Annotated in this window: 54 protein-coding genes and 2 pseudogenes (1 of these 56 running past the window's edge); 24 read left to right on the top strand and 32 right to left on the bottom strand. The window is 56.4% G+C overall.

What is annotated here, in order from left to right:
• The 6 genes from MRBLMR1_RS12330 to MRBLMR1_RS12305 all read right to left on the bottom strand — a co-directional run.
• A protein-coding gene (locus MRBLMR1_RS12330; protein WP_183688424.1) for an efflux RND transporter permease subunit crosses the window boundary here: on the bottom strand, positions 1-2157 show its 5' portion. Its footprint begins 966 nt before the window's first position; only the first 2157 of its 3123 coding nucleotides appear in the window; it begins with the start codon at positions 2155-2157; the stop codon falls past the left edge of the window.
• Positions 2154-3242 carry an efflux RND transporter periplasmic adaptor subunit gene (locus MRBLMR1_RS12325; RefSeq protein WP_500064845.1) on the bottom strand — a complete coding sequence of 363 codons (1089 nt, stop codon included), beginning with the start codon at positions 3240-3242 and terminating at the stop codon, positions 2154-2156. Before MRBLMR1_RS12325 ends, MRBLMR1_RS12330 begins: the two co-directional genes overlap by 4 nt.
• 62 nt (positions 3243-3304) lie before the next feature.
• A complete protein-coding gene (locus MRBLMR1_RS12320; protein WP_500064843.1) occupies positions 3305-3925 on the bottom strand; it encodes a TetR/AcrR family transcriptional regulator in 621 nt (206 codons plus the stop codon).
• A gap of 60 nt (positions 3926-3985) precedes the next feature.
• Complete coding sequence (locus MRBLMR1_RS12315) at positions 3986-4438, bottom strand: MarR family winged helix-turn-helix transcriptional regulator (protein ID WP_183688420.1); 453 nt, start codon at positions 4436-4438, stop codon at positions 3986-3988.
• Between the two features lie 75 nt (positions 4439-4513).
• Positions 4514-5794, bottom strand: coding sequence for a beta-ketoacyl-ACP synthase (locus MRBLMR1_RS12310; protein WP_183688418.1), 1281 nt, complete (start codon positions 5792-5794; stop codon positions 4514-4516).
• A gap of 186 nt (positions 5795-5980) precedes the next feature.
• Positions 5981-6745 carry an alpha/beta fold hydrolase gene (locus tag MRBLMR1_RS12305; RefSeq protein WP_500064840.1) on the bottom strand — a complete coding sequence of 255 codons (765 nt, stop codon included), beginning with the start codon at positions 6743-6745 and terminating at the stop codon, positions 5981-5983.
• A 33-nt stretch (positions 6746-6778) separates the two neighbouring features.
• On the opposite strand from MRBLMR1_RS12305, the gene MRBLMR1_RS12300 reads away from it, so the two are divergent.
• Complete coding sequence (locus MRBLMR1_RS12300; RefSeq protein WP_500064838.1) at positions 6779-7756, top strand: cupin domain-containing protein; 978 nt, start codon at positions 6779-6781, stop codon at positions 7754-7756.
• Between the two features lie 18 nt (positions 7757-7774).
• Here MRBLMR1_RS12300 and MRBLMR1_RS12295 read toward each other — a convergent pair whose 3' ends face one another.
• Together MRBLMR1_RS12295 and MRBLMR1_RS12290 are read right to left on the bottom strand one after the other, a co-directional pair.
• Positions 7775-8182, bottom strand: coding sequence for a hypothetical protein (locus tag MRBLMR1_RS12295; RefSeq protein ID WP_174011513.1), 408 nt, complete (start codon positions 8180-8182; stop codon positions 7775-7777).
• 72 nt (positions 8183-8254) lie between these two features.
• Positions 8255-9196 carry a helix-turn-helix domain-containing protein gene (locus MRBLMR1_RS12290; protein WP_183688412.1) on the bottom strand — a complete coding sequence of 314 codons (942 nt, stop codon included), beginning with the start codon at positions 9194-9196 and terminating at the stop codon, positions 8255-8257.
• Between the two features lie 119 nt (positions 9197-9315).
• Here MRBLMR1_RS12290 and MRBLMR1_RS12285 point away from each other — a divergent pair, with 119 nt between their 5' ends.
• Positions 9316-10155: an MBL fold metallo-hydrolase gene (locus MRBLMR1_RS12285; protein WP_174011519.1), complete on the top strand. Its 840-nt coding sequence runs from the start codon at positions 9316-9318 to the stop codon at positions 10153-10155.
• Between the two features lie 27 nt (positions 10156-10182).
• On the opposite strand, the gene MRBLMR1_RS12280 is transcribed toward MRBLMR1_RS12285, so the two are convergent.
• The 3 genes from MRBLMR1_RS12280 to MRBLMR1_RS12270 form a co-directional block, all read right to left on the bottom strand.
• Positions 10183-10977: an SDR family oxidoreductase gene (locus MRBLMR1_RS12280; RefSeq protein WP_183688410.1), complete on the bottom strand. Its 795-nt coding sequence runs from the start codon at positions 10975-10977 to the stop codon at positions 10183-10185.
• A gap of 83 nt (positions 10978-11060) precedes the next feature.
• On the bottom strand, positions 11061-11612 hold the full coding sequence (locus MRBLMR1_RS12275) for a nuclear transport factor 2 family protein (RefSeq protein WP_174011526.1): 552 nt from the start codon (positions 11610-11612) through the stop codon (positions 11061-11063).
• 95 nt (positions 11613-11707) lie between these two features.
• Positions 11708-12133, bottom strand: coding sequence for a MarR family winged helix-turn-helix transcriptional regulator (locus MRBLMR1_RS12270; protein ID WP_174011529.1), 426 nt, complete (start codon positions 12131-12133; stop codon positions 11708-11710).
• Positions 12134-12226: 93 nt separating this feature from the next.
• Here MRBLMR1_RS12270 and MRBLMR1_RS12265 point away from each other — a divergent pair, with 93 nt between their 5' ends.
• A complete protein-coding gene (locus MRBLMR1_RS12265; protein ID WP_183688407.1) occupies positions 12227-12727 on the top strand; it encodes a nuclear transport factor 2 family protein in 501 nt (166 codons plus the stop codon).
• An 80-nt stretch (positions 12728-12807) separates the two neighbouring features.
• Complete coding sequence (fabF, locus tag MRBLMR1_RS12260; RefSeq protein ID WP_500064833.1) at positions 12808-14091, top strand: beta-ketoacyl-ACP synthase II; 1284 nt, start codon at positions 12808-12810, stop codon at positions 14089-14091.
• A 52-nt stretch (positions 14092-14143) separates the two neighbouring features.
• Here the strand turns inward: fabF and MRBLMR1_RS12255 are convergent, their stop codons facing one another.
• The gene (locus MRBLMR1_RS12255) at positions 14144-14809 is read right to left on the bottom strand and encodes a TetR/AcrR family transcriptional regulator (protein WP_183688453.1); all 666 of its coding nucleotides are present in this window, start codon (positions 14807-14809) and stop codon (positions 14144-14146) included.
• Positions 14810-14905: 96 nt separating this feature from the next.
• Between MRBLMR1_RS12255 and MRBLMR1_RS12250 the strand changes: the two genes are divergently transcribed.
• From MRBLMR1_RS12250 to MRBLMR1_RS12235, 4 genes are all read left to right on the top strand, one after another.
• The gene (locus MRBLMR1_RS12250) at positions 14906-16084 is read left to right on the top strand and encodes an HlyD family secretion protein (protein ID WP_500064832.1); all 1179 of its coding nucleotides are present in this window, start codon (positions 14906-14908) and stop codon (positions 16082-16084) included.
• On the top strand, positions 16081-17643 hold the full coding sequence (locus MRBLMR1_RS12245; protein ID WP_183688401.1) for a DHA2 family efflux MFS transporter permease subunit: 1563 nt from the start codon (positions 16081-16083) through the stop codon (positions 17641-17643). Before MRBLMR1_RS12250 ends, MRBLMR1_RS12245 begins: the two co-directional genes overlap by 4 nt.
• Before the next feature lie 229 nt (positions 17644-17872).
• A complete protein-coding gene (locus tag MRBLMR1_RS12240; RefSeq protein ID WP_183688399.1) occupies positions 17873-19327 on the top strand; it encodes a catalase in 1455 nt (484 codons plus the stop codon).
• 58 nt (positions 19328-19385) lie between these two features.
• The gene (locus MRBLMR1_RS12235; protein WP_500064828.1) at positions 19386-20036 is read left to right on the top strand and encodes an HD domain-containing protein; all 651 of its coding nucleotides are present in this window, start codon (positions 19386-19388) and stop codon (positions 20034-20036) included.
• On the opposite strand, the gene MRBLMR1_RS12230 is transcribed toward MRBLMR1_RS12235, so the two are convergent.
• Both MRBLMR1_RS12230 and MRBLMR1_RS12225 read right to left on the bottom strand, forming a co-directional pair.
• Complete coding sequence (locus MRBLMR1_RS12230; protein ID WP_500064826.1) at positions 20031-20990, bottom strand: GlxA family transcriptional regulator; 960 nt, start codon at positions 20988-20990, stop codon at positions 20031-20033. The two genes, MRBLMR1_RS12235 and MRBLMR1_RS12230, sit on opposite strands and share 6 nt — an antisense overlap.
• Before the next feature lie 162 nt (positions 20991-21152).
• Positions 21153-21698, bottom strand: a complete 546-nt coding sequence (locus tag MRBLMR1_RS12225; protein WP_174011552.1) for a hypothetical protein — start codon at positions 21696-21698, stop codon at positions 21153-21155.
• Between the two features lie 209 nt (positions 21699-21907).
• Here MRBLMR1_RS12225 and MRBLMR1_RS12220 point away from each other — a divergent pair, with 209 nt between their 5' ends.
• Positions 21908-22354 carry a winged helix-turn-helix transcriptional regulator gene (locus tag MRBLMR1_RS12220; protein ID WP_174011556.1) on the top strand — a complete coding sequence of 149 codons (447 nt, stop codon included), beginning with the start codon at positions 21908-21910 and terminating at the stop codon, positions 22352-22354.
• A 46-nt stretch (positions 22355-22400) separates the two neighbouring features.
• Here MRBLMR1_RS12220 and MRBLMR1_RS12215 read toward each other — a convergent pair whose 3' ends face one another.
• Positions 22401-22877, bottom strand: a complete 477-nt coding sequence (locus tag MRBLMR1_RS12215) for a MarR family winged helix-turn-helix transcriptional regulator (protein WP_210298178.1) — start codon at positions 22875-22877, stop codon at positions 22401-22403.
• 245 nt (positions 22878-23122) lie between these two features.
• On the opposite strand from MRBLMR1_RS12215, the gene MRBLMR1_RS12210 reads away from it, so the two are divergent.
• From MRBLMR1_RS12210 to MRBLMR1_RS12195, 4 genes are all read left to right on the top strand, one after another.
• Entirely contained in the window at positions 23123-24136 is a 1014-nt protein-coding gene (locus MRBLMR1_RS12210; RefSeq protein ID WP_183688395.1) for an aldo/keto reductase, read from the top strand.
• A 121-nt stretch (positions 24137-24257) separates the two neighbouring features.
• Complete coding sequence (locus tag MRBLMR1_RS12205; protein WP_500064823.1) at positions 24258-25151, top strand: NmrA family NAD(P)-binding protein; 894 nt, start codon at positions 24258-24260, stop codon at positions 25149-25151.
• Between the two features lie 550 nt (positions 25152-25701).
• Positions 25702-26100 (top strand): nuclear transport factor 2 family protein, encoded by a 399-nt coding sequence (locus MRBLMR1_RS12200; RefSeq protein ID WP_183688393.1) that lies wholly within the window; start codon positions 25702-25704, stop codon positions 26098-26100.
• Between the two features lie 141 nt (positions 26101-26241).
• Positions 26242-27189, top strand: a complete 948-nt coding sequence (locus MRBLMR1_RS12195; protein ID WP_210298176.1) for an alpha/beta fold hydrolase — start codon at positions 26242-26244, stop codon at positions 27187-27189.
• A gap of 492 nt (positions 27190-27681) precedes the next feature.
• Here MRBLMR1_RS12195 and tnpC read toward each other — a convergent pair whose 3' ends face one another.
• The 5 genes from tnpC to MRBLMR1_RS12170 form a co-directional block, all read right to left on the bottom strand.
• Positions 27682-29337 carry an IS66 family transposase gene (gene tnpC / locus MRBLMR1_RS12190; RefSeq protein WP_500064820.1) on the bottom strand — a complete coding sequence of 552 codons (1656 nt, stop codon included), beginning with the start codon at positions 29335-29337 and terminating at the stop codon, positions 27682-27684.
• A gap of 45 nt (positions 29338-29382) precedes the next feature.
• Positions 29383-29748 (bottom strand): IS66 family insertion sequence element accessory protein TnpB, encoded by a 366-nt coding sequence (tnpB, locus tag MRBLMR1_RS12185; protein ID WP_500064818.1) that lies wholly within the window; start codon positions 29746-29748, stop codon positions 29383-29385.
• Entirely contained in the window at positions 29727-30137 is a 411-nt protein-coding gene (gene tnpA, locus MRBLMR1_RS12180) for an IS66-like element accessory protein TnpA (protein WP_183830420.1), read from the bottom strand. The genes tnpB and tnpA overlap by 22 nt, the downstream gene beginning before the upstream one ends.
• Before the next feature lie 373 nt (positions 30138-30510).
• Positions 30511-30693: an alpha/beta family hydrolase gene (locus MRBLMR1_RS12175; RefSeq protein WP_183688378.1), complete on the bottom strand. Its 183-nt coding sequence runs from the start codon at positions 30691-30693 to the stop codon at positions 30511-30513.
• Complete coding sequence (locus MRBLMR1_RS12170) at positions 30690-30935, bottom strand: hypothetical protein (RefSeq protein WP_500064815.1); 246 nt, start codon at positions 30933-30935, stop codon at positions 30690-30692. Before MRBLMR1_RS12170 ends, MRBLMR1_RS12175 begins: the two co-directional genes overlap by 4 nt.
• Positions 30936-31556: 621 nt before the next feature.
• On the opposite strand from MRBLMR1_RS12170, the gene MRBLMR1_RS12165 reads away from it, so the two are divergent.
• The 3 genes from MRBLMR1_RS12165 to MRBLMR1_RS12155 are packed head-to-tail and all read left to right on the top strand — an operon-like array spanning position 31557 to position 36998.
• Positions 31557-32309, top strand: coding sequence for an ImuA family protein (locus MRBLMR1_RS12165; RefSeq protein ID WP_183688375.1), 753 nt, complete (start codon positions 31557-31559; stop codon positions 32307-32309).
• Positions 32230-33741, top strand: coding sequence for a Y-family DNA polymerase (locus tag MRBLMR1_RS12160; RefSeq protein ID WP_183688373.1), 1512 nt, complete (start codon positions 32230-32232; stop codon positions 33739-33741). The genes MRBLMR1_RS12165 and MRBLMR1_RS12160 overlap by 80 nt, the downstream gene beginning before the upstream one ends.
• Positions 33738-36998 (top strand): error-prone DNA polymerase, encoded by a 3261-nt coding sequence (locus MRBLMR1_RS12155; RefSeq protein ID WP_183688371.1) that lies wholly within the window; start codon positions 33738-33740, stop codon positions 36996-36998. The genes MRBLMR1_RS12160 and MRBLMR1_RS12155 overlap by 4 nt, the downstream gene beginning before the upstream one ends.
• A 230-nt stretch (positions 36999-37228) precedes the next feature.
• Here MRBLMR1_RS12155 and MRBLMR1_RS12150 read toward each other — a convergent pair whose 3' ends face one another.
• The 3 genes from MRBLMR1_RS12150 to MRBLMR1_RS12140 form a co-directional block, all read right to left on the bottom strand.
• Positions 37229-37423 carry a hypothetical protein gene (locus tag MRBLMR1_RS12150; RefSeq protein WP_500064811.1) on the bottom strand — a complete coding sequence of 65 codons (195 nt, stop codon included), beginning with the start codon at positions 37421-37423 and terminating at the stop codon, positions 37229-37231.
• Between the two features lie 64 nt (positions 37424-37487).
• Entirely contained in the window at positions 37488-38159 is a 672-nt protein-coding gene (locus MRBLMR1_RS12145) for an SOS response-associated peptidase (RefSeq protein WP_183688367.1), read from the bottom strand.
• A 4-nt stretch (positions 38160-38163) separates the two neighbouring features.
• Positions 38164-38325, bottom strand: coding sequence for a hypothetical protein (locus tag MRBLMR1_RS12140; protein ID WP_183688365.1), 162 nt, complete (start codon positions 38323-38325; stop codon positions 38164-38166).
• A 685-nt stretch (positions 38326-39010) separates the two neighbouring features.
• On the opposite strand from MRBLMR1_RS12140, the gene MRBLMR1_RS12135 reads away from it, so the two are divergent.
• The 5 genes from MRBLMR1_RS12135 to MRBLMR1_RS12115 all read left to right on the top strand — a co-directional run bounded on the left by MRBLMR1_RS12135 (position 39011) and on the right by MRBLMR1_RS12115 (position 43249).
• A complete protein-coding gene (locus MRBLMR1_RS12135; protein ID WP_183688363.1) occupies positions 39011-39211 on the top strand; it encodes a CrpP-related protein in 201 nt (66 codons plus the stop codon).
• Positions 39212-39533: 322 nt separating this feature from the next.
• Positions 39534-41219: a cache domain-containing protein gene (locus tag MRBLMR1_RS12130; protein ID WP_500064808.1), complete on the top strand. Its 1686-nt coding sequence runs from the start codon at positions 39534-39536 to the stop codon at positions 41217-41219.
• Positions 41212-41568 (top strand): response regulator transcription factor, encoded by a 357-nt coding sequence (locus tag MRBLMR1_RS12125; protein ID WP_500064869.1) that lies wholly within the window; start codon positions 41212-41214, stop codon positions 41566-41568. The genes MRBLMR1_RS12130 and MRBLMR1_RS12125 overlap by 8 nt, the downstream gene beginning before the upstream one ends.
• 93 nt (positions 41569-41661) lie before the next feature.
• A complete protein-coding gene (locus MRBLMR1_RS12120; protein ID WP_500064807.1) occupies positions 41662-41991 on the top strand; it encodes an ArsR/SmtB family transcription factor in 330 nt (109 codons plus the stop codon).
• Between the two features lie 235 nt (positions 41992-42226).
• Positions 42227-43249 (top strand): cache domain-containing protein, encoded by a 1023-nt coding sequence (locus MRBLMR1_RS12115; protein WP_500064806.1) that lies wholly within the window; start codon positions 42227-42229, stop codon positions 43247-43249.
• Positions 43250-43255: 6 nt separating this feature from the next.
• Here MRBLMR1_RS12115 and MRBLMR1_RS12110 read toward each other — a convergent pair whose 3' ends face one another.
• From MRBLMR1_RS12110 to pdxR, 4 genes are all read right to left on the bottom strand, one after another.
• The gene (locus tag MRBLMR1_RS12110) at positions 43256-45229 is read right to left on the bottom strand and encodes a glycosyltransferase family 2 protein (protein WP_500064805.1); all 1974 of its coding nucleotides are present in this window, start codon (positions 45227-45229) and stop codon (positions 43256-43258) included.
• A gap of 1 nt (position 45230) precedes the next feature.
• Positions 45231-46424 carry an HlyD family secretion protein gene (locus MRBLMR1_RS12105; protein WP_500064804.1) on the bottom strand — a complete coding sequence of 398 codons (1194 nt, stop codon included), beginning with the start codon at positions 46422-46424 and terminating at the stop codon, positions 45231-45233.
• A 612-nt stretch (positions 46425-47036) separates the two neighbouring features.
• The gene (locus tag MRBLMR1_RS12100) at positions 47037-47282 is read right to left on the bottom strand and encodes a hypothetical protein (RefSeq protein ID WP_500064803.1); all 246 of its coding nucleotides are present in this window, start codon (positions 47280-47282) and stop codon (positions 47037-47039) included.
• A gap of 368 nt (positions 47283-47650) precedes the next feature.
• Positions 47651-49096, bottom strand: coding sequence for a MocR-like pyridoxine biosynthesis transcription factor PdxR (gene pdxR / locus MRBLMR1_RS12095; RefSeq protein WP_244654534.1), 1446 nt, complete (start codon positions 49094-49096; stop codon positions 47651-47653).
• Between the two features lie 78 nt (positions 49097-49174).
• Here pdxR and MRBLMR1_RS12090 point away from each other — a divergent pair, with 78 nt between their 5' ends.
• Entirely contained in the window at positions 49175-49894 is a 720-nt protein-coding gene (locus MRBLMR1_RS12090; RefSeq protein WP_500064867.1) for a pyridoxamine 5'-phosphate oxidase family protein, read from the top strand.
• Here MRBLMR1_RS12090 and MRBLMR1_RS12085 read toward each other — a convergent pair.
• The gene (locus tag MRBLMR1_RS12085; RefSeq protein ID WP_500064802.1) at positions 49891-50697 is read right to left on the bottom strand and encodes an SDR family NAD(P)-dependent oxidoreductase; all 807 of its coding nucleotides are present in this window, start codon (positions 50695-50697) and stop codon (positions 49891-49893) included. The genes MRBLMR1_RS12090 and MRBLMR1_RS12085 overlap by 4 nt on opposite strands.
• 181 nt (positions 50698-50878) lie before the next feature.
• On the opposite strand from MRBLMR1_RS12085, the pseudogene MRBLMR1_RS12080 reads away from it, so the two are divergent.
• Both MRBLMR1_RS12080 and MRBLMR1_RS12075 read left to right on the top strand, forming a co-directional pair.
• Positions 50879-52236, top strand: a pseudogene (locus MRBLMR1_RS12080) (ISL3 family transposase); the annotation flags it as partial.
• A gap of 27 nt (positions 52237-52263) precedes the next feature.
• Positions 52264-52713 (top strand): annotated as a pseudogene (locus MRBLMR1_RS12075) (helix-turn-helix domain-containing protein); the annotation flags it as partial.
• A 27-nt stretch (positions 52714-52740) separates the two neighbouring features.
• Here MRBLMR1_RS12075 and MRBLMR1_RS12070 read toward each other — a convergent pair.
• From MRBLMR1_RS12070 to MRBLMR1_RS12055, 4 genes are all read right to left on the bottom strand, one after another.
• The gene (locus MRBLMR1_RS12070) at positions 52741-53268 is read right to left on the bottom strand and encodes an acyl-CoA thioester hydrolase/BAAT C-terminal domain-containing protein (protein WP_500064801.1); all 528 of its coding nucleotides are present in this window, start codon (positions 53266-53268) and stop codon (positions 52741-52743) included.
• Positions 53244-53558: a hypothetical protein gene (locus MRBLMR1_RS12065; RefSeq protein WP_500064800.1), complete on the bottom strand. Its 315-nt coding sequence runs from the start codon at positions 53556-53558 to the stop codon at positions 53244-53246. The genes MRBLMR1_RS12070 and MRBLMR1_RS12065 overlap by 25 nt, the downstream gene beginning before the upstream one ends.
• A 372-nt stretch (positions 53559-53930) precedes the next feature.
• Positions 53931-54866, bottom strand: a complete 936-nt coding sequence (locus tag MRBLMR1_RS12060) for a nucleotidyl transferase AbiEii/AbiGii toxin family protein (RefSeq protein WP_500064799.1) — start codon at positions 54864-54866, stop codon at positions 53931-53933.
• Positions 54856-55701: a type IV toxin-antitoxin system AbiEi family antitoxin domain-containing protein gene (locus MRBLMR1_RS12055; RefSeq protein ID WP_183688361.1), complete on the bottom strand. Its 846-nt coding sequence runs from the start codon at positions 55699-55701 to the stop codon at positions 54856-54858. The genes MRBLMR1_RS12060 and MRBLMR1_RS12055 overlap by 11 nt, the downstream gene beginning before the upstream one ends.
• Positions 55702-56006 lie beyond the last annotated feature (305 nt).

Genomic DNA, 56006 nt, shown 5'->3' with positions numbered 1-56006 from the left:
CCTGAGCCTGTTTTGATCCAAGACAAAATGGATTGAAGGAACCTGTTGGCCCCAGTCGAGGTTCACTTGGCGCATGTGGGGGTTGGCGTCCATGACGGACTTCACTTGGCTAGCGATATCGCGGACCTTAGACAAGTCTGGCCCAGATATTCTGAATGCGACGGGAAACTGAGTATAGGGACCGAACGTAATCTGATTAGCCCGGATCTTTGCTTCGGGTGCCAGTCCTTCAGCTGCGGCCTGACGAACCTTTCGCTTCAATATATCTCGGGTTTCGGGATTTTTCGTAAGAACGACAATCTTGGCGAAGGACGGATCGGGTAGTTCGGGAGATATCGCAAGGTAGAACCGGGGTGCGCCTTGCCCAATATAGCTGGTGACTATCAACGCCTCAGATTGGTCCTTCAGCCAGCTCTCAATCCGTTCAACGACCATTGTCGTTTTACCGATAGCAGTGCCGTATGGCATCTGGACTTCGACGAACACCTCGGGACGGTCAGAGACCGGGAAGAACTGCTGCTTCAAAAAGCCCATGCCGACAACCGCTGTGACGAATACACCGATCACGGACGAAACAACGATGAGCTTGAAACGGACGGCTTGGCTTATCAGCCTCCTTAGCCGGTTGTAGTTTGGCGTCCCGTAGATCGCCGCATGGCCACCGACAATCGGTTTGATTTCCGGGAGCAGTTTTACCCCTAGATAGGGTGTAAAGGCGCCTGCGACCAACCAAGAGGTGAGTAGGGCGAAAAATACGATCCAGAAGATGTTGCCGGCATACTCTCCAGCACTCGACTGCGCAAAGCCGACGGGCATAAGCCCGATCGCTGTTACGAGCGCGCCCGCGAGGCGAGGGGAGGCGGTGTGAATCCAGGCTTCTCCAGATGCTCTGATTCGGTCAAAACCCTCTTCCATCTTCACGACCATCGTCTCGATAACGATGATAGCGTCATCGACAAGGAGACCAAGAGCTAGGATTAGAGCGCCCAGCGTGATTCTATCGAAGTCTCGTCCGGTCACCTGCATAATGATGAACACGCCAGCAAGCGTTAGCGGAACTGCGGCTGCGACGACTACGCCCACGCGCCATCCAAGGCTCACAAGACTGACGAAGATCACAACCCCTAAAGCCACGAAAAATTTGAGCATGAATTCGTCGATCGACTCGGCGATGTTTACTGCCTGGTCAGTGATCTTGATCAGCGACATGCCAAGCGGAAGGTTGGCGGAAATCGCTGAAACTTCTTTCTCGAGCGCTCCGCCTAACTCAAGACCATTCCAACGGTCTCGCATGACAACACCAAGCTCTAAGGTTGGTTCACCTTGATGCCGAATGAGAAAGGTCGCCGGGTCCTCGTATCCGCGTTTGACCTCGGCCACGTCTGATAGTTTGAGGATACGCCCTTGAGACACGATCGGAGTGTTACGGATAACGTCTAGATCGTCAAAGCTTCCCTGCACCCTCACCTGAACTTCGGGGCCGTTGGTCTGGATAGAGCCTGCTGGCGTTACGAGGTTTTGATTTGCAAGAGCCTGAAAAATCTGTGACGGGACCACGCCAAGGGTGGAAAGCCGGTCGTGCGAGAACTCGATGAAGATCCTCTCTGGACGCTCTCCAATTATGTTGATTTTCTTCACTCCAGGAACGTGAAGTAACCTTTGCCTGAGTGTCTCGGCCTCTCGTGCCAGAACGCGCGGAGGCTCATTCTTCGCCTTTAGAGCATACAGGGCGAAGGTCACGTCAGAATACTCGTCGTTCACGAAAGGCCCGGCGACACCTTGGGGCAGCTTGGAGTCCTCGTCCCCCATTTTTTTTCGAGCCTGATAAAACTGTTCAGCTACTTCCGATGGCGGCGTGTTGTCACGCAAAGTCAGCGTAGTGAAGGCCAGACCAGGACGGGTGAACGTCTCGGCGCGATCATACCACTTCAGTTCTTGCAGCCGCTTCTCAATTGGTTCCGCCACTTGGTCCTGCATTTCCTGCGCAGTCGCGCCAGGCCAAGCTGTGATGACCGTCAACACCTTGATTGTGAAACTCGGATCCTCGGCTCGACCGAGCTTAAGGAACGCGAAGCCGCCGGAGGCGGTTATCACGATGATTAGGAAGAGCGAGATTGCACGCTCGCGGACGGCCAAGGAGGAGAGATTGAAGCTCACTGGAGATCTCCCTGCGCAACGCGAACCTTTTGATCCTCACGAAGAAGATGAGCACCAAGGGCGACAAAGCGATTGCCTTTCTGCAAACCCTCGGAAATAGCCGCACTCTCAGCATCAAGGGAGGCAACATGGACGGTGGTGAAATGCACTGTGTCGTCATTGGCAATAAGCCAGACGCCTGGGCCTTTTCCTGCGTCAAAAATGGCGGATAGCGGAACGCGAACGAAGGGCAGCGTAGCCGGCTCCGGAATTGTAATGTTGATAGTTGATCCAATAGGTGCTGATGCAGCGGCGCCATCCAGGACATAACGCGCCTCGAAGGTCCTGGTGGATGGGTCGGCAGAATTTGCGAGCTGACGCAAAGTTGCATCGCCCCGGTCATCGCTGTTGAACACTACAGCATGGGCTGTCGATCCGACCAACGGCAGAAATGTCTCTGGCAGGTCGATTGAGGCTTCTCGTGGGCCGGCATGGGCCAATCTGACCACTGCTTGCCCGGCAGCTACGACTTGGCCCGGCTCAACGAGTGTTTCGAGCACCGTTCCGTCAGAGTCTGCGACAAGCTCGGAGTAGCTGGCCGTGTTCTCCGTAACCCTGACTTGGGCTTCAGCGGCATTGAGCTTCGCAAGGGCGACATCTGCGGCTGCTTTCGCCCTGCTATAATTCGTCTCGGATACTGCGCCAGTTGCGACCAGGTTCTTGAATCGGCGTTCGTCGTCTGAAGTCTGGACGACCTCCGCCCTGGCCGCCTCCACTGACGCGCGTTCTGCGTCAATTGCCAGATCGTAATCCGTGTTATCGATCTTGAATAAAAGCTGGCCTTTTCTAACGTTCTCGCCAGTGTCGACGAGGCGCTGCGTGACCTTCCCTGTGACGCGGAACCCAAGGTCACTCTGGACCCTCGCTGTCACCGTCCCTGTGAAAGTTCGCTCTGATCTCTCAGGATCACTGACAAATGCAGACCGAACTAGGGGTGGCTGCAAGCGCGGATCGGATTGGGCCGTTTCGCCCTTGTCGCATGCCTGCAGTCCAACGGCCGACGAAAGGAGAAGCCCAGTGAGGAAGGTAGTTCGGACAAGACTCATAGATTGACGCCCTCAAAGAAAGCGTCAATCATATGACCAGTGACCAAATTGTCAACTGGTCACTATGGGGCGAGGCTTCTTAGAATCAGACTGATGACCTCATTTGATCCATTAGGGACAGCGGCGAGATTATGCTCCAACATCGCAGGGTGGAAGAACGGCTGCATCGCTTGAACAATTGCGCGACAGGTTTCGTCTATTGGGGTCTTCTTCTCGAACTCCCCACTCTCGCGACCGCCGATGATTATGCTCTCGAGAACCTGCTCGAGGCGTTGAGCATGTGCCACGGACGAGGGCCAGTTCTCGGAGGTCGAATGGGTTGCGATGTCGTAGAGTTGGCGGTCGACGAAAAACAACTCAACATTCTTTTCAATGATTGTCTGGAAATATGAGCGAAGCTTATGTGAAGCAAGCCGGTTACTTGAGATTGCCTCTTCCGCAGCTGTGGAGATTTTCGCCAACTGCTGCGAGCATATCGCCTCGCCGATGGACTGTTTGGAATCGAAGAATTTGTAAATGTACGCTTTGGAGAAGCCGATGGACTTCGCCAGGTCGTTCATTGTCGTCTTGCCGTATCCGAAGTGACTGAAATAGTCGTTTGCGGCTGTAACAATTTGATCGCGAATAGCGTGCTCGGAGGGGCCGCGTCTGGTGGTTGCTGAAACTGGATGCTCGTGTGCCATAGTGAAAACGTAACATTAGATTGAGGTCCGCACAACGAGTGACCAATTCAGTCTATGGTATCAGTATGCCATTGGCAAAGCCTTGGTCAGGCCCTCGCGAAGCCGCCGTGCCTCACGTTGACCAATCGCGCCCTCTACTTCCGCCTGCGCTGCTTCCCAGAATGGGCGAGCCTCCAAGAGCTTTTCCATGCCTATTGTCGTTAGACTGAAGGAGTTGCGCCGCATTTCTTGGGGATCCCGGACAGTTTCCACAAAACCGCTCTCTTGAAGCGGGCGAAGGATTCGCAAGAGTGACGTGCGTTCCATAAATAGAGCCTCACCCAACTGATTTATCGTCAGGGGTGTTCCCGCTGCCAAGAACTCAAGGATAGCGAAGTCGCCCGCAGAAATTCCAGTCACCTGAAGGTGCTTTTGATAAATCCGTGCGATGAAACGGGTAAATTGCCGGGCGGCAAGCGAATAACACAAGTCCATAGTTTTTGGTGAGTATTTGCCACCATCTTTGTCGATCATGGGAACCTCTCCAAATCGGCCTTGCTCGTTTCCTATCCGACCTTCTCATCTCGGTCAAAGCTGTTAGCACGATGATCAAAGGGCGGCAGAAAGCACCAAGCTTGCATTCTGGCCACCGAAGCCGAAGGAGTTCGATACGACGTGCGTCAGCACTGCATCACGTCGTCTATTCGCCACGACATCAAGCGGTATCGCCGGGTCTGGCGTGTTGTAATTTATGGTGGGGGGAACGACACCGTCGCGGATGCTTTGCAAAGAGAAAATGGCCTCGATGGCACCCGCAGCCGAGATCGTATGGCCGATCATTGACTTGTTTGATGAGCATGGGATGGCCGGAAGCCGGTCGCCAAAAACAGCCGCCATTGCATTGAACTCCATTTTGTCGTTCTCGGGGGTCGAGGTCCCGTGAGCGTTCACGTAGTCAACGTCCGATGGCTGTAGGCCTGCATCCGCTAGTGCTGCTTGAACCGTCTGTATCGCTGGAAGACCGTCAGGTGACGAACGAGTTCGATGGAAGGGGTCAGTTCTCTCCGCACAGCCACTGACGAAGCCTAGAATCCTTGCGCCTCTCGCGGACGCGCTTTTAAGGGACTCAAGGACTAGGGTTGCGGCACCTTCAGCCATAACGAAGCCGTCTCGGTCTTGGCTGAACGGTTTCGACGCTTGGTCGGGATGTTCGTTCTGGGTGGATAGTGCAGAAAGAAGCGAAAACCGTACCAAAGCTTCCGCACTAACAGAGCCGTCGGTAGCGACACAAAGTGCACGGTCTGTTCGACCCTGGCGGATAGCCTCCACCCCCATCTGGATCGCGGTCACTCCTGATGCACATGCGGTCGATAACGTCACCGGCAGTCCACGGGTACCAAATCTATTTGCAAGGCGCTCAGAAATGGTACCGAATTGAACGGATTCATGAAATTTATGGTCGGGATGTTTACGTACCACTGAGAGAAGGCGGTCATAGGCGTTGGCAAATTCAACATCCATGTCAGATTGATCCGCAAGGGCAAAGCGTGCTGGCCATTCTGGCTCTATCGGAGGTGACGCCAAAAATAGCGGGCCAGTGAAATCTCCCTCTAATCCGGCTTGACCGAGAGCCTCGATAGCCGTCTCCTTGGCGAAGGCATGTGAGCGCTCAACCGCATTTTCGGCGGGCAGGCGAAGAAAATCGACGGTACCGGCAATCCGCGTCTTTAGATAATCCGTACGAAATCGCGTGACCTCTGATATACCTGATACTCCATTGCAGAGCGCTGCCCAGTTGTCTTCGAGACCGCAGCCTAGCGAAGTCAAGACGCCAACGCCTGTGACAGCGATTCTGGGGCGACCAAGACTATCGTTATATTTGAGGGGCATGATCTCGTATTTCCTGGAGGATTATGTTTTCGAACCGGGAGATCGAAGTACTGGCGAATTCTCAATCCCTACTGACCGCCCTATCTGGCGGGGCAACGCCATGAGGTAGCGTAAGCAGGAACATGTGTATATCCACTTATTCCTGCTTACATGTCAACGGAGGGTCAAATCACGCGTGCTACGTGGTCACTTTCCGCTCGAGGTGGCGGCTCTTTCGATAACACGGGCCACGTCTTTAGCGTGAGTCACGAGCGAAGCGTGGCTTCCATCGACTTTCGTCGTTGATGCCTTGATTCTTGACGCGAAGAATTCTTGATCCTTTGGGTCGATGAGCTTGTCCCGCGCACTTATGACGTAGAAATTTGGCTTTGAATGCCAGGCGGCGGCGGTCACCGCTGCCTCAAACGCGGTGTGATTCAAGGGCAACTGGTTCGCGGCCAATGTCTTGGCAACATCGCTTGGGAGATCAGCAGCCACGACCCGCGGGAAAGCTTGCGGATCGATGGATAGATACCCATCTGCGTTCGGGCGAATGCTCTTAACGCCATCAGTTTGCGTTCCGGCTTTGCCGAGAGCCGCTACGGATTCTCCTTTGTCTGGTGCGAACGCGGAAACATAAACCAGGGCCTTTATCTTCGGATCGTTCCCTGCCTGGGTTATGACCACTCCTCCCCACGAATGGCCGACGAGAACGACCGGCCCACGCTGTGCGTCGATTGCCCGTTTTGTCGCTTCGACATCGGCCTCAAGCGACGTGAGAGGGTTTTCTACGAGTGTGACATGGTATCCGTCTTTGCCAAGGATATCTGCAACAGGTCGCCAGCTCGTCTCATCAACGAAAGCGCCGTGAACCAAGACAATGTTTTTGGTTACGCCGTCTGCGAGTGCAGTTGAACTGGTTGTTGAGGCCGCAAGAATAGCAGCGACGCCGGAGAGCAGCATCTTTAACATCGGTATTCCTTCCCGTATCTGTTTATTTTGCAGATGTATCTGCGACTGCGATGCGTCGGACTGAATGGCCGACTGCACGATGAAACAGTAGGAACCGATACCGTGTCCGGATATAGCCCAGAAAACGGATCACTTGATCCATCGTCCAGACATGGCAAAAAGGCGGACCTCCTGTCGGATGTGCTGCGCATCGTGCAGCTACGTGGAGGTGCAGTCTGGGCCGGCCTGTCGTTTGTGGATGAGAATGACCTTCCCTGGCCCTCCGCGCCGACGATCCACGTCGTCACGGAAGGGACTGCTCTTTTTTCGTTGGATCAGAGTGACCCATTCACCGCGACAGCGGGTGAGATTGTCTTGTTTCCACGCGGAGGCATCAAATACCGCATATCAGCTGTCGATCACCTGGAGCCAATCGAGCTAATCAATGCAAGTTTTCACTTCGACAATGCCGGAGTAGCTTCCCCACTCCTCGAACTGTTGCCTGATGTGATCCACATCACGCCATCGATGGACAGTTCATCGGTTTTGATCAAGGATGTGGCGCAATTTCTCGTGCTGGAAACCAGAAGTCCGGAGCCCGGTTTCTCGCTGATGATATCGAGAGTGATCGATATCCTTGTCATCCGTTGCATAAGGACTTGGGCACAAAGCGTCGGCAGTGATGGGTGGGTCGGGGCACTCGGAGACGAAAGAATAAGCCGGGCGGTCGCAGCTCTCCATCGTGAGCCCACCAGAGCCTGGGCCGTTGCGGATCTGGCCGCACTCGCAGGCATGTCACGATCGAGCTTTTCCGATCGCTTTACGAAGCTGGTTGGAGAGCCACCACTTCGTTATTTGCTCGACTGGCGTCTCACCCTGGCTTTCGACATGCTCAACCATACCAATCTGCCGATCAAGAAAGTTGCTTTCGCCTCCGGTTATGAGTCTGAGGCCGCATTCAGCCGCGCATTCCGTTCGAAGTTCGGGTTCCCTCCGGCCGAGCATCGAAGCCGGCCGAAGCTGGCTGTTTGACGATACTGGTCACCCTTTTCAACCTGAGCGCTTTAATAGAAGGTTCTCGACATCTATGAGCTTCTTCCAAGGCGTTCCATTCAAGGCTCGCCCTAGATCCCCGCGAGTATCGATTTTCTTCCCAGACATCCTCATCAGATACTTGGCGGCTCCAATCGCATATATGCTCACCTCCTCGATTGCGTGCTTCGTCCGACCAGCAAAGCCGTGCTCTAAGTTTGCAATCACTCGTACGGTCTCGATCGCGCCTCGATAGTGGCGTCCGAGGTCCAGAACTAAGATCGTCTCGACTTCAACGCTTCCGTCCATTCTGCAGGTCATTTCAATTGTGTGGCCACTGTCGGGGTAACCACCCCGATTGGCGGCCACGACAAAGCACTCATTCTTTCCCCGCGCTGTGGAGATTTTTTTCAACGCGATGGTCAAGGCTTCGTCCGCGTCCGCACCTTCACCTGTAGCCTCTTGCCCACTGTATACGAGACAAACGGATGTCAATTTTCAACTCCGATCATGATGGAAGGTTTTTGCCGATTGTATGGACGCGAGCGCGACCCTGCTGCGGTATTCACCCGGTGTGACACCCAATTCGCGTTTGAAAATTTTGCGATAGGAGTTCTGATCTTCGTAGCCAGACTGATAGGCGATCTGTTCGATCGAAGCGGCAGTCCTTTCAAGGAGCTCTCGCGATCGCTCGATACGGATCCGCTGGCAATATTCTAAAGGAGTCATTCCTGTCGCCCGCACGAATCGCCGTAGAAACGTTCTTTTGCTCATGCGTGCCAGCTTCATAAGATCATCAAGCGTCGCGCTCTTCCATAAATCTTGATGCAGCGCGTGCTGAACCGCAACGATCGCTGGATCACCATGGCTCAGTATGGGCGTGAAACTGGCGTAGTAGCTTTGCGACCTGTCCGCAGGGTCGATCAGCATGAATTTAGCCGTTGCCAGCATGATGTCGGCGCCCAAGAAACGCTCTACAAGCCTCAGGCCAAGCTGTGTCCATGCCATCACGCCTCCGGCCGTGATCAAGTCGCCGTCATCCACCAGTATTCTCGACAGGTCGAATTCAGCCTTGGGAAATTTTCTGCTGATCTCATCGGAGAGGGACCAATGCGTCGTCGCTTTCCTGCCATCGAGCAAACCGGCGGCGCCAAGAACCATTGCCCCTCCACACGCGGAGCAGATGATTGTGCCGGCGTCCTTTTGAGAGCGTAAAAATTGCAGAATTCGCTCTTCATCTCCTGAAGCAGCTCCGCGTGAGATCATCGGAGGAACGACCAGCGCATCAAATGGCGACAGCCAGGCGCCGAACTCTGCAGGGCAAATATTCTCTTGTACAATATGTCCGACGGAGCGCTCCGAATTCATTTCGTTCGCAAATGCCCACATTTCCGAAAGCCCCAAGATCGACGCCTTCGAGGCACCTTCGAGGTCCAACACCGCGACACGAAAATTCCTCACAGATGGCACCTTTGCCCCGAAATCTGTCAATATTGCTACTGTCGCTATTTAGGCAATGGATGGAAGATGGCAATAGGTCAACCAATGGGTCAACGCGCATGAACAACAGCGGGGCTGCTTTCTCTTTCCTGCATGGGGCGTTCGATATCACTGTCGTAAGTGATGGATATCTCACACTCCCGGCAGACATCATTATGCCTGAAGTTGAAGAAGCTGCCCGGCTATCCATTCTCGCTGAGATGGGTGGAGGACACGCAAGCGCTCCGCTCGCGACAAATGTGCCCGTTATCCGCACAGGAGAAGAGCTCGTCCTCATTGATGTCGGATCTGGTCGCCAATTTCAGGATACTTGCGGAGCGTTGCCGGAGAATATGCGGCGGAATGGCATCGATCCAATCGACGTGACAGCCGTTCTTTTTACACACGCCCACCCTGATCACATGGGTGGTATCCTTGATGATCGCGGTAATCTGGTTTTTCCCAACGCGGAGTATTTCCTCAGCAGAGAAGAGTGGGAGTTTTGGGAAGACGACTGCCGGCTTCCCGATCCCCTCAAAGTGTTTGGCCAAGGTGCTCGCTCCAACTTTCGCGCGATCGCTGGGCGCCTCAACCTCATCGAGCCTGGCCAACGACTTCTTGACGGGATGGAAGTGCTTTCGACGCCAGGCCACACTCCAGGCCATGTGTCATTTTCTTTGGACGGACAAGGCGAGCTTTTCATAACCGGTGATGCGCTGACCAACCCGATAATCTCCTTCCAACATCCCGATTGGCGCTTTGGTTTTGATACAGACCATGAAGCCGCAAGCCATACGCGCCAGCAACTTCTGGATAGGCTTGCGTCGACACGAGCCCAGGTGCTCGGCTATCATTGGAAGCGCCCAGGATTGGGGTCTGTAGAGCGCGACGGGGCAGCTTTCAGGCTTTGGTACGAATGATTCCGGGGGATTACTCCCCCGAAATTATCACCCGATACTGTCGACGATTCCGCCCTCGACGCGAAGAGCTGCTCCAGTCGTTGCAGACGATAGCGGCGATGCAACATAGGCCACGAGATTGGCGACTTCTTCGACGCTCGCTGTCCGTTGGATGATGGAAGATGGCCGGTGCGCTTTTACGAATTCGTCGGCGGCCTGCTGCACGGTTGTCTCGCTACCCCCGATCATCTCCTTGACCATTGTCTCAACGCCTTCGGACAACGTTGGGCCGGGAAGCACGGAGTTGACGGTGACGCCTGTGCCAGCCGCAACTTTGGCGAGGCCACGCGCAAGAGCCAGCTGAGCAGTTTTCGTCGTCCCATAGAAAATCATGTCCGCGGGAATGTTGAGACCAGATTCCGAGGATATGAAGATGACGCGTCCCCAGCCGGCTGCTATCATCGCTGGCAGATACGCTCTGGAAAGGCGGATACCCGAAGTAACGTTGACGGAAACAAACTCCTCCCACTCGTCGTCAGTGGATGAGAAGAAATCTTTCCAGGCATACTTCCCGAGATTATTGACGAGCACATCACAGCGCGGAAAACGCTGAACAAGCTCGGCCACGACAGAATTCGAGCTCAGGTCTCCAACAAATGTATGGACGGTAACGCCAGGAGCAAGTTGGCCAATAGCCCGGGCCGCCTCGTCAAGCGATTCCTGACGCCTGCCGTTGATAACAACGTCCGCGCCACACGCGGCGAGTGCCTTGGCAATCGCAAGACCTATTCCTGCGGACGACCCGCTGATGATAGCGAGTTTGCCTTGAAGTTCTAATTTCATGCTCGTTTATCCTCGATAATGCAAAATAAAATGAGCCAAGCACTTAAGACAGTAATCCGATGCTTGGCCGGCCGGTCCCTTGCTCACTTAATCTGAGGACGAGGCATGAACTGCACCAAAGCCGCTGCGTCCTGCGTAGCCGGTGAGAGACGCGTGTTGGTCGTGGAGCCCCCGATGTAGCGTTCCCAAATTTTCCATCCGTCAGCCGTTTTGACCAGTCGATCGCGCATCGGCGAGTAAAGCCAGATACCCGGCAAATCGGCATCGCTCTCCATGACCTGACCTGCCCCGAGCTTAACGGCGTCTTCCGGCTGAGCATGGCGGACGAGAAGATTGTGATAGCGAACTTGAACGCCATCGCCGTCCCGGTCGACGATGTGGTTTGTCGCGTGACGTCCCACACCTGGGATGAGATACGGATAGTCCACTTCGAAGAAGTGCCGGATACCTTCGTGTCCGCGGATCGTTCCATGGAAGTGATAGGCGACGGCATCGGGAGTAAATGACTCGATCATGCCCTCGACATCCCAGGTCTCGAAAAGCCAGTTCAACCGGTTGACGAAGTCGATTGCACTGATGTGGTCCGCTGGGTCGAGAAGCTGTTGCTTCATGATGGCCGGAAAGGCTGCGGTCATAAGATATATTTCCTCTATTAGGTGTGTATATACACATTTAGGGTCGCAATTTGCCGCCCGAGATGTCCCGACAAATTACGTGTTGGACGAGGCTGTTAGCCTCCATCCGGGATTGCCAGGTGGTAATCCCGAAACTCAAGAGCTCGAACGCGCTGAACTGATTTTTCAAACTGGCGCTGGGCGGACAGCCACAGAGGCGAAGCGTCTTTGAGCTTCGCCTTTCCAAATTCGCTCAGCTCGAAGTGGCGCGCACGATCGCCAATCTGTTGCGAACTGAGAACAATGCTATCCTTTATAAGTGGCTTAAGGCTACGCACGAGAGTGGTCCGCTCCATCACCATGTAGCCGGCCATTTCCGAGACCTTCATTCGACCATGATGCTCGAGAACCGTCAGGATCGAATACTGCGAGATCGTCAGACCACTCGGCACCAGGGCAGCATCATACAGACGCGTGATCCATCGGGAGCTTTTCCTCGATGTGAAACAGTAACAAGCATTTGGCCCTATTGCATCTTCCATCTCGCCTTGTTAGTGTGTAAATACACACATGTAAAGTATGTCTTTCGGATTTTGCTGGAAGGCGCGCGACGAACAGTTAGTTGGAGGTGCAAAATGGACGATGGCCCGATCTTCAAGAGCACGCAGGTTGCCGCTCAGATACGAAGCGATGCGATTGATTTCGTGAACCGTATCAATTTTTATTTTGATCGTTGGGAACTCGCAAAACTGCTCAACGCATTTGCGGATGATGTCGTTGTCGATCATCCGCTGGGCCGAAGCGTTGGAAAGCATGAGCTCGAACATTTCCTTCAGGCTTATGAACCGATCACCCTTGGCGTCCGAAGACATAACTGCAACCACGTCGTTGACGTCCTTGATAGCGGGGATGTGCAGGTCACTTACTACATTCTGCTTATCCGCGTTGCTCCCAGCTCAGAAGCTAATGCCCTTAAATCCGCTCCGATGGAAATCATGGAGTTTGATCAGCATTTTCCAAAGCTCATCTCCTACGCAATGGTAACCGATACTCTAGTTCGACTGCCAAGTGGTCACTTCGCGGTGAAGCACAAGCGTGTCGAAAACGTCTCCGAAGACAAGGTTCACCACTTCTAATTTGATCTGCAGGAGGCTTCGAAATCGTCAGCCTGGGTTGCCAGCGGCATAGGGCCAAAAATCACGTGGAAGGAATTTAGATGGTTTTCCAGTCATCGAGCGGGCGTGTTGTTGTTACCGGCATGGGGATCGTCTCTCCGCTCGGGGTTGGCGTTGAGCCGGTGTGGTCCAGGCTGATCTCCGGGGCCAGTGGTCTCATCCGGTTAAGCGACGACATAGTCCCTGACATCGACGCCAAGGTCGGGGGAATGGTCCCTACCATCGGTGAGGATGAGGCTGGTCTCGATATTGATGCGGTAATCTCGACCAAGGACCGGAGAAAGATGGATAGGTTCATCGTCTTCGCGCTTGAAGCTTCGCGTCAGGCAATCGCCCAGTCAGGTTGGGAGGCTGATAGTTCGGTAAAGCAGGAGCGCACGGCAACTGTGATCGCGTCGGGAATCGGTGGCTTCCATACCATAACTGAGGCCGTAAGAACTGTTGACGCTCGTGGGAGCGGCAAGCTCTCACCTTTCACTGTGCCCGCATTTTTGGTGAATCTTGCCGCAGGCCATGTCTCCATCCGATATGGTTTCAAGGGACCGATCGGTGCGCCCGTTACGGCGTGCGCAGCAAGTGTTCAGGCTATCGGAGATGGCATGCGACTGCTGCGAACAGGGGAGGCAGATGTTGTGGTGGCAGGGGGCGCTGAAGCGTGCGTCAATCGCGTCGCGCTCGGAGGTTTTGCCGCCGCACGCGGACTTTCAACTTCGTACAACGACACGCCGCAGAGGGCATCACGCCCATTCGACCGCGATCGGGACGGGTTCGTAATGGGCGAAGGCGCAGGTATCCTCGTGCTTGAAACGCTTGAGCACGCCCTCGCGCGAGGCGCTACACCGCTTGCTGAGATCCTGGGCTATGGCACAAGTGCCGACGCCTACCATCTGACAGCCGGCGCGCCAGACGGAGAGGGGGCTCGCCTTGCGATGGGGAGAGCTTTGACCATGGCGTCACTAGGTGCAGAGGAGATCGGCTACCTGAATGCTCATGCAACCTCGACCCAAGTCGGGGATGCCGGCGAACTTGCTGCAATTCGAACGATATTCGGGGAAGGCGCCGGCCCCGCTATCTCGTCCACAAAGTCGTCGACCGGGCACTTGCTGGGCGCAGCCGGCGGACTAGAAGCAATTTTCACGGCCCTTTCGATCCGTGACGGTGTGCTTCCCCCGACGCTGAACCTTGACAATCCCGATGTGACCGCTGCGGGACTGGATCTCATCGCAGGAAGTGCGCGTCGAAAGCCAGTCCAGTACGCGATGTCGAATGGGTTCGGCTTTGGCGGCGTCAATGCCACGGTAATTTTGGGGCCCGCGCCCATTTGAGCTACGCAGGGATGCCGCCTGCTTCCGCGCCCCAGAATGCGGCGGTCAAAGATCAATGTGAGCATTGATGAGGAGTGGCTGCTCCGCGCAGAAATATCGACGCACACGACCTTGCACGATCCTCGATCTCTTTTGGCTGTAAAAGGGGGGCCTGATTGAGAAGCGACGCCCGCTGCGGCTCCATGATCATCATGCCGCGCAGCATTCCGCAAGCGGCGTGGATATCTTCAAGAGCCAACCCGCCGTCTTCAACTCTTCCCCGAAGCCACGCTTCCATGAAGTCATTCGTGCGGACGATCGCCTTTTCGTAAAAGGCTGCGGCCAACTCCGGAAAACGGTCGGATTCACTAACGATTAACCGCATCAACCGAACCGTACGTTCAGACAGTGTCAGGCTTCCGTAGGCGAACAGTATCCGGATCAGTGCTTCCTCCAATCCCAGCTTATCGAGAACATCGACATCTAGTTTAAGCAGGAAATCGTCAATCCGGGTCGTGACCACCGCCGAAAAGAGGTCAGTCTTCGCCGGGAAGAGGCGATAAAACGTCTTTGTCGAAACCCCGGCTTCCTGTGCAATCGCGTTGATACTGGTTGCCTCATATCCATCGGCACGAAAAGCGCGGCAAGCAACATCAATTATGACCGAACGCGTGGCTTCATCGCAGCGCACTTGCGGGCGACCACGAGGCCTTTTTATAGGTACATCATTTTGGACCATCGGCATTTTCCAAATTCCTGTTGACAGATGTTACATACAACATATTTTGGAAAACCACAATTTTCCAAAATAGCGCAGCTCTCTTCCTGGTGATCCATGACCGATAAAATACGTGTGCTTGAAGCATCTCCCCAATCCCCTAATGCAAAGACAGAGGTCAAATCCTCAGCAGATGCCTCCGAAAGGGCGGACAATCCCGACCCGGCCCGCGGATCCCGAACGAAACTGAAACGTCTTCTACTTTCAATGGGTGCAGCAGTGATGGCTGCGGCAGTTGTCTATTACGGCCACGGTTATTGGACCGTAGGCCGTTTTCAGGTTGAAACTGACGACGCCTACGTCAAAGCAGACAGCAGCGCTATGGCCCCTAAGGTGTCCGGATACTTGACTGATGTATTGGTGGCGGATAACGAGCCCGTAACGAAGGGGCAGCAACTTGCGCTGATCGACGACCGCGATTATCGCACCGCCCTTGATCAAGCAAATGCCGATGTTATGGCAGCGGGTGCCTCTCTCGACGCTGCCCGCGCTTCTCTTGATATCCAGAAGTCGAACATTGCTGCCGCACAGGCCACGCTCGATGTGGACGGCGCTAATGAGGTCTTCGCAGAACAGAACAATCAGCGTTACGCCAGTCTGGCTACCAATGGCTATGCGCCGGTACAGACCGCGCAGCAAGCGGCATCTCAAATCGCCATAGCCAAAGCAACAATCGCGCGTGACGAGGCCGCGCTCGAAACGGCAAAAAAGCAGGTTCTGTTGCTCACCGCACAGGTTGCCCAGGCAGCTGCAGCCCTTGATAGGTCTAAGGCCCAAAGACGGCAGGCAGAGCTCAACCTCGATTATACGAAGATTGTCTCGCCTATGGATGGGGTGGTCGGCAATCGAACGTTGCGCTCAGGGCAATATGTACAGGCCGGCACACAGCTGATGACAATTGTACCGAACAATCAAGTTTATGTGGTCGCAAACTACAAAGAGACCCAGCTGACTGATGTTCGGGTTGGGCAGCCTGTTGAGATCAAAATCGATATGTATCCGGACCGGCTCTATCATGGAAAGGTTGAGAGCGTGGCGCCCGCGAGCGGTCAGGAATTCGCCCTCCTCCCGCCAGATAACGCGACTGGCAATTTCACCAAAATTGTGCAGCGCATTCCCGTCCGTATCGTGTTTGACCCGAACGGTTCGGGCCTGAAAGACTTGCGGCCCGGCATGTCCGTTCAGCCTGCGATTGATATCAGATCGCTGACTGCGAACCAAGGGACAGCGCAATGAGCGGCGATCGTACAGCGCGTGCAAGCGCGAGAGATTGGATTGCGGTGCTTGCCGGCATGGTTGGCGCGTTCATGGCGATCTTGAATATCCAGATTACAAATGCCTCTTTGCTCGAGATCGAGGGAGGAATTGGCACTGGCGTCGATAACGGAGCTTGGATCTCGACATCTTACCTGATTGGCGAAATCGTCGTCATCCCTTTGACGGCCTACCTGAGCACCGTCTTCTCGTTTCGTCGCTATATCCTAGTCAATTCGGTCCTTTTTCCAATCTTCTCCATCGCATGTTCGTTTGCTCACGATTTGGGCACAATGATCGTCTTGCGCGGATTGCAAGGTTTTGCGGGCGGTGTCCTTATCCCCATGGCCTTCACCATGGTTCTGACGAAGCTGCCAAAACCTCAACAACCTCTCGGTCTGGCAATCTTCGCACTGTCCGTTACCTTCGCACCCGCAATTGGGCCAACAATTGGCGGCTTTCTGACAGAAAATTATGGCTGGCAGACGATCTTCTATATTAACGCCGCTCCAAGCGCTGTCATGGCCGCCGCGCTGGCGATAACCCTGTCGCCGTCTCCAATGCGGTTGAGCCTACTGCGTGAGGGTGACTGGCTCGGCATTGTCACAATGACAATAGGACTCTCCGCGTTTCAGACCGTGCTCGAGGAGGGGAACAAGGATGATTGGTTTTCGTCGCCATTCATCGTCAAACTTAGCATCGTCGCAGCAATATTCCTAACCGCATTCATTTGGATTGAACTCACAGTTGAGAAGCCGTTGGTAAAGCTCAGGCTGTTAGCTCAGCGTAACTTTGGGATCGGTGTCCTGGTTAATGTCTTGGTGGGCATAGGCCTGTTCGGGACCGTTTACATTCTCCCGCAGTATCTCGGTCAAGTGCAACGCTACAACGCCGAGCAAATCGGGTACGTACTGGCTTGGACGGGCTTGCCCCAGCTATTGCTCATTCCCTTGGTTCCTCTTTTGATGAAACGATTTGATCCGCGGTATATAGGTTTTGTCGGAATATCGATCTTCGCTGGGAGCTGTTTTCTCAACATTTTCCTGTCTGCCGACAACGCTGGAGATCAGTTCTGGATACCGAACATTATCCGGGCGATAGGACAGGCACTTGTTTTGACCCCAATCACTGCGATCACGACCGCAGGTATAGCGCCTGCAGACGCGGCAGCCGCTTCCGGCCTGACCAACATGCTGAGAAATCTCGGCGGAGCGGTGGGAACCGCGTCTCTCGGCACAATCCTGACCAAACGAGAGCAGTTTCATTCGAACATCATCGGTCAATCCGTGACCCTTGCACGGGACGAGGTTCGCCAACGGCTCGATCAACTGACCGGCTATTTCATCTCTCATGGTGTGACAGACCATGTCGTTGCACAAAGGCAGGCAGTGATCGCCATTGGCCGCGTCGTGAAGAAGCAGTCTTTGATCATGGGATTTAGTGACACGTTTGCTGTGATCGGGACCGTACTGGCTCTCGCAGCACTCACCCTGCTTCTGGCCAAAAGGCCAATGCCGGGTGGCGGAGCGGGTGCGCACTAGCTTTGCATGTCGGCAGTTGGTCGGTTCAGGTCCCCATGGTCCGACCTGACGGAGCCCCGTCTCGTAAGTCGAGGCGGGGCTTTTCTGCCACCATATCTCCCTTGGCAGAAAACCGCACATTATTGGCAGGATGAAGCGCAGCAATGCCGTTGAGGAGTGGCGTTGAAAAAGACAATGCTTGTGGTCATGCGGCGTCACACGACGCCTGGTTCGACAACAAGGCAATCTCATGGAATCGAAGAAACCACTCACCACGGCCGCCGGCGCGCCGGTCGTTGACAATTTCAACATCCAGACCGCGGGTCCGCGAGGCCCAGCCCTCTTGCAGGATGTCTGGCTCATCGAAAAACTGGCCCATTTCGATCGTGAGGTCATCCCCGAACGTCGCATGCATGCCAAAGGCGCCGGTGCTTTCGGCACATTCACCGTTACCAACGATATCACAGCATACACGCGAGCGAGCATTTTTGCCCTAATCGGGAAGAAAACAGAGATGTTCGCGAGGTTTTCGACTGTCGCCGGAGAACGGGGAGCCGCGGACGCTGAGCGTGACATCCGAGGCTTCGCGCTAAAATTCTACACGGAGCAAGGAAATTGGGATCTCGTAGGAAACAACACGCCGGTGTTCTTCTTTCGAGACCCACTTCGCTTCCCCGACCTCAACCACGCCGTTAAGCGGGACCCGCGGACCGGGATGAGAAACCCCGAGACTAATTGGGACTTTTGGACTTCCATTCCAGAATCGCTCCATCAGGTGACTATTGTGATGAGCGAGCGCGGTATTCCAGCGACCTACCGACACATGCATGGCTTTGGCAGTCACACGTACAGCTTCATCAACGGAGCAAACGAGCGCTTCTGGGTTAAATTCACGTTCAGAACCCAACAGGGAATTAAGAACCTCACCGATACAGAAGCGACCACTCTCATTGGTCGAGACCGCGAGAGCCACCATCGTGATCTTTACGACAGCATTGAGAATGGGGATTTCCCGAGATGGACGCTCTACGTCCAGATCATGCCTGAGATCGCGGCAGAAACGCATCCCGTCAATCCTTTCGATTTGACCAAGGTTTGGCCCCACAGGGATTATCCCCTGATCGAGGTTGGGGTGATGGAGCTTAACCGCAATGCAGAGAACTATTTCGCTGAAGTCGAGCAGGCTTCGTTCACACCGGCAGCCGTGGTTCCCGGAATAGGGTTTTCCCCAGATCGGATGCTCCAGGCGCGGCTTTTCTCCTATGGAGACGCGGCCCGTTACCGGCTGGGCGTGAATCATCATCAGATTCCGGTCAACGCGCCAAGGAACCCGCACAACTCTTATCATCGGGACGGCGCTATGAGGGTTGATGGCAATCACGGTTCGACGAAAGCTTATGTTCCAAATTCGTATGGAGACTGGGCAGAGCAGCCTGCGTACCGCGAGCCCCCACTGAAAGTCTCGGGTGATGCAGACCATTGGGATCACCGCGTCGACGTTGACCATTTTGAACAGCCAGGAAATCTGTTCAGGATGATGTCACCTGAGCAAAGACAGGTCCTTTTCAACAATACGGCGCGCGCAATGGAGGGTGTGTCTAACGCTGTCCGCCAACGTCACATCGACAACTGTACAAGAGCTGACCCCGCCTACGGTGAAGGAATCGCTGCAGCTCTTGCGGCTAAACCAGCCCTTGCTGAATAACGTCAAAAACCGTGATCACTGTTGTCTGGCTGATCACCCTCTTAAAAGGTTCTCTCGTATGACCAAGTCAGTCGATATCGTTGCTGGTATCAAAATCCCTGACAGCGCGATGGCGAAAGCCGCTACCGAACTCGTCCAGGACACTGAAACGGATCTGCTTTTCCATCATTCTCGGCGCGTATTTCTGTTCGGAGCGCTGGCCGGTGAGCGCAAAAATCTCAGTTACGACCCCGAGTTGCTCTACATCGGAGCCATGTTTCATGACATGGGCATTATGGATAGATATGCCAGCGACACAGAGCGGTTTGAGGTTGATGGAGCGAATGCAGCGCGTGACTTTCTCTCATCCTACGATGTCGCGGAAAGGGAGGTCGATGATGTCTGGGACTCGATCGCTCTCCACACGACCCCGGGCATTCCGCAACATAAGAGGCCTATCGTTGCGCTCGTGACTGCCGGGGTCGAGATGGATGTTCTTGGAATAGGTTACGACGAGTTCCCCGAGGCGCAAAGGAAAGAGGTCTGTGAATGCCACCCGCGCGGATTGAAATTCAAGCACGGAATCCTGACATCGTTCTGCCTTGGCACCATACGAAAACCCGAGACTACATTCGGTAATGTAAAGGCTGACGTCCTGTCGAAGATGGATCCAAGCTATCAACGCAGAGACTTCGCCGAGATGATTCTGAATTCGCCTTGGGATTCATGAGCTGGCGATCGATCGAAGCGCAAAACGATTGCGATATTCTGTGGGGGTTATTCCTAGTCTTCGACTGAAAACCTGACGCATTCGAGAAGGGCTCCCGAACCCGCAATCGTGGGCAATCACTTTAAGAGGTTGCCCACCGCTTTCCAGCAGGTTCCTCGCAGCGTCGATACGTGCATTTTCCACGAACACGGCGGGTGTCGTCTTGGCCTCATCCGCGAAGATCCTAGCGACACTTCTCTCGCTCACTCCTGCGATTTTGCCGAGATCAGAAACCGTTAATGAAGCACGAAGGTTGCCCATCACGTGCTCCGCGATAATCGACAGTGGAGATGAAGATAGTCCAGAGAGCTCAAGATATGGACTGAATTGCGACTGGCCGCCATTACGTTGCGCGACGACGACAAGCCTTTTGGCGACAGCCAATGCAACCGCGTTACCGTGATGTTCGCGGACAATAGAAAGCGCCAGATCGATACCTGCGGTGACACCAGCAGATGTGATCACTGGACCATCCTGGACGTAGATCAAATCAGGTTCGACGCGAGCCAAAGGAAACCTTTCTGCAAGTCGAGCGGCATTTTGCCAATGTGTCGTCACCTTGCGTCCATTAAGTAGGCCCGCCTCACCGAGGCAGAATGCGCCTGTGCACACCGACCCGTACGTGTTGCTTGTGGCAGCTAAGCGAGTAAGGCACTCAACCAACTCCGAGGACGCTGCCTCGAGAGGTAGTGATGGACCGCCCGCGACAAGCAGAAGATCAAATGGTCCACGGGCGTTTTTGAATCTCAGGTCCGCGACCAATGCCATACCGTTCGATGCTTTTACCTTATCTGTGGATGGACCAATGAGGACGATCTCGTAGCCATCCTGGCCAGCAAGCATTGCCGTGACCTCAGCAAAGACGTCCAGTGGGCCGGAAACGTCGAGGGCTTGTACGCCCTCGAAGATTATCATTCCCACTTTCCTCACCATAATCCTCTCTCAGGTATTCTTTCGCGCCCTTATTTTGTGTTCGGTAAGGGTGCGCAGGAATAATTCTCTGTCAGCTAACAGCATTGCCGCGCTGGCGTTCTAGTACTTGCGGATAGGACCGGCACCACTGGTTAGGTTTGCCGGTCAGATGCCGTCTTTTTCAGTGTCTTCTGGACTGTTCCGAAGCTTATCGTGATGAGGAGACTTCTGGTCTGACTGACCCCGCGGATCTTGACCTATGTCCGACGGGAACTGCATTGCCACCTGGTGCACGGCTTGGTCTGTCCCTGAGGCTTCCTCGATAGTCTTTTTAATTTCGTCCTCAATCGCTTTACGATCGTCCGCAGACATATTGGCCAAGTCGTCTTCCGTCAGGCCTCGTGAGGCCAAATACTGAGCACGTATTTTCTCACCGACATCCATGTTGGCCCATCTATGGATTTCTGCCGCGAGGTCGTCTTTCTCATCAAGATCAGCCTCCGGCGATGGTGTCAGTCCGTCAACTGACAATGACCAAAGTGAATCGGCGAACTTCGAGATCGCGCCACCGGATTCCAAGCTCCCGTGGCTCCGCTGCTTTGGCTGTTCGTCTGAAACCAAAGAGAATGATGATAAATCCTCCGATCCCGGCCGTCTCATGGCAACATTCGAGGGGGCGAAATATGGACCCTGTTTTTCAATGATAGTCATTGTCGTCCTCCTTTGACTGAAGACGGTGTATGATCCGAAGCTTGCTCGTAACTATCATCATGATAGTTACATTCCATGTCGTTCGCAAGCGAGCGGTATCTCAAGAGCGAAGGCTGGATAAAGTTTATTGCTGAAGTAATTTCTTGGAACTGTCGGGATGTTTTGCCACACGGTATAAATGCCGCGCTGTAGATCGAGTCGGATGTCGGATGAAAAGAAAAAGCTTTAAGGACGTGGATTGTCCGATAGCTCAAACGCTAGAGCGGGTGGGCGAACAGTGGACAATTTTGATCCTTAGGGACGCGTTGCGAGGCAAGCGCCGCTTCGACGAGTTTCAAACAAGCCTCGATATCGCGCCGGCGATGCTTACCAAAAGGCTATCCGCATTAGTCGAGGCCCGCCTCATGGAACGGTCCCGATATTGCGAAAAGCCGGCCCGCTACGAATACCTTCTCACAGAGGCAGGAAGAGAATTTCAGAGTGTGATCCAGGCGCTAATCGCATACGGCAATGCACATTACTCTGCGGGTAAGCCTGCGGTAAATTTTGTAGACACCGAGACTGGCAGGCCTGTAGATCCGATCATGGTCGATCGATTGACGCTCGAGCCCCTGCGCGCGCCGCGGTTTCGCTTGGTGGACCGAGACAAACCTTGAAAATAGCTGTTGTAGATACGATGCGGAGGGCAGGAACTACCTACTATCAGTCGGCTCTTGCTGGATCCCTGAAGCTCTCCGCAATCGTGTCTGTCATCTCTCGCATCAGGGCCGCGTTTTCGGCCCCGAAGCGATGCTCAAATTCTTTTTGGGCTTCTGTCCATAATGGGCGGCCAAGTTCGATAGCGTCGAGACCCTTTTGGGTGACAACGATGATTTTTGAACGACGGTCGTTAGGATTAGTGCTAACAGCGACGAAGCCGTCTCGTTCAAGTGGCTTGATATTGTGACCCATGGTCGCCCGGTCCATGGCCATCTGATCAGCCAGATGTTGCATCGTCTTCGGTCCGAAGTGGGCGAGGGAAGCCAGAATAGAAAACTGGGTCGTTTTTAAGCCAGTTCTCGCGAGCCAATCGTCATAAAAACGAGAGATTCTACGTGCTGCGCGGCGCAACTTTGTGCAGTTGCATACGAGGGGAATCACGGCCTCACGTTCAAAGGGCATCGACAGGCTTTTGACCATCTGGTCACTCTCCTTGCATTATTTGTCGCTGGCAGTGCAACCGCCGCGCAGCGTTCTTCGAGCTTCAATAACGCTACTCAGTACGAAAACTCAAATGTCAGCTTGCAAAACTCACGTTCGAATAATAGGCTCATATGCACGTAAATGCGAGTGGAGCAGAGTCGGGCATCGCTACCTTTATCGAGACTGTAGCCTGAGGTCGTCGGGTTAAGCAGTATTTATTTAGATAATCGAAAGACGTTGATATGCGAACGAAAGTCTTTGGAAAGACAGGCCTGAAAGTGTCCGAACTGGTTCTTGGAACAGGGAATTTCGGTCAAAGATGGGGATATGGAAGCGATATCGAAGAGGCCGGGCGTGTTCTGAACGCATATTCCGAGGCTGGAGGTAACTTCATCGATACGGCTGACCTTTACCAGTTCGGTCAATCTGAAGAGTTCCTTGGCCAACTTCTTGCAGGGAGGCGCGAAGAGTTTCTCCTTACTTCAAAGTTCACGATGGGCGCGGCCGCAGGGGGCGGGCTTTTGGTGACGGGAAACAGCCGAAAGGCGATGGTCACCTCCATCGAAGCGAGTTTGAAGCGGCTTCGGACGGATCGCATTGACATCTACTGGGCACACTATGCGGACGGTGTGACGCCCAGCGAGGAGATCGTTCGAGGATTTGACGACCTCGCACGCGCCGGGAAAATTCTCTATGGCGGACTTTCTAACTTCTCCGCGTGGAGGACAGTCAGAGCCTCGACGCTAGCGGAAATGACGGGCTCCGTCCCGATAGCCGGAGTGCAGGTAGAGTACAGCTTGGTCCATCGGACGCCCGAGCGCGACGTGTTCCAAGCTGCCGCAGCTCTTGGGTTAGGCGTCGTCACCTATTCTCCTCTCGGCGGCGGCATGTTGACCGGTAAATACCGGAACGGCGAACAGGGACGCCAGCAGGGTCTCGGCGGAAACGTTTTCCAGGCAGAGGACAGCGAGGAACGTTTGCAGATTGTCGATACCCTCTTACAAATTGCCCAGGAGATCGGGAGCTCGCCAGATCGTGTAGCGATCTCGTGGGTTGCCGCCAAGGGATTGATCCCGATGGTCGGTCCGAAGACCGAGCTACAGCTGAAAAGCAATCTAGGAAGCCTAGACGTAATTCTTTCGCAAGAGCAACTCGGGCGACTTGACCACGCAAGTCATCCCGCACTGCTTGACCGGCCTGACAAGGTGGAGGGCTTTACGGGATCGTGGCCTTTCGCAGGTGCGCCTGTTGCCTGATAGCGAGCGCATAGGTCCGATGCGATACCTCCACTGCGTTCTGGCAGGGCTTATTAACTTAACGAAGCGGCCGCCGAATATCGCTCCGAACGCCGACGGCCAGCTGAAAACGAGGCATACGATGAGAAAAACCTTTTTGGTAACCGGTGCCTCAGGCGTTACCGGCACTTATACGGTCGCGGAGCTATTGGCGCTTGGGCATTCGGTGCGGGCTTTTGTCAGGAAGGCAGATGGCCGCTCTCAAAAACTTCAAGCGCTTGGGGCTGAAGTGGTCGTCGGAGATATGTTGGACCACGACGATGTCGTGTCCGTAGCGGACAACGTCGATGGTGCTTATTTCTGCTATCCTGTTCGACCCGGGATCATTCAGGCGACAGCGTATTTATCGGATGCGCTGCGCCGAACAGGTCCCGCAGTGGTCGTCAACATGTCGCAGATCTCCGCGCGAAGCGATTCAGCAAGTCATGCAGCTCGTGATCACTGGATTTCCGAGCGAATCTTTGACTGGGCTGGTCTTCCTGTGGTGCATCTCAGGCCAACATTCTTTTCGCAATGGTTTCTCTATCCCCATGCGCAAGCATCGATCGTCAATAACGGATTGATTGACCTGCCCTACGGAGACGGGAAGCACGCGCCGATCGCGGCCGAGGATCAGGCTCGTTTCATCTCGGCGGTTCTGACGGAGCCCAACGTGCATGTCGGCAATACCTATACACTGCATGGACCGACAGAGTTAAACCAGTCTGAGATTGCCAGCGCCATCAGTGACGCACTCGGTACCACGGTATCGTACAAGCCGACCACGATTGCAGAGTACAAGGCGAGGCTGGAGGCGCAGGGACTCCCACCGTTTCTCGTCCAGCATTTCTGTGCGATCGCGATCGACTACCAGAACGGCGTTTTCGCTGGCGCCGATACGGTCATCGGAAAGGTCACAGGCAAAGCGCCCCTGACCGTTGAAGCGTTTGTTACTCTTCACCGAGACGAGTTTAACCTTTTCCAGGACAGGGACTAGGTCGGATAACACATGCTTAGCGATTCACTCTGTGAGACTGGAGTGCCGACGATGGCTCGGCGCCTGGCCGACCGCCAGCCGACGAACCGGGTAAACGGTAATTGTTTTCCCGCTCTAACGGGCGGAAATTTACCGGTTCGCACTATCTTCTCAAAAGGGCGATTGTGGTATTCCGGTGCGGATATTCTCAGATTACTTGATGTGGACGTATCCCGGCGAGGCGCTAGCGGCTATTTGCGCATACTCCCGCCATCAGAAATAGACGTCGTCCGCAGTACAAAGTATCCGGGCGTCTTTGCCGGTAGGCGCGGCAACCCTCAGATGTGCTTCGTTACGATGAAAGGTGCTCGCTTGCTCATCAATCGTCACGGCCAATCTCGCGCGGGTTCAGCTAGTGCGATGCCATAGAACCGGGGTTTTGGGCCCGAGCAAGCTACGCTAGCGTAAGGGCGGGTGGACAGGCCTCAATGTCGGTAGAGTGTCAGCAGCCACCGGCTGTTTTGAATTTTGCCCCACATTATTTCATTCCAACAACAAGAAGGTTAGAGCAATGGGATCTCTCACCACTAACAAAAGCTTGGTGCTGGATGCACTAGACATCCTGTTCAACAAGCGAGATTTCGAGACGGCAGCGGAGCGCTGGTCACTCGATTATGTCCAGCATAGCCGCCTTGTACCTCCAGGGAGGGATGGGCTGTTCGGCCTTGTGCGTAGCATGCCGGAGGGAACACGCTACGAGCCGGGCCTGGCCATGGCAGACGGAGAGTTCGTAATGATTCACGGTCGATATGCGCAGCCTTGTCAGCGAGCACTAGTGGCGGTTGACATGTTCAGAATTAACAACGGGATACTCGTCGAACACTGGGACGTCCTTCAAGAAGAGGCAACGATCGAAGAGTCTGCGGGGGGCCACCCGATGTTTGGCGATCAATTCCCCGGTACCGAGTAACGTTCTTCACGTAGCGTCTGACGGAAACAAAGTCCTCTCTATCGCCCATGTCGCCCGAAGCGGCAGACTTGGATCGCTATTCATAGTCGCTCTTTGCGTTCTCGTGAGAGGTAGCGGGATAAATTAAGAAAGTGAGTAACGATGGCAATGGTGAGAAAGTGGATGACCGTTCTTTGCGCTGGTCTCCTCGCGACGTGCCTTACGCCGCTTGCGGCAGCTGGTTCGGAGGTTGTCAGTCAGCGAAAAATGAAGGTAGATGGGGTCGATATATTCTACAGGGAGGCGGGCAATGCGACCAAGCCCGTAATCGTCCTGCTTCACGGCTTTCCCTCCTCGTCCCACATGTTCCGAGATCTTCTGCCAGATCTTAGTCAGGATTTCCATGTTTTCGCGCCTGATTATCCTGGGATGGGAAATAGTGGTATCCCATCTGATGGTGCCGACCCGCTAACTTTTGACCGAGTGGCTGACTACATCGAAGGCTTTCTTCGAGCCGTTCATGCCGACACGACGATATTGTACATGCAGGATTTTGGGGGCCCGGTAGGGATGAGATTGGCACTTCGCCATCCCGATCGAATCGCTGGTCTTATTATTCAAAACACTCCGGTGTCGCTTGATGGCTGGGAACCGAACCGGCTCAAGGCACTCGAGAGTTCCAAGGCTTTATCGACTCTTGACAGACGAGCCGCAGCAGAAAGTCGGGTTAGCTTGGCTACAGATATACTCTTGTACCGAAAGGGGGCAAATAGACCAGATGAGGTTAGCCCCGATGCGTGGTCCTCGGATGCTTTTGCACTTGCTGATCCTGCCCGCCACAAAGCAATGACCGACCTTCAGTTGGACATTGTCTCAAATCTTGATCTCTATCCCGCCTGGCAAGCCTATCTTCAAAACGCGCGACCCAAAGCGCTTGTAGTGTGGGGCGACGGAGACCCAATTTTTGCGCCGAGAGGCGCTGACGCCTTCGCAGAATACGATACGAACACTGTAGTCCGCCATTATGCCTCGGGTCATTTTGCATTGGAGGAACGACATCAGGATATCGCTCGAGAAATCATTGCGCGCTTCGGCGCAGGCTCACTCTAGGAATATTCGGGGAAGGGTTGCGGTAAAAATCTATATCGGCGAGTCTTTAAGTTTTTTCGATGGGACAACACGTTACGGAAAAAAAAGGGCAAGATACGTAGGGGTCAGCGGTTCGTATCCGCTCAAGGCGATACTTCCGCGAGGACGAGCAAAACTCGGAATTGGTTTGCGATACCCGGTCTTTGGAAAGTTGCGCCGGTCCATTCCGTAGTAAACATCCGGCGAAGGCCGCCCTCTTGGTCACTGATTTCTCTGTGACCAAACTACTTATCGACGAATGGAGACGACGGGCAAAATGCGATATGCATACGCTAGAAGAACGGTTTTCTGCTCGTGATGAGAGGTGCGCAATGATCTACAGGACTGGCTCCATTGCCACTATCTGCCCGCGATGCGGCAAACCCGCCCTACAATCTCCAAGCAAAGGGATTTGGTGCGCTCACTGCAAAAACGGATCAGTAAGGTAGAGCGGCGACACGTGACGGTCAGAGATCACGCCGCTTGAGCGTTGACGGTCGGCGGTATCCAGTTCCACGGAAGCAGTTGCTCCAGTCTAGTAATCGGCGTGTCCGCGATGCGGGCAAGAACGTCGGCAAGCCACGCCTGCGGATCGATGTTGTTGAGTTTTGCCGTCATGATCAATGTGGCTACGAAGGCGGCACGGTCAGCGCCACGATCTGATCCGGCGAAGAGCCAGGACTTCCTGCCTAGTGCGAAGCCTCGCAGAGCTCGCTCTGCCGCATTGTTCGTCAGGCAAATTCTGCCATCCGCCAGGAATGACGTGAAGCCATCCCAGCGCTTGAGCATGTAATCGATCGCCTCGGCGACCGGGGAACTGCGTGAGAGCTTTGCCCGCTCGGTTTGAAGCCAGGCCTGCAGATCATCAACGAGCGGCAGGCTTTCCTTGCGGCGACGCTCCAGGCGTTGATCGGCGTCAAGCCCGTTGATCTCCCGCTCGATATCAAACAGGCCGTCGATCCGTTTGACGGCTTCGAGCGCCATAGGCGAGATCGGCGCGGCGTTCTTTCCACGCTTGGCGTTTGCGGCAATGTCGGCGAGCACGAAGAACTTGCGCCGCGAGTGTGCCCAACAGAGTGCCTGGGTCAGCGGTTCGGGATCGCGATCAATTTTGAACAGCGGATTGTAGCCGCCATAGGCGTCCGCCTGCAGAATGCCGGTGAAGGTCTTCAAGTGGCGCTCTGGATGCTCCTGCCGTCGATCTCGCGAGGCATAGTAAAGGGCCGCCGGCGGGGAGAGGCTTCCGAACGGTCGATCGTCCCGGACATAGGTCCAGATGCGGCCCGTATCAGTCTTTCCCTTGGCCAGGATCGGCACGGTGGTGTCGTCACCATGCAGACGTTCGGAGCCAAGGACATGCGCCTCGATCAGGGAGTGAATGGGCTTCAACGCCGCGGCACATGCTCCAACCTGACCGGCCAGCGTCGATAAGCTGAGGTCGACACCTTCGCGGGCATAGCGCTCGCTCTGGCGGTTGAGCGGCTGGTGCTGGGCGAACTTCTCAAACAGGATCATCGCCAGCAAGTGTGGCCCGGCAAAGCCGCGGGGTGTTACATGGAAGGGTGCGGGTGGCTGTGTGATCTTCTCACACTCGCGGCAGGTGAACTTCTCTCGCACCGTCTGGATGACCTTCCATTGACGCGGGATGACCTCCAGGGTCTCGGTGACATCCTCACCGAGCTTCGACAGTTTGGCCGATCCACAACAGGCGCAATTGGCGGGAGCGGCGATGACGACGCGCTCGCGCGGCAGGTGTTCGGGAAAGGGCTTGCGTGACGGACGCTTGCGCTCGAAGGCTTTGACGGCTGAAGCTTTGGCAGCAATCTCCGCCGCCAGTTCATCCTCACCGGCGTCCGCTTCCAATTCCTCGAGTTGCAGTTCCATCTGCTCCAGGAGCCGCGCCTTGCGCTCGGACCGGCTGCCGTAGAGTTCACGGCGAACTTTGTCGATCTCCAGCTTCAGCCGTGCGATTAGCGCCTCGGAATGCGATACAAGTGCCTTTGCGCTGGCGGCTTCGGCCTTGGCGGTCGCCGCTTCTGCTTCGGCTGCGACACGTCGAGCGCGTTCCTGGGCCAGCAGTGCAAGGGCACTGGCAAGGTCGTCCGGAAGCTCTTCGGTCGCATTGCTCATGACAGGATGGAATCATATTCGACCCCGTCATTCCAGTGTTTTTGCTTATCCGGCCGACGTTGGCCGCCACGTCTTTTGCGGCATCCGCCAGTCGATACCTTCCAGCAGGTAACCGAGCTGCGCGGGCGTGATCACTACCGTGCCATCGGCCGCTGATGGCCAGATGAAACGACCACGCTCCAGCTTCTTCGTAAACAGACAGGCTCCCTGGCCATCATGCCAGATCACCTTGATCAGGCCGCCGCCTCGGCCGCGGAATACGAACAGGTGACCGCACATCGGGTCGCGCTTCAGCGCCTCCTGCACCATCAACGACAAACCGGGGAAACCTTTGCGCATATCGGTGCGGCCCGTCGCCAGCCAGACCTTCACGCCACTCGGAACCGGGATCATCGTAGCCCCAGCACGCAATCGAGAATCCGGCCAAGCGCTTCCGTATCGATGTCGCTATCCACGCGGACGCGTCGGCCCCGACCAAGTTCGATTGTTACATCACTGCGCTTCCGACGAGGATGGGATGTCGCAGGCGGTTCCGATTGAACGGCAGGCACGGCCGGAACCGTTTCGGCCACTATCACCGGCACCAAGGTGGTTGCCGTCTCGGTGCTCTGCTCTTCGACTCGGCAGAGCTCCTTGCGCCAACGGAACAACTGGCTGACATGGATACCTGCCGCGCGAGCAATCTCAGAGATAACCGCACCTGGCTCAAAGCAGGCCGCAACGAGGCGCTCTTTGTCTTCGGGTGACCAGCGCCGACGGCGCTCTACGGACGTGATCACCTCAATTGGATGCTTCGTCATATGACTACTCCTAGCGTTACCACTAGGACTGGCAGTCAGCAGGCCGTCATCGCAAGACGGCCTTCACCGTGCGCTTACATTCCGTACGGCACTCAGTCGGCGCTGGGAAAGCATCCGCCTTCTTCAGAACATCGGTTTCAGCGTTCGCGGTCCCCCGGTTCCGCGATCGATAAACGTTGCTTTGAAAGAGTTCATCATGAACACAGGCACAGTATGATGGTTCAAGGCGAATGCGGTCGCTTCTGCGCTCACCGCCGGTTGCTATTTTGTGATCAAGCAGAGCCGAGCTGGTTCCGGCGGCAAGTTGCGAAGAACAAGCCGAGGACTAAAGGCTATTCTTTAAAGATTATGCCTGTTAGAGCGACCCTGCCCACTAATCAAACTCGAAGCGAATGACCTGCAAGCCCTGATCGGACAGCGCCTGTGTGATGGCCTCCATCCACTGCGTGTCCATCGCACCACCGGCACCATGAGCCAGGAGGATTGTGGTCTTTGCTTTATTCGGACCTGCAACCAGAAATCGATGCGTCATGGCAATCCTACCGGTTTGCTTCATCGGGCCTCATCGATCCGTCGCTGCATCTCGACGTCAGTCATCGCATTTTGCTGCTCGAGCAGATATCGTTCGACATCGCCACCGCATGCTTCCTTGATCTCGGCAATAGTGAAGCCCTCGGACTCGCCGCTCTCAACCAAGACCTTTGCCTGATCTCGGAACTCCGCCTTGTTCTCATGAAACCCCGGCGAGTTGATAATCTCCTGGACGCGATCATCCAGCCAGTCGTTAACATTAGCCATTTTAAGCTCCTCACTATCAACAGGATCTGGGGCAGTTCATGCCCATGGCAAGCGGACGTTCTTTTGGACTGATCGACAACAAGGTCGGTTTCAATCTCGTTTGGCCGAATGCGCTGAAGACTTAAGACAGGGGAAGCGCGTATGACATTGGTCGCCATCGGCGCTGATCAAGCGATCGCATCCCATCGCCGCCATCCGCCGCAACCGTGCAAAAGTCATCCCCGCGCCATGCCTACGGACAAGGACTTTCCGCTCGAGCGTGTCTAACCGTCCGCAAGCCCGGCATTCGACCTTGATCACGGGCTCCTTTACCTGCCTCAGCGTCGTGGCGAGATCGAAAACCGGGGAGTGATTAGGCTTCAAATGTATGCCCTGCCAAATTCTGGAAGTAGACGTGGTCGTCTCAAATTTTCTTTTTGGCTGCCCTGTGGTCGACCGCCGGCCTTAGCTAACTGATTCGAAACCGGAATCTGCAGAATCTCTAAAATCATGAGACTGTATTCCTATTTTTCACTCGCTTGACTCCTCTTCCGTAACGGAACAGATACAGAACATCAACTGTTCTGGCGGCATGATGTCGTCCTATTTCAACCAACGCGAACCGGAAGGAATCCGCGACCGATGTCGGCTGTCCGCGCTCAAGTCCTTGCTGATCTGCGCGAGCGCATCTCTTCCATCGAAGGGGAGGGCGCGAAGAAAGCGGGCTGTCTTCCTTTCGGGATCGCGGAGATCGACGCCATTCTTCCCGGTGGCGGACTGGCCAACGGGGCTCTGCACGAGTTTGCTGGTGGCGGTTCGGGAACGGTGGATGGTGCCGCGGCCGCACTGTTTGCAGCCGGGATTGCGGCCAGAACCAAGGGACCGGTGGTCTGGTGCCTGACGCGGCCGGACCTGTTTTTTCCGGCGCTGGCGCAAGTGGGGTTGCACCCGAAGCGGGTGATCTTCGTGGAGAGTGACAGGGAAGAAGATGTTGCCGCCAACATGGAGGAGGCCTTGTCGTATGGCGGGCTCGGCGCCGTCGTAGGCGAGATGGTGAGGCTGCCTATGGTCGTCAGCAGACGGCTTCAGCTTGTGGCCGAACGAACCGGAACCATTGCTTTGGCAGTACGGCGATGGCGGCGGCAAACGGAGGCAAACGACTTTGGGCAGCCGACGGCATCCACCACGCGATGGCGGGTGAGCGTGCTTCCGTCGCAAGAGCTCCCGGTTCCCGGGATCGGACGGCCTCAATGGTTTCTTGAGTTGATGAGATCGCGTGCGGGCGAGTGTGCTGAGTTTTACGTCGGAGCGTGTGATGACAAGGGTCGTATCCATCTATCTTCCGGATCTGGCCACGGACAGGATCAGACGGGACGATCCCGCTATTCCGGATGACCGCCCGATCGCCGTCATCGCCAGTAGCGGTGCTAAGCGCTGGGTGTCTGCTGCCGATAAGGCCGCCCGACAGATCGGTGTTAGGGTGGGAATGCCGGCCGCGAAAGCACAGGCGATCTTTCGGGGGCTTATGCTGGTTGATGGGGATCACGCGGCCGATGCCTTGGCGCTGGATCGCCTGGGGTTGTGGGCGCTTGGCCTTTATTCGCCGATCGTGGCAGTCGACGGCATCGATGGCCTCGTGCTCGATACGGAAGGTGCCGATCATCTTCAGGGTGGAGAGCAGCCGATGATCACCGGCATCGTCAACATGTTCCGTGCCAGAAAGCTCACCGCAAGGGTCGCAATCGCAGACACCTGGGGCGCGGCGCATGCCTGCGTGCGTGCAATAAGGCGCGATACCGTCATCGTACCGCGCGGCGAGATTGTTCGCGCAGTAGAAAAGTTACCGATCTCCTTGCTCAGGCTTCCAGAGAAGGTGGTGCAGGATCTGCGGATCCTCGGCTTCCAATCGATCGGAGAACTTTCGAATACGCCAAGGGCGCCACTGGCGCTGCGCTTCGGGCCGGAGGTCGGACGTAGGCTTGACCAGATGTTCGGACGCATGAATGAGCCAATCGATCCGATACGCACAGCAGATCTAATCGAGGTCTCGCGATCTTTTCAGGAGCCGATTGGCGCTGCCGAGACGATTAACAAATATGTTGGCAGGTTGGTCGTACAGCTCGTTGCCGAACTTGAAAGACGCGGTCTTGGCGCCCGACGCACGGATCTTATCGTCCACAAGGTCGACAATACGATCCAGGCGATACGGGCAGGAACGGCCAAGCCCGCGCGCGATGTCGCCTGGCTGACCAAGCTCTTCCGCGACCGCACCGAAAAGATCGAACCCGGCTTCGGCATCGAGAAGCTGACGCTGGTTGCCGTCTCGGCTGAGCCCTTGGCGCAAGAGCAGAAGGTTTCCTCGCTTGTGGAGGAGGAGAACAGCGATATCACGCCATTGATCGATGTGTTCGCCAATCGCGGGCAGCGGGTTTATCGGGTCGCTCCCTTCGCCTCCGATGTCCCCGAGCGCAGCGTCCAACGGGTTTCAGCCGTTGCGGACGAAGTCCAAGAAGGCTGGGTCAGCCACTGGCGGCGGCCGGTTCGCCTGTTCAGCCGACCCGAGCAGATCCATGCGATCGCCATGATGCCGGACTATCCGCCGGCCACCATCACCTGGCGCGGTAAGCGCCACCGTGTGAAACGGGCTGACGGCCCGGAGCGCATTTTTGGCGAGTGGTGGGTGCGGCCAAACGAGCTGGACGCTGTCCGAGACTATTTCGTCATCGAAAACGATGATGGCGAGCGCTTCTGGATTTTCCGGTCCGGCGACGGCGTGGATCCGGAGACCGGATCGCATAAATGGTTCATGCACGGGATCTTCGCATGAAATACGCCGAACTCCAGGTCACCACTCATTTCAGCTTCCTGCGAGGTGCATCCTCCGCGCAGGAGCTCTTTGCCGCCGCGAAGGCACTCGGCATCGAGGCGCTGGGTGTGGTCGACCGCAATTCGCTGGCAGGGATCGTGCGTGCGCTCGAGGCATCGCGGGACACAGGGGTTCGTCTCGTCGTCGGATGTCGCCTCGACCTGCAGGATGGCACGTCGGTCCTCGTCTACCCGACCGACAAGGCAGCCTATTCACGGCTGACCCGGCTGATCACGCTCGGCAAGGGCAGGGGCGGCAAGGACAACTGCATTCTGCACCTCGATGATGTCGTGCTTTATGCGGAGGGCATGATCGCCATCCTCGTGCCGGATCTCCCGGACGACATGTGCGCGGTGCAACTGCGCAAGATGGCGGAGATTTTCGGGAGGCGGGCCTATGTCTCGCTTTGTCTGCGACGGCGGCCGAACGATCAGATGCGGCTGCACGAGCTGTCGAACATGGCGGCAAAATTCCGCGTCAAAACTGTCGTCACCAACGATGTCCTTTTCCATGAGCCGTCTCGTCGGCAGCTCCAGGACATTGTGACCTGCATTCGCGAAGGCACGACGATCGATACGGTTGGGTTTGACCGAGAGCGGTTTGCCGACCGTTATCTGAAGCCCCCGGAGGAGATGGAGCGGCTTTTCCCTCGGTATTCGGAAGCACTAGCGCGGACGATAGAGATCGTCGACCAGTGTCGGTTTTCGCTGGAAGAGCTGACTTACGAGTATCCCGAGGAGGCATTGATCGACGGCATGGACGCCCAGCAGTCTCTTGAACAGTGCGTGCGTGACTGTATCCCGATCCGCTACCCCGAAGGCCTTCCCCAGAAGGTGTTGCGGTCGGTCAGGCACGAGCTCAATCTTATTAAGGAGATGGACTACGCGCCCTATTTCCTGACGGTCTATAGCATCGTTCGTTTCGCCCGCAGCCAAGGCATTCTCTGCCAGGGCAGGGGATCGGCTGCGAATTCGGCGATCTGCTACATTCTTGGCATCACAAGTATCGATCCGGAAACGAACGACCTGCTGTTCGAGCGCTTCGTCTCCAAGGAGCGCAACGAACCGCCGGATATCGATGTCGATTTCGAGCACCAGCGGCGCGAGGAAGTCATCCAATGGATCTACAAGACCTATGGTCGCGACCGGGCAGCGCTCGTCTGCACCGTCACCCGGTATCGGGCCAAGGGCGCCATCAAGGATGTGGGCAAGGCGATGGGCCTGCCGGAGGATGTGACAAAGGCATTGTCCTCTGGACTTTGGTCATGGTCGGAAGAGATTACCGAGCGCAATGTCCGCGAGCTGAACCTCAACCCGGACGACTACCGCCTGGTGATGACCCTGCGTCTTTCGCGCGAGCTGATGGGTGCCCCACGGCATCTCGGTCAGCATGTCGGCGGCTTCGTTCTGACGCGCTCGCGTCTCGACGACCTTGTGCCGATCGAGCCAGCCGCCATGGAAGATCGTCAAGTAATCGAATGGGACAAGGACGATGTCGAGGCCCTGAAAATGATGAAGGTCGACGTGCTGGCGCTTGGCATGCTGACCTGCATGCAGAAGGCGTTCGACCTGATCCGGGAGCATAAGGGAGAGGACCTTGATCTCGCCAGGGTCAAGCAGGAGGACAGCGCCACATATGCGATGATCCGCAAGGCCGATACACTCGGAACGTTTCAGGTCGAGAGCCGAGCACAAATGTCGATGCTGCCAAGGCTCAAACCGCGGACGTTCTACGACCTGGTTGTCCAAGTGGCGATCGTCCGACCCGGGCCAATCCAGGGGGACATGGTTCACCCCTATCTTCGACGTCGCGAGGGCAAGGAGCCGGTTGAATACCCGACGCCTGAGCTCGAAGCTGTGCTCGGCAAGACCTTGGGCGTGCCGCTGTTTCAGGAATCAGCGATGAAGGTTGCTATGGTCTGTGCCGGATTTACCGCCGGCGAGGCCGACCAGCTGCGCAAGTCGATGGCAACGTTCAAATTTACCGGCGGTGTCTCACGGTTCCAGGCCAAGCTGATCGACGGCATGATCAACAACGGCTATACGCGCGAATTCGCCGAGCGGACGTTCAAGCAGCTCGAAGGTTTCGGGAGTTACGGCTTTCCGGAGAGCCATGCGGCCTCGTTCGCCCTGATTGCCTATGCATCCTGCTTCATCAAGTGTCATTTTCCGGATGCCTTCGCGGCCGCTCTGATGAACTCGCTTCCGATGGGCTTTTATGCGCCGGCCCAGATTATTGGTGATGCGCGCAAGCATGGCGTCGAAGTACGCCCAATCTCGGTGCAGCACTCGCGATGGGACTGCACGCTCGAAGAAATCCCCGGATCTGACCGTCATGCCATCCGGCTCGGTATGCGACAGGTCGATGGATTGGCGGTCGCGGATGCGGCGCGGATTGTTGCTGCCCGCATGGAGCGGCCGTTTGAGACTGTCGATGATGTCTGGCGACGATCGGAGGTGCCGGCCGAGGCGCTTGTCCAGCTGGCCGAGGCCGACGCATTCCGACCGGCGTTTGGCCTCGAACGGCGTGATGCTCTATGGGCAATCAAGGCCCTTCGCGATGAGCCGCTTCCGCTGTTCGCCGCGGCCGCGGCTCGGGAGGAGAGGGCCGTGGCCGAACAGCACGAGCCCGAAGTGGTGCTCAGGCAGATGACTGAAGGCCATAACGTCGTCGAGGACTATGCGCATGTCGGACTCACGCTCAGGGAGCACCCTATATCATTCCTTCGCCGCGATCTCGCCGAACGCCGGATTGTCACCTGCGCAGACGCGATGAATGCAAGGGACAAGAGTTTTGTCTGCGCCGCCGGACTGGTGCTCGTCCGCCAAAAACCTGGAAGCGCCAAGGGCGTGATGTTCATCACGATCGAAGATGAGACCGGCATCGCCAACATCGTTGTCTGGCCGAGCCTCTTCGAAAAGCGGCGACGCGTCGTGCTCGGGGCGAGCATGATGGCCATCCATGGAAAAATCCAGCGCGAGGGCGAGGTTGTTCATCTGATTGCGAGGCAGCTTGAGGATCTGTCCGGAGACCTCGCAGCGCTTTCCGATCGTGATGCCGAATTCAGGCATCCAACGGGACGGGGCGACGAGTTCGCGCATGGATCACCTGGTGGCGGAGATGCTCGGGACCGGCCGAAGCCGAACAAGGTCCGCGACATTTTCATACCGGATTTGCATATCGACACACTGAAGGTCAAAAGCCGGAACTTCCATTAACGCTGGAAACTATCCCATCCGGTTCTGCCGGTGGGACACGACAGTCATAGCCATCTTCACGGCGTGCTCCAGGGATGGTTCCGCCCAAATACGGTGACAGCTTTTTGGTCCGCCTGTGCAGGTTCGAACCCTGAGAGAGCAATGCCCAGCCTCGGAAATATGATAAAGCCGTTTCGCTCCTTTGCGGCATCATCGCGCTTGTGTAGGGCGGCGACGACATCGCGCTCCTTCTAGGCCATCAGATCGAGGCCATCGAGAAACAGACCGCCGGAGATCTCCGGAAGAAGATTGATCTCGATCAAGGCGTCGTCGACGAAGACCAGGGCGGGGGATGTCTCACCGTATGCTAATCGCGTCCTGACGGTCCGGGTTGTCTTGACCGAGCCGGGCACGCCAATCACGGCCTCGACATCTTCTCGGCTCATCCCGAACCTCAGGTCGGAAAGTGCGACTCTGGGCGTAATCAGCCATACCAATGTCGGTTCTCCTTCACAGCGGGTTCACCTCGGGCTTTCCGGTGAACCTCGACGAGTTCACATCTCTCGAGACCCGGTGAAACTCCAGCATTCCGTCGAGGTTTTGCCTTTCCAGGAGTTCTTTCGCGCGTGCCCCGCTCGTCGCAGGATCGAGCCATTCCTTATAGGCCGTCGGTTCGAGAATGGCGGGCTGCCTGTCGTGCAGCTGGTTCATCGGCTCTGCAGCGGGCATGGTGACAATGGTGCAGCTGGTGATGCCGAGGTTCTCGTTATGCGCCCAAAGCCCGGCAAAGGAGAAGGGGCGGCCGCCCGGCTGATAGATGAGCCATGGGTCCTTTTTGCCGTCATCCTGATTGACGGTCCATTCGTAAAACCCGTCGGCCGGGATCAAACACCGCTTCGACTTGAACGCGTCGCGAAACGCCGGCGAGGTCCCGATCGTCTCAATGCGGGCATTGAACATGGCGCCCTTGGGGAGCTCCTTTGCCCAGAACGGCACCAACCACCAACGAGCGGATTCGGCCATCTGATGTCCCCCAGCATCGTTATGAACGATCAGGACATCTTGTGTCGGAGAAATGTTGAAACGAGCCTGCGTGTTGCGGCCGCGCTCTTGATCCCAGGGGAGATCATAAAGATCGGTGAAGGCCGGCCATTCGTGCTCAAACGTGAACCGTCCGCACATCTGTTCATCGTCTCCTGAGGATCGAGAGGTCCTGGGCAAGGTCGCGGTTGGCGATCATACCCAGCATCATATGATCGGCCAGCTCCACCATGGCAGACGCAACCTCCTCAGGATTCCAACCGGCTTTGATGGCATCGAGAGCAACATCGGTAAACGCGGTGGCCATCGCTTCCTGGCATTGCAGAAATCGAACGGGATGTCTGTCTGTCGTGGGCGGCGATATGCGTTTCATCCGCAAGACATGTCGTCTGTCAGTCCGCCGTCAAGGCACAGCCAACAGCAAACGCCGAGCACCACGAGCGGAACTATCCGGGTGCGGAGGTGTCGTTTGGCATTTAACTGTAAGAATGCGCCTGTTTCGGCAGCTCATGGCATTTAATTTGAGATTTGCTGGTTCCATTTTCGGCGCTTGACGCTCTCTGGTTCGGAAAATATTAAGTGCCAAATCGGACTGGCGAATCTCAAATTAAGTGCCCGATCTCAAATTAAGTGGCGCGCTATCTTGTTGAAATATTGGATGCGGAGTCTTGCGATTAGGTGCAAAGCAACAAGAGGCGCAAGCCGGAAGTACCCATCGTAGAAACCATTGAGATTGAAGCTGCATTGTCATTCGCGGTACGCCATCCTGTATTTAATGAAACCGTAAAACAGCGGCCATTAATACGGCGGCAAACAAACTGGTTAGAGGCTGGTTAAAGGGCGCTCCGTACGCTGGCGTACGGTTGCGGTCGGTCGCTCCCTAAAGCGGAGCTGCAACATTCTCGGGCAAGGTTCGCACAAGGCCCAGACCACAAGAGGGACAGGCAACCGAGATGCTTGCGGAAGCCAAGCAGCGATCATGAGGATCGGAAATGGCCTTTGATGTCGAAATGATGCTTGACTGGCAGCAGCGGGGAATGAATGCCCGGGTACTTGGTCTTTCCGCAAGCAGAAACCCCGTCGCGCCTGATCTTGAGACAGTGAGCTGTCCGAATGAAACGGATAGCTGGGCGCAGAAGGCGGAAGCCTGGTTGTTTGGCTGGCATATCGAGAATGCAACGAGAGCGCTCTGATGACGACAGCCGCGAACTTTTGGTCGGCAAAGGCATGATAGGGAATCCGTAGGCGAACCAAGCGCGGCCAACGGTCGTGGGCGCTACGACGAGGACTACCGTCGCGACGAAGATCGTTCTTTAATAACGATCCGCCCTCGCTGACGACACTCGCATCCTTTATCGAGCATGGCCGCTTACCGACGAGGTCAAGATGAGTTTCGCGGCTTAAATAAAGTTGGGGCGGCAGCTCCCGCGTGTGTTCTCCGCGCTCTCCTTCACAGTTCTCGGAATAGCGCCCCAGCAATTCACGTGCTATCTGTCCCGCGAACGGGGGATCACGATGAGGCTGAAGCTCATTGCGGTAGCAGTGGCAGCGCTTGTGCCAGTGGTTACTATGCTCGGTTACAACGAGATCGTAATGCGCCAGCAGCGCAATGACGAGGTCCGCACCCTGGCCGCTCAGGCCGCCCGCCAAGCGTCCTCTGAAGTGGAGCGCATCATCGAGGGGCTGCGGTCTCTGCTCGTGGCGATAACCTCGATGCCGGCCGTGCGGCACCTTGATACAGCGGCGTGTAACGAAGCGCTCGCGTCTCTAGCTGCGAACGTTCCCAATATTCGGACAATCTTCGTCCTTCGCCCGGACGGTAGCGCGGTCTGTGGTAGCATGCCGAAGCCAGTAGAGGCATCTTTTGCCGATCGCGACTACTTCCGGAATGCGGTCGCGAGTAAAAGCTTTGTCGTCGGCGGGTACACGAAAAGCAGGATTTCCGACACCGCTGTCTTGCCCCTGGCGATGCCGCTTCTGGATGGCGACACTGTTACAGCCGTCGTGGTCAGCGGGATCCGATTGGATTGGCTGCAGAACCGTATCACGGAACGCGGTGTTCCACACGGAAATGCTGTGACAATCGCAGACGGATCAGGAACGATCGTGGCGCGCGTGCCATTATCTGAGAAGTTTTTAGGGACTGTCATTCCAGATGCGTTCAAGCAGCTGATCCACGCGGATCGACCAGGTGTCATTGAAGTCGCAAGTCAGGATGGCACGCAGCGGGTGCTCGGCTATCGGCCGATCGCACTCCCGTCCAGCCCGCTCTATGTCAGTGCCGGCTTTTCAACGACCGAGGCCTTTGCTCCCATTAACCGAGCGACGATCACCAATGTTCTTGGCATTATCGGTGGTGCTCTGATATCCCTGTTGCTGGCGCTCTTCATTGGCAGCCGCTTCATTCTGGTACCGATCTCCCGGATCGCGACCGTCATGGACAAGTGGAAGGCGGGTGATGCCTTAGCTCGCACCGGAATGAGACCAACCGACGAGCTACATGCCGTTGGCGCAGCGCTCGACAACCTCCTGGACGAACTGGATTGCCGTCGGATACAGAACGAGAAAGCCGAAGAGGAGCGCATGCTGCTCGTGCGTGAACTGGCGCATCGGGTGAAAAACGGTTTTGCCCTGGTGCAGGCTATCGCGCGGCAGACCTTCGCCCGCTCCGATCCCAGCCAATACAAGTCTTTCTCCGAACGGCTGACCGCGCTTGCCAGCACCTATGACTTGATCCTGTCGAAAGAGAGCTCTGCCGCGCAAATCCGTCAGGTAATTGTATCCGCCCTGCGCGCGCACTCGACGGACCCCGATCGCATATCCAAAGATGGTCCTGACTTTGTGCTGGCTGCAGACCTTGCTCTGCCTCTGTCGCTTACCCTTCACGAGTTGGCCACCAACGCGACGAAGTACGGAAGTCTGAGCGTCGAGGAGGGCAGAGTCACTATTAGCTGGAAAAAAGAAGATGATCGCGTCGTTCTCGTTTGGCAGGAAAGCGGGGGCCCTGCCGTCGCAACGCCGACGCGACGGGGTTTCGGCAGTATTCTCATTGAAAGGGCTTTTCCAGCTGCAGCACAAGCTACCAGCGACGCCGAGTTCCATCCTGACGGCCTCATCTTTCGGGTGAGCTTCCGCTTTGCGGAACAAGTCCTTCCTTCCGACGTTCATGGCGGTCGTGACGACGAGGGTGCTCATGCGTAAGTCGGTGCTGATTGTTGAGGACGAGCCGCTGTTGCGGATGCTCGCGGTTGATATTGTTGAGGAGGCGGGCTTTACCGCGATCGAGGCGTCAAATGCTGACGAGGCGATTGCCTTGCTCGAAGCAGACACAACCATCCGGATCCTGCTGACGGATATCGATATGCCCGGCAGCATGGATGGTCTCAGGCTTGCGGCCGCGGTGAGAGACCGCTGGCCGCCTATCGAAATCATCGTCGTATCCGGCATGAGGAAGCCTGAAGCACATGAGCTTCCCACGCGAGGGGTTTTCTTCGCAAAGCCGTACGATGTCCGACAGATATCGGCCCAGCTCCTGCTCATGGCGTCGTGATTGGCAGTGCCTCTGGGTCGTCGCGTCGAAATTTGATTGCGTTGGGTCTGTCGCTAAATTAGAAAAGCCTGAATGTGATTCGGAATTACCTTCATGCGTGACTTTTCCTTCGACCAAGCATCCGCCTCAGCTCTTCTCGAAAATCTCGCCAGTCCCGTCCGCCTCGAAATCGTTCGAATGTTGATGGAAGGCGAGATGGCGGTGACCAAGATCGCTGTCAGCCTGAATATGAGCCAGTCCGCGATTTCACAGCATTTGCGCAGACTGCGCGATGGTGCAGTGGTTCAGACGCGGCGCGATGCACAGATGATCTTTTATTCGCTGCCAGAGGACAGCTGTATGTCAACGCTTTTGGCTGTTTTGGACGCAGCCGTTAGATCCAGGGGAGATGTGCTCGCTACACGGCATCAAGAAGCCGCGTGAAGCCCAAAGAGAAACGAGCCTTAGAACATCTCGCATAATTATTTTACTTTGCAGGCGCCGAGGCAATTGCGGTCTTGCTAAATCTCGTACTGGAACCTCCACGTGAGCGCTGCATATGTGGCTTTTTCAGTAGGAGTGTTTCCTGATGTCTGAACGTTCTGCGCCTCGTGCTCCTTCGCTTGCCACAGTGACGGCGACCTTCGTGATCCTGAGCCTGATCATCGGTACGGCGATCGTGTTCAACGCGATCGATGACCGGATGCGCGCCTATCAGGAACTGAGCCTCCGAACTGCCGTCGAAACCCGTGCTCGAGGTGTGCAGACTGCCTTCGCAGCATCTCTCTATCGGGAGTGGACGAACCTTGAATCACTGTCCCAGCCTTTGTCTGTTGGAGATCCAAAGGAAGTCCAGGACGACCTATCGACTTTGGTCGGTCAGGGCCACATCATCTCGTGGGCTGGCTACGCAACGAACGATGGCATTGTTCAGGTGGCATCGAATGGGCTTCTTGTCGGCGCGAACGTCGGAGCACGGCCCTGGTTTCAACGGGGGCTGCAGGGTAGTTTCGCTGGCGATGCTCATGAGGCGGTCCTTCTTGCGGCGAAACTTCCTCAGCCGGCGAGCGGCGAGCCATTACGGTTTCTCGATCTAGCAACTCCCATTCCAGGCTTAGGCGGCTCACCGGCCGGCGTCCTTGGGGTCCACCTCAATCTCGAGTGGGCCAAGGGGCAGATCCGCGAGCTTGCCGGCGCTCTCGAGATCGACGTCTTCATCGTCAATCCGGAAGGAACTGCGGTCATCTCGTCTGCTGACGGCGAGTTCTCAAACCTCGATCTTGCAAGCTTTCGAAGGGCGCGATCCGGCGCAGCCGGGGTAGGCCTGGAAAACTGGCCCGATGGAAACCGCTATTTCGTCGCAACACTGCCCGAAGCCAGCTATCAAAATCTCCCCAAGTTTGGCTGGTCGATCGTGGCGCGCATCGGCGGTGATGCCATCAGCCAACCCGCTCAGAACTTCTCAACTGGGTTGATGTTCAATCTGTCCATATTTGGCGCGGCGCTAGTGTTATTAACACTCCTGTTCATCGTTTCTTTTATCCGGCCTTTTCATCATCTCGCCATGAACGCAAAAGCGATCGCGGAGGGGGAGGACATCTATCCGTATGAAAGCGGGCGAACATCAGAACTGGCAACGATCGGATCCGCATTGGCGACGTTGCAGGCGAAATCGGCTGCGGCCGAAGACGAAGCTCGCTGAATTACACTAGGCTTTTATGAGCCGTGCGGCCGCGTCACCGATTATGGCCGAGAGCCTCGTTGCGGTCACGCTTGGAACGCTGCCCGCGGCGTATAGGCGGCGTAAGAGAGCTTGATATTGCGCATCCTCCAAAGTCAGAGAAAGCAATGCTCCGTCTGACGTCGCCTGTAATACCGTAGCCGGAAAATCTCCGATATCCCTGATTTTCATTATTAAGCGCGAGGCCGGTTCAAGCTGAACTCCTCGCACTCTTGCCGTCTCCTGCGTTAGATCTGTCATCCAAACTCTCTTCAACTTCCCGTCGACGGAGATGATGGCGCGTTCCGGCCTGTCAGCATAATGCTGCTCAACGCGCGGAAGCTCGATGCAAACTGCGAGCGTGACACCAAGTATGATGAGATTGTAGATCGTCCAGAAAAGGATAACGATTTTCCCGTCGCCCGCATCGTTAAAGGCGAAACGGTCGGAGAACAGGCCGATCAACATTCCGATGATTGTCAACGCCCCGAGGATCAGGAAAGGTCTCATCAGACGCCATTGGACAACGACCTGGGTACGGTCCCCGCCCTTGGCGGTAACACTGAACGGATGTCCTTTTGGTTTTATCAGCCCGATTATCGCCGCTCGTGCGATCGGTATGGCTCCTAAAAGCTGGCTGACGTCGTTGACGATGGGGATCACCATCCCCGACGAGATGAAATTCAGTACGAACAGGATCCACACCATGTAGGTGCCGAAGTAGCTGATAACGTCTGGGACACTGGCGTTGACCACCGTGATGTTGAAGAACCAGTAGAAGAGCGGGAACGTCATCGAGGCGATGCGGAACGTGAAGGTCGTGAGCCAAAAAAACACTGAGTCCAGAACACTCCACCGGTCGCGCAACCGCATATTATTGCGGGCCAAAGGGCCAAGCGGGCCGCGCGCGATCTGCATCAGACCCAGGCACCATCGAGCCCTTTGCGTCACGTACTCCTTCAACCCTTCAGGCGCCAAGCCCTCCGTCAAGGCCTCATTCAGGTAAACCGTGCGAAAGCCCTTCTCCTGTAAAGCCAGGGTCAGCATGAAGTCTTCGGTGATGCTGTCTGTTGGAAAACCTCCAGCAGCCTGTACGGCCTCCCATCGGATGACAGATGAGGTCCCGCAACAAAAGGCGATCCCCCATGCATCTCGGCTCGGCTGGAGATGATCGAAGAAGAATCTCTGCTCATCGGGGTAGGAGCGGCTCAAGCCCAAATTATGCTGGATTGGGTCCGGGTTGAAAAAATGTTGGGGCGTCTGGACGAGACCCACGTCCGGCTTATGAAACAATGCGAGGGCGCGTGGAATGAAGTCGGTATGCGGCACGAAATCGGCGTCCAGCACGGCGATGAAGCTTGGTGGCTCGGGATCCTGCGCCAATATGTCCAGTGCGTGGTTGATGTTACCCGCCTTGGATCCCTTATTGTCTGGCCGACGCAAGTATCGAACCTCTTGATTCTGACAGAAATCGCGCAACCAATCTCGTTTGCCGTCATCCAGAACCAGGACTTCGAAATTGCGATGATCGGTGGCCTTGGCGCCGATGATCGTGCGCTCCAGCACGGTTTGATCTTCGTTATAGGTCGCGATCATGATCGCGACCTTTGGATCCTCGTTCGGGCGCCACCAACCGGAATTGCGATCGACCTCATCGCTTCGACTCTTCGTCCGCGTGAGGATCGTAAAGGCGCTGAGGGAGGAAAACACAGATGCCGCCTCGAGTGCAAAAAAGGACCAGCTGATCAGGCAGTCGAGGGTGAGGTCCAATGGGGCAAGCGTTTCAGTGCCCCGCCACCAGATGTAGCGGACAGCGAGTACCATTCCGATGGCGAACAGAATCGTCCGGTGCAGACGATTTTGAGCACTCAAGAGCGACGGCAGGACAAGTCCGAGACCGAGCGCCAGCGCGAGATGGGCAATACTCGACTGGAGCTCGCTTAGATAGAACAAGCTCCCCATCTCAGCTCCAAAGACTCCTGAACCAATCAAGCGAACGGACCTCGAAGAAGACCCTTCCGGTGCGACCAGCCAGGCAGCGCAGTTCCGGATCGTCACGAAGCGCCGGAACATCCAGTGCGACATCATAGCGTTCGAGGTGACGTTCACTCGGAGAGATTGCCATGTTCTGGTAAATGGTCGCAGCGCCAGAGCCGGCGAGCCGGATTACGGTACCGTCCAAGACCATACGACTTCTATTGAACCGGAAGGTGGCGGAGGTGCCGACCCGCAATGTGTTATAGAGGCTTTCCGAGACCGACAGGGTGACGATCGCGGAATCGCAATCGATCAGTCGCACGACATCCTGCCCTCGCTGAACTGATTCGCCGGACGAGGCTAAATAGTCCCATAAAGCGCCGTTGACATTGGCTTCAAGAGCTGCGGCAGATAGCTTGTTGACCCTTAGCCTTTCGCTTGCAACGCGGCTTGAAAGAGGTGCCAGACTTGCAACCTTGGCGTCAAGCTGGGCTTGCAACTCCAGTCTCTGGACGTCGATCTCGGAGATACGCTGCTCCGAGTAGGGCGCATCGTTGAAACCGTCTCCCAGAAATACGCCCCGTTCGGAGGCAGACAGTGCGACCGACGTTTCTGCTGCTTGCGCCCGGGCGCTTTCCAGCTCTAAGGCAGACACCTCTGCGAGGGACTGGGCTTGTTCAAGAGCTTCTGCCGTTGCAATACCCCGCCCGCCCAGCCGAGCAGACCGCTGACGAGCGAGTTCAGCATATTTGAGGCGAGCTTCGGCTGCGGCGGTCGCTGATTGCCCTGACTGCCCTTGCGCAACCAACTGCCTTCTCCGCTCCTCGCGATAGATCGCTGCCCGCGTTCTTAAAGCGTCGATTGATTTTTCAAAGGTAGCAATCGTTTGACGTAACCGATCGATATCAACCTGCGCTTCCGCTTGCTCACGCTCCAAATCAGCAAGGCGTAAATTGTCGACAAAGGGATCCTCCAACGACCCTAGCGGGTCTCCCTGTCGGACTTTGGCTCCAACGGGGCGGGACACGAGCTGGAGCTTTCCAGCAATGGGCGCGCGAACAGTCGTCACACGTGCATTAACGAATGCGTTGGCGCTTGTGCCGCTAAGCTGTTCCCCCAGTATGATGTAAAGTGCGCCGCAAACCAGCAGTAAACCAATGATTATTTTTATCGACTTCATGTCGGCTCCCGGAACGATCAGTGTTGCAATGAAAGTCACGCACAAGCAGGTCGGTTCAAGCGCTTCCGTGATATCTGATCGGTGTCATTAACAACGTCTAAGTCGAGCAGCCTCTTGCTCCAAATCTGGACAAATTGTTCAGTCTTTTTGGGGTCGTGGCTTGGTCCTGCTGAGCCTAACGTCGTCGACCGAAAATTCCGAAGCTCGTCAAAACTGAATGGCAAGTGGGCGCCGAAGAGGACAAAACAGGAGCACCTGCGCATTGGCAAGTCCGCTCGCTTTGCCAGGTCCCATTGGCGCCGCCCGACCTGTCATGAGATGTTAATTCGACGCAAGGCATCTACGCTAAAGAAGGGCCATCGTCACCCGATTGTTCGTGGGCGGTGGCGACTGAGAGTTACTACGTGCTCCCGCCTGCCAGAACAGGGAGCGTCATCATGCTTCAGACAGTTGGCATGCAACCGGGGTTGAAGGAAATCCTGGGACGACGGGCTGAAACGTACACACCCGACCCCTCAGAACAGCGTCGTCTGGTCGAGCGCACAATCAGCAGCTCGTGCGACAATCCGGATTTGTTAGAGGGCCCGTCCCTCAAGAACGCGCTGTTCTGCCTTATGCATAAACTTGTCCGCGCGGCAATTCGACAGGCGTCTGAAGATCGCGAGCGAGCTCCCTCGCAGCGTCTTTCCCAGCGGGCGTAAGCTTGCATCTGATCCTGTCGGCACGGAAGTCGCCGGACTTGACGATCCAGCCGGCCGCTTCTGCTTCGATGACGGTCTTCATGCCGACGCCCTCCGGCAAAGGACGATAGACACGTATGCTCAGGGTCAAAAGCAGCAGGGCATGTCTTCGGTTCATCATCACCTCCCTTAGAGGCGCGAACCTCTGAGGATCGCTATTGTTTCAGGAAACGCTTAAGGAACGCCGAAGCCCGCTGCGGGTAGAGGGGACGGGCATGGGAAACAACTGCAGACACGTCAAGGCGTTCTCACAGGCTCCGATAAAGGTCCGGCTGCGTGACTGGTGCACAGACCCAAACGTTGCCGCGATCCGACCGCGCCGACGACAACGGCGGAGGATGGAGCTGCTTTTTCAAGGTTACGCGTGAATCCGAACTGCGGGTCCGTGGTTCGATTCCGGTCAAGAGCTTACCTTACCCTGTGTAGCGGAAATTTTCCTCCGGCGAAGTCTGAGTGCTGTGCATTGGCCCAGCCTGGGTGAGGGCCTCATCTCACATATCTCCTCGCCGCTTGCGCTAACGATATAGCCGCTTCCGACAGGAGTTCGGGTGAAAAACCGGAAAAACCAAGGATGAACCCTTCCGTTCCTGCGGATTCCGTTCGCGTCTCAGACAGCAGCATCGCGTCCACCTCGGCGGCAGCTCGGATCGCTTGCCCAGCATCACGATCGAGGCCTGACGCTAAGCGAACTATCATATGCAGACCCTGCGCCGGCACGGCGGGTATAAGAACGCCAGCAGCGTCTTCCGTGATGATTTTCGCAATCTGATTGCGCGCGTTGCAATAGTGCTTTCGCATTCGCCGCAGATGCGCGGAAACGGTGCCATCGGACATGAGATCTGCGACTGCGTCCTGCATGAAGGCCGGCGGGAAACGATCAATCGCGGCCCGGGCAGACAGGATGTGGCCGAGAGCGTCTGGCGGCACCACCATGTAGCCAATGCGCAATGCCGGAAACAAAGTTTTTGCAAAAGTGCCGAGATAGATTACCCGGGTGGTTGATAGGCCAGCAAGCGGGGTCAGCGGTCGTCCGGTATACCGGAACTCGCTATCGTAATCGTCTTCCAACACCCAGGCGCCCGCATTCTCTGCCCATTCGAGGAGTTCTACCCGGCGCCTCATAGACATCGTGACGCCGGACGGGAACTGATGCGAGGGAGTAACATAGGCAGCCTTCGCTTCGGGCGCGCGTTCGCGAGCGGCTCGAATGTCCAGTCCTTCGTCGTCGACGACAACCGGAACCGGGGCGGCTCCCGCAGCAGCAAGCGTGGCGCGTGCCGCCGCATATCCGGGTTCTTCCATCCAGATCTTGTCTCCTGGCTTAAGAAGTGCGTCGGCGCAAAGACGTAGACCGTGCTGCGTTCCGCTGACGACGACGATGCAGTCGGGATCGCAACGTAAACCGCGGTCCACTGCGAGTGCGGCAGCGATCTGACGACGAAGATGTAGGCTGCCGCGGGGATCACCATATCCCAGATCCAACGGGTCGGCCTCAGAGATGCGGCGGCGGCTGGCAGATGCAAGGCGGGCGAGTAGCGCCGCCTCGACGCGTGGCTGGCCAAGCGCGAAGGGTCTTTTAGGGCCTGGAGGTACTTTAGCCCCGATACCGAACTGCGCTGTGGTCTTTGCCAGGGGCGGCGGAATGGCGGCAACAAAGGTGCCGGACCCATGCCGGGCCTCGACCAGCCCGTCGCTCAATAACTGCTCGTAGGCGGTTACGATGGTGTTACGGCCAATGCCGATCTGATGCGACAGTGTCCGGCTGGACGGTAGAGCCGTGCCAGAAGGCAGAAGTCCATCGAGGATGGCCAGGCGAAGCGCACTGTGCACTCGCTGTGCCTGATTGCGGATCGAGGTATCTAGACGAAGCTGCCCAACACCTTCGGCCACAAGCGACATGGAAGATTTTTCGGCCTGAAAAGTGGTTGGCATAAATCGCTCAAAACTGGACCTACTCGCGACCACGTTACTGGTGGAAGATGATGACAACAAGGTTATGAAGGAAGCCAGATCATGCCCGACCACTCTTTAGATCAATATCCTGTCGATGCCACGAACAAGGTCAAGCGTCGCCATGATCGCGGCTTTTATGATCATGACACCGTGCATGCACTGCTGGATTCTGCCGCGCTCGCGCATGTAGCCTACGTGATCGATGAGCGCCCGTTCTGCACGCCAACACTCTTCTGGCGGGAAGGTACGCGGCTGTATTGGCATGGCAGCAGCGCAAGCAGAATGTTGCGCAATCTTTCAAAGGGGGAGCCCGCCTGTCTTACCGTCACACATTTCGACAGCATCGTCCTAGCCCGGTCCGGCTTCAACCATTCCGCCGACTACCGTTCGGTCATGGCTTTCGGAACAGCACGGCTGGTGACGGATCTGGTGGAGAAAGACCGCGCGCTGACGATGATGGTGGACCGTTTCTTTCCAGACAGGACTGCTCTGCTGCGCCCAACCACTGGACAGGAGACGAAGGCGACGGCCGTAATTGCGATGGAGATCGAAAAGGCCTCAGCCAAAATTCGCGCTAGAGGCGTCGTCGATGACGAGGAAGATTATGAGCTGCCTATCTATGCCGAACGCCTGCCGATCCGCACAGTGATCGGCACACCCGAACCCTGTCCTCGCATCATACCCGGCGTCGAGCGGGCCACCACCCTTGAATCCTACCGCGAGGGACGGCATCTGGAGGAAGCTCTGCTGGAAGCCTACCAGCTGGCCTACTCCTAAAGCCCGGGCCAAAGGCCGCCATCCAGCCTCAGATTGACGCCGGTGATGTAGCCGGCGCGGGGACTTGCGAGAAAGACGACAGCGTCAGCGATCTCCTCGAGCGTGCCGACGCGCCCTACGGGGACTTTAGCAAAAAGAGGCAGGACTTGCCGCTCCACTTTCGACCAAGGTGCGTCGGGGGCCAAGCCCTGTCCTACCGCCGCCTTGCGAAAAGCCTCATCGAGGCTGATGCTGCGGATCGTTCCTGGCGATACGGTATTTGCGGTAATGCCATCGAGGGCGACGGCTTTGGCGAGCGACGCGGTCATGGCGATCATTGCCGCTTTCGCGGCAGCGTAGTCAGGGCGTCCAGCAGGGGGCATCAATCCCGCGAGGCTGGAAACATTGATGATCCTGCCCCACTTGGCCGCACGCATGGCAGGCAGCAGGGGAGTAGTAATCCTGACGGCTGCAAGCACATTGCGATCATATCCTTCCGCCCAAATCTCGGGTCGCGTCGTCTCCCAGGTCTGCGTTTCGCCGGAGCCGCCCGCATTGTTGATGACGATCTCGACGGCTCCCAAGGCTTTGGTCTCATCGACCAGACGCTGCACTTCTTCCTCGCGCGTCAGGTCACCAAGGACCACGTGTGCGCGCCCTCCTTCTGCAATGATGTTGTGCGCCACCGCTTCGGTTTTCGCTTTATCACGTCCGTGGACAATGATGACGACGCCCTCGCGTGCCAAACCGTGCGCAATTCCTTCGCCGATGCCCTTGCTGCTGCCCGTCACCAGCGCGATCTTTCCATCCAGTTTCAAATCCATCGCGGTATTCCCATGTTAAGAGCCGAGAATGTTATGGAGGAAGGGTGATGGCCGAGACAATTACGCACTTAAAAGTGCCCATAGCAGATGAGGATCGAGCCATATGCCTTGGACCAGATGGCTCTGTTGCTCACGTTGGCCGTGCTTTCAGGGTATTGAGCGGACGGTGGAAGTTACCGATGGCGGGCGTCCTGGAGAGCGCTTAATGAGACGCCTTGGGATGCCGATCAGCGACGACACCATCCTTCGGCACTTGAAGCGCAATGCTTCACGGGTGGACAACCAACCGTCAGCTCGGATCGTCGGTATCGATGATTGGAGTTGGAGGAAATCGTGGCGCTACGGCACGATCATCGTTGATCTTGAACGCCGAAAGGTTATGGACATTCTCGAAGACCGGAGCGTGGCAAGTGTTGCACGATGGTTGAAGCGGCATCCTTCCATTGAGGTCGTCAGCCGAGATCGATGCGGGCTCTACGCACAGGCCGCTCGTGAAGGTGCACCCCAGGCGTCTCAGGTGGCTGACCGCTTTCATCTCATCCAAAATCTTCGTCTTGCTATCGAGGAACAGATGAGCCTCTCCGGTCGAGCTACAGGCAGGGCACTGCTACCAAACGAAGATATCGAGAACGATCATGACGATCGGGCTTTGCAAGAGCAGGCGCCTGAAACGCCTTGGCGCAATCAGCTTCGCCGGGCGCATCGGCAGTCCCGGAAGGATGTGTTCGAGACAGTGCACGCCTTGAGCAAAGAAGGCCTGACCTGCTCGGAAATCGCTCGCCGCACGGGATATGGCCGACGCAGCATCACGAAATGGCTGACGTTCGAAACCCCACCCGATCGACGCAGGAGCGCGCTCCAGCCGACATCGCCTCTCTACTTCGAAGCGTTTCTCACCCAGTGTTGGAAGGATGGCAACCGCCGTGGTCGGCATTTGTTTCATGACATAAAGCGCCGAGGATACACCGGCAGCTTTTCTAATCTTGAGCGCCTCTTGGCAACATGGCGCCGCGCCGAGAGGCTGGAAGCGGATGAGGATAAGGTTGTCGCTGCGCCGGCTCGGATTGGGCGCTCTGACAAAGCACCTGACAATGTGCCTGTCCGTGATCCGCAAACCGGTCATTTGATCTCACCCCTTGTCGCCGCTACTCTTTGCATAAAGCCGCGCGGCGCACTGACCATCAATCAGGCGCGGAAAGTCGATGCCCTCAAACAGGGATCACGAACGTTTGGTGTTTTGCGCATCTTCGCCATGCGGTTTCCCGGCATATTTCGTGGCCGAACCTCGGCGAAGCTCGAGCAATGGATCGACGATGCCATTCATTCTGGTCTAGCCTTCCTAGCCCGTTTTGCCCGTGTACTTCGCCGTGATATCGACGCCGTCTGTAACGCCATCGACCTGCCCTGGAGCAACGGTCAGGCGGAAGGTCAGATCAATCGACTGAAGACGATCAAGCGCGCAATGTACGGCCGGGCGGGCCAGAGCTGCTCAGAGTGCGGATGATGCCGATCAAATTGGCCAAGCTCCACACAAATTGAGGAAGACCCCGATTAAAGGCAAAACGACACGAGTTGTCGGTGCTGCAGCACGCGCCTTGGCTCGGCCGGCTGTTTTCCGCATCCATCCTGCGTCAGGCTGGCATCACCAGCGGCGCCCACCTGGCCGCCGTCAATCTCGGCCTCAAAACCATTCCGGTCGATCGGCGCTGGCATCGCGATCGGGAGACCCGGTTGCTCGCCATCGCCCACGGCCTCCTTGCGGCCGTGATTGGCTTGAAGGAGCATGACCGGCTGACGCTGGCGAAAACCATGATGGACCGAAAGCTGGACGGGCGCCGGACGTCTTCTAAACTGCCGGAACTGGTCGAGCTGGTGATGGCGCGACCGCTGGTGTCAGCCGGGATGGTGGCAAAGACGCTCGAGGTCACGCCGCAGGCAGCGCGGCGCATCGTGCAGGAGCTCGGTCTTCGCGAGGTGACGGGCAGGGGGAGGTTTCGGGCGTGGGGCGTGTTGTGAACTAACGCGTCGTGATCATGCGAAAGATCAAAGCAATGTCACGATCTCTCGCCAGGCTGCCTTTCCCAGCCTAGCATCTGCCTCATCGCTTCCACCATGGGCATGAAGGGTTGATCTTGGCGTGTTCTCACCGGGCAGCAAAATCCTGTGCCCGGCATGGCTATCGACTACGAGCGATACCGGCATGCCATAATCCTCCCGGCGACAAGATAGTTCCAGGGCAAACACGTCCGATTGCCAGAGCGCGTCATCCCCGCCTGCAACAAGGATAATATCTGCTGCTGTATTCTCTATCGGAATTATCGCTCGTTGAACCGCCGCGGGATTAGCGTTCAGGCTCTGCTCAAATAGAGGACGATAAGAAAGAAGCCCATCCCGGTTGCAGCGTTCCCAAGCCGAGACGGCCGGAACGAAGTCGAGGGGCGCGCCTTTCAAAGACCACGACGACCGCTCGGGCCAGGCCATTCCATCTTTGCCGGGACCGATGTTGCCCCACACGACGGATGTCGGGCTAAACGCAATCACCGCGCTTACCCGTGCAGCGTCATCATCCACTGAAGGATCTGCTCTTGATGGCCTCGGCCGCGCTGGCGCAATTCCCCTATGATCTTGTTGAAGTATCGGCCCTGGATGGAACCGTCCAAAATCTCTTGACTGCGAAATGCCGTGGAGATCGTTTCCAGCAGCCAAAGGACCTCCTGGACAGCCTGGCGGCCGTTGCCGTCGCTAAGTGCGCGCTGCGACGCGTCAAGGGATTCGTTGATGAGCGCCTGCGCCTGGACGTCAAGTGACGGAGGCGCATCCGGAACGATGATGGGAATGTGGACGCGCGTAGCGATCAGCATGGGAGGATCGAGCTGATAGCCGGCGTCGGCGTCCGCAAGGATTCGATTGATCCGCCCGGCATCCGGTATCACCGTTGTGGGATTGCGTGCGCGAAGTTCTTGGCAAGCGCCCCAGAATGTTCGATGAAAATTGGAGCATTATCTCCGGCACGTGTCATGTCTCGGTCGAGATCCTCCGAGGCAAACCGCTCATTGGTGCTAGCCAATACTCCGCACCGCCGGCTGCGCAAAAGCGAGCTTTGAAATGTTCGAGGATGGCCTTCCGCTGTCCCTGTCCACAAATGCGGTTGATGAGATCGCGAAAAGCCTCTTGAACGGCTGACTCTATTGGCCCGGGACTGTCAAAACGCCAATTACCGTCGAACTGGAGCATCAGGACTCTCTCCTGGTTGTTGACCGAAGCCCCTCGATCTCTCGCCGTTGCTCGGCATGTTTTTCTGGGTTCTGCGCCTTGAGCTTCTCAAGGTTGAGAATCTTCCAGCGGACGGCCGGCAGATCAGCCGCTTGCGGTAACCCGATGGCTTCGAAATCTGGTTTGCCGTCGTGGAGTGAAAGCAGAAAGCGCATGGCGTCGTCGTCGAGCCGTGCAAGAAGATCCGTCGTCAGTTGCTCTCTTGCGGCTTTCAGCTCATCGAGGCTGATGGGCTGCGTCGTCATTCCCTCGAACTCTTTCACGAATGACTCTTCCAGCGCTGCAAGCGAGGGCCTAACCAGCTCATGGGGCGGCCGCCCGGAACTTGCGACGTAAATCAGGAAGGTCCGAAACAGCGCATCGGTCAGTCCCTCGTTTTCATACAGCAGCTTTACGTCGAACAGATCACGCGGATGCTGACGATCGACTGCTGCATGCAGCTTCCCGCCAAAGAGGTCCTCGAACGAGACGACTTGCATTTCGGCGAAACCGAACGCTTCCTCGACTTTCTCGCTCACGCGGCGTCGTTCCGGCTGATGGACGGTGCCTCTCGCGACAGGAGAGGTCTCCACTTTGATTTCGGCGTTACCCTGCCGGACTAGGAGGCGGGTATCATTGTTGCCGCCGCCGGCGATCCTCTGAACGCTAGTGTTCCGCAGATTGCGTAGAAGGTCCTCGCGGATCTGATCAAGGATCGTGTCGATGTTCTTCAGCGTCGTTTGACGGTCTTCGACAGGCAGATAGGTCAGATCGATATCGACCGAGAGCCGCGGCATATCGCGATAGAAAAGGTTGATCGCCGTTCCACCCTTCAGGGCGAAGGCTTCGTGGCGGGCGATGAATGGAAGGGTCCGCACCAGGAGTTCGACTTGGCGCATGTATTGCTCACGGGCCATGCGGGGCCTCCTTTGGCATCAAGTCATTCGGTACTGTGATGCGATAGATGGGGTGCAGCCGGCCGCCTGGGGTCAGCGCCCGGTCGCCCTTGCCGAGATCGACGGAGGAGACGTCGATGTGCCGGCGCCAGGCGTGACTGTGCTTGTCAGCAAATACGAAGAAGAGGCGCTTGGTTTTGACGCTTCGGCATAGGGTTAGAAGCGTCGTCAGTAATCTAGGGCGCAGATTGGCAAGGCTTTCGAATGCAACGTCCACCTTGTGGAAGCTTTCGCCTTTCGGGACTTCGTCTAGCATTTCGAGAATCGCGCGCTCGGGTGAGGACATTGGCATTGGCCAGCGCCATGGGCTTTGTGCCAGTTCTGGATCCGCGTCGTTGGAAAGGTCGAAATCCGCGTTTTCGACGCCGGTTGTCCCTTCGCCGAACAGGACGTTACTCCTGGTCTTCACATCGGCGTCCGTCCGCACCTTCGATAGCCATGTGGGGATATCGGATCCGTAGAGATAGAGGGCAAATTCGCCGCCGAACGAGAGGTAATGAGCATGTCCCCGCAAGGAGAGGGAACTTGCCCCGCCGACATGGAACTCATGCCGCATGAGCCAGACGGCTGAGAGCAGAGGTATCTTCCAGCTTCCGACAGCTTCCGGGTTGATATCTGAGGAGTATGGGCGGCGGTACACGCCTGGCGTGACCGGCTCAAGCCAGCCCTGCTTGAGGTAGCCTGACACGGATTGTCGCGAGATAGCATGGCGGGCCATCCACCTCGAGTCCACCAGGAAGCCGGGGGGAACTTGTTGAAGAAGGCGCTTTAACTTGCTCTCTGATTGTCCACTCATGTTTGACATTGTGCCGCAAGATCAAAGCATAAGCAAGCTTTACAAGATGCCGAATATGTCAATTAAAAATTGACTTTTCTACGCCTTGCAAAGCGTCTCACGCATTAGAAGCTCTCAACAAGATCGTGTCCCATGGAGTGGTGTAGCTGGATTTCATAGCCATCGGTGATTTCCGGTAGGGTCGGGTTGCTTAGAGCCAACCTGAGGGACACCACCGATGACCGACGACATGATGAACCTGCGCTCACTCGTTGAGAAGAGCGCCGACGCCGATTTGCTGCGCGAGATGATCGGCTTTGCTGCCG

Source organism: Neorhizobium sp. LMR1-1-1.1, assembly GCF_040675795.1.
Lineage (GTDB): Bacteria > Pseudomonadota > Alphaproteobacteria > Rhizobiales > Rhizobiaceae > Neorhizobium > Neorhizobium cellulosilyticum.
The sequence above is the reverse complement of the archived record's forward strand: the minus strand, read 5'-3'. Positions and strand labels throughout refer to the sequence as shown.

Coding starts and splice junctions, on each gene's coding strand:
- MRBLMR1_RS12325 (WP_500064845.1), bottom strand. CDS start 3,242: ATGAGTCTTGTCCGAACTACCTTCCTCACTGGGCTTCTCCTTTCGTCG.
- MRBLMR1_RS12320 (WP_500064843.1), bottom strand. CDS start 3,925: ATGGCACACGAGCATCCAGTTTCAGCAACCACCAGACGCGGCCCCTCC.
- MRBLMR1_RS12315 (WP_183688420.1), bottom strand. CDS start 4,438: ATGATCGACAAAGATGGTGGCAAATACTCACCAAAAACTATGGACTTG.
- MRBLMR1_RS12310 (WP_183688418.1), bottom strand. CDS start 5,794: ATGCCCCTCAAATATAACGATAGTCTTGGTCGCCCCAGAATCGCTGTC.
- MRBLMR1_RS12305 (WP_500064840.1), bottom strand. CDS start 6,745: ATGTTAAAGATGCTGCTCTCCGGCGTCGCTGCTATTCTTGCGGCCTCA.
- MRBLMR1_RS12300 (WP_500064838.1), top strand. CDS start 6,779: ATGTATCTGCGACTGCGATGCGTCGGACTGAATGGCCGACTGCACGAT.
- MRBLMR1_RS12285 (WP_174011519.1), top strand. CDS start 9,316: ATGAACAACAGCGGGGCTGCTTTCTCTTTCCTGCATGGGGCGTTCGAT.
- MRBLMR1_RS12280 (WP_183688410.1), bottom strand. CDS start 10,977: ATGAAATTAGAACTTCAAGGCAAACTCGCTATCATCAGCGGGTCGTCC.
- MRBLMR1_RS12275 (WP_174011526.1), bottom strand. CDS start 11,612: ATGACCGCAGCCTTTCCGGCCATCATGAAGCAACAGCTTCTCGACCCA.
- MRBLMR1_RS12270 (WP_174011529.1), bottom strand. CDS start 12,133: ATGGAAGATGCAATAGGGCCAAATGCTTGTTACTGTTTCACATCGAGG.
- MRBLMR1_RS12265 (WP_183688407.1), top strand. CDS start 12,227: ATGGACGATGGCCCGATCTTCAAGAGCACGCAGGTTGCCGCTCAGATA.
- fabF (WP_500064833.1), top strand. CDS start 12,808: ATGGTTTTCCAGTCATCGAGCGGGCGTGTTGTTGTTACCGGCATGGGG.
- MRBLMR1_RS12255 (WP_183688453.1), bottom strand. CDS start 14,809: ATGGTCCAAAATGATGTACCTATAAAAAGGCCTCGTGGTCGCCCGCAA.
- MRBLMR1_RS12250 (WP_500064832.1), top strand. CDS start 14,906: ATGACCGATAAAATACGTGTGCTTGAAGCATCTCCCCAATCCCCTAAT.
- MRBLMR1_RS12245 (WP_183688401.1), top strand. CDS start 16,081: ATGAGCGGCGATCGTACAGCGCGTGCAAGCGCGAGAGATTGGATTGCG.
- MRBLMR1_RS12240 (WP_183688399.1), top strand. CDS start 17,873: ATGGAATCGAAGAAACCACTCACCACGGCCGCCGGCGCGCCGGTCGTT.
- MRBLMR1_RS12235 (WP_500064828.1), top strand. CDS start 19,386: ATGACCAAGTCAGTCGATATCGTTGCTGGTATCAAAATCCCTGACAGC.
- MRBLMR1_RS12230 (WP_500064826.1), bottom strand. CDS start 20,990: ATGATAATCTTCGAGGGCGTACAAGCCCTCGACGTTTCCGGCCCACTG.
- MRBLMR1_RS12225 (WP_174011552.1), bottom strand. CDS start 21,698: ATGACTATCATTGAAAAACAGGGTCCATATTTCGCCCCCTCGAATGTT.
- MRBLMR1_RS12220 (WP_174011556.1), top strand. CDS start 21,908: ATGAAAAGAAAAAGCTTTAAGGACGTGGATTGTCCGATAGCTCAAACG.
- MRBLMR1_RS12215 (WP_210298178.1), bottom strand. CDS start 22,877: ATGGTCAAAAGCCTGTCGATGCCCTTTGAACGTGAGGCCGTGATTCCC.
- MRBLMR1_RS12210 (WP_183688395.1), top strand. CDS start 23,123: ATGCGAACGAAAGTCTTTGGAAAGACAGGCCTGAAAGTGTCCGAACTG.
- MRBLMR1_RS12205 (WP_500064823.1), top strand. CDS start 24,258: ATGAGAAAAACCTTTTTGGTAACCGGTGCCTCAGGCGTTACCGGCACT.
- MRBLMR1_RS12200 (WP_183688393.1), top strand. CDS start 25,702: ATGGGATCTCTCACCACTAACAAAAGCTTGGTGCTGGATGCACTAGAC.
- MRBLMR1_RS12195 (WP_210298176.1), top strand. CDS start 26,242: ATGGCAATGGTGAGAAAGTGGATGACCGTTCTTTGCGCTGGTCTCCTC.
- tnpC (WP_500064820.1), bottom strand. CDS start 29,337: ATGAGCAATGCGACCGAAGAGCTTCCGGACGACCTTGCCAGTGCCCTT.
- tnpA (WP_183830420.1), bottom strand. CDS start 30,137: ATGACGAAGCATCCAATTGAGGTGATCACGTCCGTAGAGCGCCGTCGG.
- MRBLMR1_RS12175 (WP_183688378.1), bottom strand. CDS start 30,693: ATGAAGCAAACCGGTAGGATTGCCATGACGCATCGATTTCTGGTTGCA.
- MRBLMR1_RS12170 (WP_500064815.1), bottom strand. CDS start 30,935: ATGGCTAATGTTAACGACTGGCTGGATGATCGCGTCCAGGAGATTATC.
- MRBLMR1_RS12165 (WP_183688375.1), top strand. CDS start 31,557: ATGTCGGCTGTCCGCGCTCAAGTCCTTGCTGATCTGCGCGAGCGCATC.
- MRBLMR1_RS12160 (WP_183688373.1), top strand. CDS start 32,230: ATGACAAGGGTCGTATCCATCTATCTTCCGGATCTGGCCACGGACAGG.
- MRBLMR1_RS12155 (WP_183688371.1), top strand. CDS start 33,738: ATGAAATACGCCGAACTCCAGGTCACCACTCATTTCAGCTTCCTGCGA.
- MRBLMR1_RS12150 (WP_500064811.1), bottom strand. CDS start 37,423: ATGAGCCGAGAAGATGTCGAGGCCGTGATTGGCGTGCCCGGCTCGGTC.
- MRBLMR1_RS12145 (WP_183688367.1), bottom strand. CDS start 38,159: ATGTGCGGACGGTTCACGTTTGAGCACGAATGGCCGGCCTTCACCGAT.
- MRBLMR1_RS12140 (WP_183688365.1), bottom strand. CDS start 38,325: ATGGCCACCGCGTTTACCGATGTTGCTCTCGATGCCATCAAAGCCGGT.
- MRBLMR1_RS12135 (WP_183688363.1), top strand. CDS start 39,011: ATGGCCTTTGATGTCGAAATGATGCTTGACTGGCAGCAGCGGGGAATG.
- MRBLMR1_RS12130 (WP_500064808.1), top strand. CDS start 39,534: ATGAGGCTGAAGCTCATTGCGGTAGCAGTGGCAGCGCTTGTGCCAGTG.
- MRBLMR1_RS12125 (WP_500064869.1), top strand. CDS start 41,212: ATGCGTAAGTCGGTGCTGATTGTTGAGGACGAGCCGCTGTTGCGGATG.
- MRBLMR1_RS12120 (WP_500064807.1), top strand. CDS start 41,662: ATGCGTGACTTTTCCTTCGACCAAGCATCCGCCTCAGCTCTTCTCGAA.
- MRBLMR1_RS12110 (WP_500064805.1), bottom strand. CDS start 45,229: ATGGGGAGCTTGTTCTATCTAAGCGAGCTCCAGTCGAGTATTGCCCAT.
- MRBLMR1_RS12105 (WP_500064804.1), bottom strand. CDS start 46,424: ATGAAGTCGATAAAAATAATCATTGGTTTACTGCTGGTTTGCGGCGCA.
- MRBLMR1_RS12100 (WP_500064803.1), bottom strand. CDS start 47,282: ATGAACCGAAGACATGCCCTGCTGCTTTTGACCCTGAGCATACGTGTC.
- pdxR (WP_244654534.1), bottom strand. CDS start 49,096: ATGCCAACCACTTTTCAGGCCGAAAAATCTTCCATGTCGCTTGTGGCC.
- MRBLMR1_RS12085 (WP_500064802.1), bottom strand. CDS start 50,697: ATGGATTTGAAACTGGATGGAAAGATCGCGCTGGTGACGGGCAGCAGC.
- MRBLMR1_RS12065 (WP_500064800.1), bottom strand. CDS start 53,558: ATGCTGATCGCTACGCGCGTCCACATTCCCATCATCGTTCCGGATGCG.
- MRBLMR1_RS12060 (WP_500064799.1), bottom strand. CDS start 54,866: ATGGCCCGTGAGCAATACATGCGCCAAGTCGAACTCCTGGTGCGGACC.
- MRBLMR1_RS12055 (WP_183688361.1), bottom strand. CDS start 55,701: ATGAGTGGACAATCAGAGAGCAAGTTAAAGCGCCTTCTTCAACAAGTT.